Source organism: Janthinobacterium sp. SUN033, assembly GCF_030397595.1.
In the GTDB taxonomy this organism is placed as follows: domain Bacteria; phylum Pseudomonadota; class Gammaproteobacteria; order Burkholderiales; family Burkholderiaceae_D; genus Janthinobacterium; species Janthinobacterium kumbetense.
In genome coordinates this window covers 226510-283314 of sequence record NZ_JAPQNV010000006.1, presented here as the reverse complement: position 1 = coordinate 283314, position 56805 = coordinate 226510, and the positions used below count along the sequence as shown (strand labels likewise).

Here is a 56805-nt window from a genome sequence, read left to right as displayed (position 1 = left end):
ATACCGGCGCTGCTGCTGGCCTTGCGCGCCCCGCAGCCTGTCGTACGCAAGCTTGCCGTCTGGGCCTTCGGTGAAATGCGTTTTACGGAAACGGCACCCGCCGTGGCGGCGCTGCTGGCCGATCGCGACGCCGCGGTGCGCGCCGAGGCTGCCGCTGCGCTTGGCGACATGGGCGAGCGGCGCTGGCTGGCGCCGATGATCGCCATGCTGGGCGATCAGGACGCCGTGGTGCGCCGTCGCGTGGCGCATGCGCTGGGCGACTTGCAAGCTGGCGCCGCCATTCCCATGCTGCAAAGCCGCTTGCATGACCCCGTCCCCGACGTGGCCAGCGAGGCGCGCTGGGCGCTGGACGAAATGCGCTAGGCGTGGCTGTCCGCTGCCGCCGGCCCGTGAGGGCTGACGCGTGAAAGTAGGCTGCTTGGCTGGAGGCGTACGTTCCGCCCGTCGTTATGCTGTGTTGCGTATTGCTGCTGTCACCTGGGCTGGAGCGAACCGGGGGTACCGCCCGTTCGAATGGCCCGTGATGGGAAACTGCGAGGTACTGCTACTGCCTGCATGGCATGGCCGCGCTTACAGGGCGGCTTTTTCTTCCGCGCTCAGGCGCTTGGCGCTGACGTACACGGTGTGCATGGTGACTTGCTCGGCACTGGCCGCAATGGGTGCCGGCGCGGCGCGGAACTTCGGCACGGCGGCGGTAGCCAGGCTGGTGGCGGCGGCGATGGCGATGATGGCGACGAAGATGGCTTCCATGTTTTTAGCGATGTTCATGATGATGTCCTTTGGGTGGCTGGTTGTGTGCTGCGATGATTGAACTGTAGGCCGATCCCCCCTGAACCGCCATCGAATTGCGACCAAACGCACGATTCGCGGGACAGAATACAAAAAGCCCGGATGGAACGCACAACGTGCACACGCCGTGGCATTTGAGGCTTGCCAGCCCCATTCCTGGCCATTTCAGCGCCCTGCAAGCCCCTAAAAGCCCTACCGCCGGCCAACCTTGTTTATAATCGCCCTACACTAAAGGACTTCTTTCATGACTGATCAATTCTCCAAAAAGGGCGAAGCCTGGTCGGCCCGGTTTTCCGAACCGGTCTCGGACCTCGTCAAGCGCTACACAGCTTCTGTATTTTTTGACAAGCGCCTGGCGCTGTTCGACATCGAAGGTTCGCTGGCCCATGCGGAAATGCTGCATGCGCAAGCCATCATCAGCCCGGCCGACTACGCGGAAATCCAGCGCGGCATGGCGCAAATCTCGCAGGAAATCGCCGCCGGCCAGTTCGAATGGCTGCTGGACCTGGAAGATGTCCACCTGAATATTGAAAAACGCCTGACCGAACTGGTAGGCGATGCGGGCAAGCGCTTGCACACGGGCCGTTCGCGCAACGACCAGGTGGCGACCGACATTCGCCTGTACGTACGCTCCGCCATCGACGACATCACCGCCCTGCTGGCGACGTTCCGCGGCGCGCTGACGGATCTGGCCGAACAGCATGCCGACACCATCATGCCGGGTTTTACCCACATGCAGGTAGCCCAACCGATCACCTTCGGCCACCACATGCTGGCATATGTCGAGATGTTCGGCCGCGACGCCGAGCGCATGGCCGACTGCCGCAAGCGCGTCAACCGCCTGCCGCTGGGCGCCGCCGCCCTGGCCGGCACCACCTTCCCCATCGACCGCCTGCGCGTGGCCAAGACGCTGGGCTTTGACGACGTCTGCCACAACTCGCTCGACGCCGTGTCGGACCGCGATTTCGCCATCGAATTTTGCGCCGCCTCCGCCGTGCTGATGATGCACGTGTCGCGCATGGCCGAAGAACTGGTGATCTGGATGAGCCCACGCATCGGCTTCATCGACATCGCCGACCGCTTCTGCACCGGCTCGTCGATCATGCCGCAAAAGAAGAACCCGGACGTGCCGGAACTGGCGCGTGGCAAGACGGGTCGCGTGTATGGTCACCTGACTGGCCTGCTGACCCTGATGAAAGGCCAGCCGCTGGCCTACAACAAGGACAACCAGGAAGACAAGGAACCGCTGTTCGACACCGTCGACACCGTCATCGACACCCTGCGCATCTTCGCCGACATGGCCGGCGGCATCACGGTAAAACCGGAAGCGATGCGCGCGGCAGCCCTGCAGGGTTACGCCACGGCGACCGACCTGGCCGACTACCTGGTCAAGAAAGGCTTGCCGTTCCGCGACGCGCATGAAGCGGTGGCCCTGGCCGTGCGCGCCTGCGTCGACGCCGGCTGCGACCTGGCCGACCTGTCTTTGGAGCAGCTGCGCGCGTTTTCCCCGCTGACGGACGAAGACGTGTTTGCCGTGCTGACCCTGGAAGGCTCTGTCGCCGCGCGCGACCACGTGGGCGGCACCGCGCCACGCCAGGTACGCGCCGCGATCGCCCGCGTGCGTACGCAACTGGAAAAATAAACGGGCTGCGTCCCGCCAGCGCCCCGCTGCATCGCCGCAGCGGGGCGTTTTTCATTGGGCGACGATTTTCGACAGCACGGCAAAGGCGGCCCCCGTCTGCGATGCTTCCAGCAGCAAGGTCAGCTCCGTGTAGGTGCAGATGATGTTGATCAGGTTGATGCGCTCCCACGCCAGGCGCTTGAGGATGGCGTGATACACGCCCGGCGTATAGCAGGTTTCGGGCGCCAGGTGCAAGGTCACGGCCGTCACGCGTTCGAGGCGCGCCAGCTCCTGCTCTTCGCCGAAAACCTCTTCCACCAGCGCATGCAGGCTGCGGCTGCAGATCACCATCACCTCGTTGACGCCGCGCGTGACGGTAATGAACGTGCCCCGCTGGGGCGCGGCCAGCGCCAGCAACTGGCGCTGGCAGGCATACGTCTGGTCGGAGTAACGGTAGGTAAAAATCATCAGCTCGCTGCGCGTGGACAGTTCTCCCGCACGGTGCGCCAGCACGATCTCGCCGCTTTTCTGCTGCGGCATCCGTTCGGCCAGGCGGCGCAGCGCCATCACCACGGCGGCCTGGCCCACCGGTTTCCATAAATCGCTCTGCAATTGCGGCTGCAGCTGGCGCGCCAGTTCCGACAGGTTGAGCAAGCCCCGGCCCAGTCCCTCGCTGAGAAAGGCCGATTCCATCACGATCTGTTCCACTTTGGTCGCTATCGAAAGCATAGTTCGTCGGGCCGGTGATTCCGGTGCACGCACCAGGAGCCGGCAACCCTTCCTGAAAAAAGGATGCACTGCGCCAGCGGCCGCACCGGGCGGCGCGGTCGGACTCGCTGAAAAGCCCCCCTCGCGGGGGAAGGGCCGGTTGGCGGCGGCTAGGAAGGCGGATGCAGCATGAATGCCGCTCCAGAGGGGAAATGGCTGAAACCAACAGCAGAAAACAGAACTGACGTCATGTGAAACTCCCGATTTTTTTCCCGATGCGCTGTATCTGGACGCGGTCATTGCCGCGTGCGCTTTTTTTGTCTTCGCGTGATCCGCTGGGGACCACATGAAGAGCTAGTGTAGATCGCAACATTTAAAAAATGCAACAGTGTTTTTCCAACAGAGCGCTCCATTAGGGGAAGTAGTCCAAAACAAAAGTTGCAGCTTGTGGTAGATCAAACTTTCCAACGATACAGCGCTGATAAATGTTCAATTCTTAACAAAAATTCGCGTAGTGACCCATTTCTTGAATTTTTTGACATGGCGATCTCGACAAGTTTAGTGTCCCCCTACCCGGCGTCATGCCACCACAAAACGGCAGGCTATCCGCCCGCCGCCAGGCACGCCGGGGTGGCCATCAGGCATCGCGGCCAGCTCATTCACCATTTCCTTAACCGATACCATGGAGCAGAAATGAATTTACGTTTGACGATAGTTGCCGCATCCATCGCCGCCCTGCCGCTGATGGCCACCACGGCAGATGCCGCCTCGCCGCTGCCACAGACCCTGATGGCCGCCCCGGTCAGCCTGGCCTCTCCACAAGAGAACGCCAGCCTGGTCAACAAGCTGGCCGCGCAGGCACGCAGCCGCGGCCTGAATACCGAGCATGGCTTTGCCGTCGGCGCCCAGCATCCGGGCGTCAGCGGCACGCGTGTGAGCCGCGTACAGCACACCTACAAGGGCTTGCCCGTCTTCGGTTCCGAGACGGTCGTGGTCAGCAACAACGCCGGCGACATCGTCAGCGAATCCGTGTCGGACCGCGCTTCCGGCCTCGGTAGCGGCGGCGTCAATTCCGTCACCCGCAGCGCCACCACCGATATCGACACCACGCCGGCCGTCAGCGCCGCAGCCGCCATCGCCGCCGCAGTGAAAAGCATCGGCGTGCCGGCCGTCGACCACGTGCCGCCGCATGCGCAACTGCTGATCTACCCCGTGATGAAAACGGTGCGCGTGGCCGGCGCCGAGAACAAGTCGGAAGCCGCGCTGAACGCCCTTGACGTGCAGGACGTGGTCGACCACTACGAGCTGGCCTACCTGGTGCAGACGCGCATGATCAGCGGTAACAAGCCCGTCTACTACGACACCGTCGTCAGCGCCAAGGATGGCCGCATCCTGCGCCAGTGGAAAGCCCTGAAAACCGTGGCCGGCATCGGCAACAGCCAGTACAACGGCCAGGTACCGCTCAACACCACGCTCACGGGCAGCACCTACACCATGAAAGACCCCAGCCGCGGTACCGGCGGCAGCTTCGGCGGCATGGCCATCACGAATGCCAACCACGGCACCACCTCGGGCAGCGTGTACAGCAGCACCAGCAATACCTGGGGCGACGGCCAGCAATACATCAACGGCGGCAGCACCACCAACGCCAACGGCCAGACGGCGGCCGTGAACGCGATGTGGGGCCTGATGAACACCTACGACACGCACAAGAATGTGCTGGGCTGGTCCAGCCTGGACGGCAACAACACGGCCACCCACATCGCCGCCCACGTCAACACGGCCTACGACAACGCCTACTACGACAGCAGCTGCAAGTGCATGTACATCGGCGACGGCGGCAGCTCGTTCAACAACCTCGGTTCCATCGACGTTATCGGCCACGAAATGGGCCACGGCATCACGGACGCCACCTCGGGCCTGATCTACTCGCAAGAGTCGGGCGGCTTGAACGAATCGAGCTCGGACATCGCCGGCGAAATGGTGGAAGCCTATGCGCGCGCCGGCGGCACGGGCACCAGCATCCCCAACACGGGCAACGATTGGATGACGGGCAAGGAAATCGCCAAGAATGGCCAGCCGCTGCGTTGGCTGTACAAGCCAAGCAAGGATGGCAGCAGCCCGAATGCGTGGAGCAGCACCATCAAGAACCTCGACGTCCACTACAGCAGCGGCCCGAACAACCGCATGTTCTACTTCCTGTCGCAAGGTTCGAACTCCACGTCCAGCAGCGACTACTACAGCTCGTACCTGAACAAAAGCCCGCTGGCCATGACCGGTATCGGCAGCGACAAGGCTTACCGCATCTGGTTCAAGGCCGCCACTACCAAGTTCACCTCGTCGACCAACTATGCCGACGCGCGCAACAAGGTGCTGCAGGCAGCCGAGGAACTGTATGGCGTGGGCAGCGCCGAGGCTATCGCCGTCAAGCGCGCGTATGCGGCCATCAACGTGGGCGCCGACGTCGATGAATCGACCACGGGCGGCGCGGTGACCATCACCAGCCAGCCGGCCAGCATCACCGTCGCACCGGGCGCCACCGCCTCGTTCGCCGTGGGCGCGGGCGGCGGCACGGCGCCGTACACCTACAAGTGGTACCGCAACGGCGCCGTGATCAGCGGCGCCACGTCGCCTGCCTACAGCTTCACGACCGTGGCGGCCGATAGCGGCGCCGTGTTCAAGGCCACGGTGACGGATTCGTCCTCGCCCGCCGTGACGGCCACGTCGAACAACGCCACGCTGACGGTGGGCACGAGCAGCGCCACCGAACGCGTGACGAACGGCGGCTTCGAGTCCGGCGCCACGGGCTGGAGCGGCACCACGGGCGCTATCGGCACCTTCACGGGCCAAACCGCATACGAAGGCACGCAGTATGCCTGGCTGGGCGGCAATGGCGCCACAGCCAGCGAATCGCTGACGCAAAGCGTGGCCATTCCGGCCGCCGCCACGTCCGCCAGCCTGACCTTCGCGCTGCATATCGACACGGCTGAAACGGGCAATACCGTGTACGACAAGCTGGTCGTCACCGTGAAGAACAGCGCCGGCACGGTGCTGGGTACCCTGGCCACGTATTCGAACGTGAACAAGGCAGCCGGCTACCAGATCCGTACGTTTGACCTGATCGCCTACAAGGGCCAGACCGTGCAGATCTCGTTCGCCGCGACCGAGGACGCATCGCTGCAAACCTCGTTCGTGATCGACAAGGTCAGCCTGGTTACCCAGTAAGCGGCTGAACATGCGGGCAAGCCATCGATACAAGGCTTGCCCGCACAGCACGATTGATTTTCTGGCAATTACAGTCTACCCTGAGGCAGTAATTGCATCTTGCCTGCTGCCGGTACCCGCGACGAATTGAACTTTTTTTAGATTGTTCCTGACCGATGCCTACTTCGACCTTGTCCGCACGCGCTTTCCCCCATTCCAGTCTGTCCATTTTTACGCCTGCCACCATGCTCGCCTGACGCGGCCATGCAGTTCCACCTCCAGGTGCAGGGCCCGGCAGGCAGCCAGGCGCTGGCCATCGACGCCGCCAGCGAGGCCGAGGCGATCCGCGCGGCCGTGCGCGGCGGCTGGCGCGTGCTGGCCGTCGACGATGGCGCGGCGCAGGAGGCTGGCGTCGCGCCGCGCCTGGGCAAGCAGGGCCTGCCCCTGCTGCAATTCAGCCAGGAGCTGCTGGCCCTGCTCGAAGCGGGCCTGAACCTGGGCGAGGCCATGGCCACCCTGCACAACAAGGAAACGCGCGCGGGCGCCAAGGCCACCCTGGCCGCCATCGTGCTCACCCTGCAGCAAGGGCAAAGCTTTTCCGACACCCTGGCCGGTTTCCCCGACATCTTCCCCGACATTTACATCGCCACCGTGCATGCGGCCGAACGCTCGGGCAACCTGCCCGAGGCGCTGGCGCGCTTCGTCGGCTACCAGCTGCAGTTCGACGCCATCCGTAAAAAACTCATTTCCGCCGCCATCTACCCGTGCATGCTGCTCGTCGTCGGCGGTCTGGTGACCCTGTTCCTGCTCGGCTACGTGGTGCCGAAGTTCAGCGTCGTCTACGAAAGCTCGGGCCGCGAAATCCCGTGGATGTCGCAAATGCTGCTCGGTTTTGGCCAGACCCTGGCCGCGCATCCGCTGCTGTGTGCCACGGCGCTCGCCGCCGCCGTTGGCGCCGTGGTCTTCGGCATCGCCAATACCGGTGCGCGCCAGGCCCTCGTCTTGCGCCTGCTGCGCCTGCCCGTGCTGGCCGGGAAGGCGGCGGAATTCCGCCTGGCGCGCTTCTACCGGGCCCTGAGCCTGCTGCTGCACGCCGGCATCCCGCTGCACAAGGCGCTGGCCATGGTCGCCCCCATGCTGCTGCCGGCGCAGCAGGAGCAACTGGCGCAGGCGCGCCGCGCGGTGCAGGAGGGCATGCCGTTTTCCACCGCGCTGGAACACGCCGCCATGGCCACGCCCGTGGCGCAATCGCTGCTGAAAGTGGGAGAAAACACGGGCCGCCTGGGCGACATGCTGGAACGCTCGGCCAAGTTCCACGACGAGGAATTCGCCCGCTGGGTGGACTGGGCCTCGCGCCTGCTCGAGCCGCTCTTGATGACCATCATCGGCGTCGTCATCGGCGGCGTGGTGGTGCTGATGTACATGCCAATCTTTGAACTGGCCGGGAGCTTATCGTGAACGTTATCGTGAGGGTCACGCCATGAACGCACGCGGCGAAGAACGGGCCGTGCTCGATGCCGCCATGCTGCGCCGCGCCCACGCCAGCGCGCTGGAACAGGGCCGCCCGCAGATGGCCGTGCTGCAGGAAACGGCGGCCCTGCCGCCCGAAGTCTTTTTGCGCCAGCTGGCCGCCCTGTTCCGCTACCCGGCCTGGACGATGGCCGAGCTGCAAGCCGCCTTGCCCGCCTTTGCCCTGCTGCCCTACACGGATTGCGCCCAGCGCGACTGCGTGCTGCTGCAGCCGGGAGTCCCCGGCGCACCGCCCGTGCTCGTCATCGGCAACCCGTTTGCCGAAGACCTGCTGCAGTGGGCCGACTTCGCCCTGTCCACGCCCTTCACCGTGGCGCTGGCCCATCCGGACGACCTGGCCGCCTATTTGCAGCAGCAGGAAAGCGTGCAGCAGGCGATGCAGGAAATGCAGCACGGGGATGACGTTCCAGGACTCGACCAGAGCATCGAAGACATCTCGCTGATCCGCATCAGCGAGGACAGCAGCCCGGTGGTAAAACTGGTGAACTCCACCATCTACGACGCCCTGAAATTCCAGGCCAGCGACATCCACCTCGAATGCGACGTGGCCAGCCTGGTCATCAAATACCGCGTCGACGGCGTGCTGGTGCAGGCGGGCCAGGTGCAGGGACTGGCGATGGCGGAACAGATCATCTCGCGCATCAAGGTCATGGCCGACCTCGACATCGCCGAGCGCCGCATCCCCCAGGATGGCCGCTTCAAGGTGCGCGTGAAAGGGGCGGAGATCGATTTCCGCGTCTCCATCATGCCCAATATCTTTGGCGAGGACGCCGTGCTGCGCCTGCTGGACCGGCGCGCGCTGACGGAAGCGGCGCAGGCGCTGCGCCTGGAAAGCCTGGGCCTGAACGAGGACGCCATCGAGCAAATCCGGCGCCTGGCCGCCAAGCCGCACGGCATGCTGCTGGTGACGGGACCCACGGGTTCAGGCAAGACCACCACGCTGTACGCGGCCATCACGGAAATCAATACGGGGCGCGACAAGATCGTCACCATCGAGGACCCCGTCGAATACCGCCTGCCGCGCGTGCTGCAGATCCCCGTCAACGAAAAAAAGGGGCTGACGTTCGCACGAGGCCTGCGTTCCATCCTGCGCCACGACCCTGACAAGATCATGATCGGCGAAATCCGCGACGACGAGACGGCGCAGATCGCCGTGCAGGCGGCGCTCACGGGCCACCTGGTGTTTACCACCGTGCACGCGAATAACGTCTTTGATGTGGTCGGCCGCTTCCTGCACATGGGCGTCGACGCCTACAGCTTTGCGGCGGCCCTGAACGGCATCGTGGCGCAGCGCCTGCTGCGCCTCAATTGCGCCCATTGCGCCGTCGACGCCAGCGCCGAGGTGCTGGCCGATGCGCAGCAGCTGCGCGACAGCGGCCTGGCCCTGCACCAGGTGCAGGACTGGCAATTCATGGCCGGCAAGGGCTGCGGCCACTGCCGCGGCACCGGCTACAAGGGGCGCAAGGCCGTCGCCGAGGTCCTGATGCTCAGCGATGCGATGCGCGAAATGATCTGCACGCGCGCGCCCCTGAGCCAGATGAAGGAAGAGGCGGCGCGCAACGGTTTTCGCCTGGCGCGCGAAGCGGGCCTGGACCTGGTGCGGCGCGGCGAAACCACTTTAGCGGAGCTCAATCGTGTCACTTATTGAACGCCTTACCCGCGCCACCCTGTGCCTGCACCTGGCGCCGCACGGATTGGACGGCGTGCTGCGCCGCGCCGGCCGTCCCGTAGCAGACAGCGCTTTTCACGTGCCCATCCTGAACCCCGACGCCAGTTGGGAAGTGGCGCTGGCAAGCTTGCGCGGCTGGCTCGAACAGGATGGCGACAAAAAAATGCCGCTGGCCGTCAGCCTGGCCAGCCGCTGGTGCGCCATGCTGATGGTGCCGTGGAGCGGCGCCCTGCTCGACGCGGCCAGCGCACAGCGCTTCCTGCACAGCCAGTTCGCAGCCGTCTACGGCGATGGCGCGCGCGCCTGGCACCTCGCTGCCGACGATGCACCGTACGGCAAGCCGCGCCTGGCCTGCGGCGTCGATGCGGCCCTGCTGCAAGGGGTGCAGGATGCAGCCGCCGCGCATGGCCGGCGCTGCCTGTCCATCGAACCCATCGTGGGGCCGGCCTGGCGCAGCATCGCCGGCAATAAGCCTGCCGCCTTCGCCCTGGTGGAAGCGGGACGGCTGCTGCTGGCCACCAGCAGCGGCGGGCGCATCACGGCCCTGCATAGCCAATCTTGCGGCGCCGCCTGGGGCGACGAACTGGATCGGGCGTGGCGGCGCTGGAACTTGCGCGCGCCGCAGCTCGACGCCATCGAACACGTAGCGCTGCTCGACCTGAGCGGCGTGCCGCAGGATGCGCTGCCGGCGCGCTTTCAGCCCCTCCCCGTGGCCGGCGCCGCCCACCTGATGCGGGAGGCTGCATGGGCCTGAGCCGCCTGGAATTGCTGGCGCCCGGTGCAGTGCAGACATTCAGCGGCTGGCGCCTGGCCCTGTGCCTGGCGGGCGGCTTGATGCTGCTGCCGGCCGCCGTGTACTGGCTGGTGCAGGCGCAGGAGACACGGCGCCTGGAAGCGCAGCTGGCCCAGCTGCAGCCCCCGCGTCCCGTGCGTACGCCCTTGTCCGCCAGCCAGCAGCGCGAACGCGACCTCGAACTGAAACAGGTGGCCGTCGCCGTGCGCCAGCTCAACCTGCCCGTCACGCGCCTGGTCAGGACGCTACAGCCGCCGCGCGACGTGCGCATCGCCTTGCTGGGGCTGGACCTGAATACGCAGCAGGGACAGGATAGCGCCAGCGTCCTGAAGATCGCCGCCGAAGCGGAAACGCCGCAGGACATGCTCAACTACCTGGCCTTCCTGAACCAGCAGCCCATGTTCAGTTCCGTGTATCTGCTCAAACACGAGATGAATGCGAACGCGCCCGAACACCCGTACCGTTTTCAGCTGGAGGCGCAATGGCGGCAATAAAACCCGTGCTGAAAGCCAGCACGCCCGTGGCCCGTCCACGCCTGCAACTGCGCCTGCCGCCGCGCCTGCGGTGGGAAGCGCAACGGCTGTGGCGTACCCTGGGCTGGCCCAGCGCCATCGGCGCGGCCTGCCTCGCGCTGGCCGCTTTCGCCATGCAGCAAGGCGATGCGCTGGCCGAACGCCAGCAGCAACTGGCGGCGCAACTGGCCGCTGCGGCCAGACAGTCGGCGCTGCCGCCGGCACCAATGGCGCTCGATGCCGATGCGGACAGCCTGGCCGCTTTCCACGCCTACCTGCCCGCGCACGACAGCATTCCCGAGCAGCTGAAAACCTTGCTGGACGTGGCGCAAAAGAGCGGCGTCACCCTGGCCAAGGCCGACTACAAGCCGCAGGAAGATGGCAATACGGCCTTTTTGCGCTACCAGATCACCCTGCCCGTGAAAGCCGAATACGCGCAGCTGCAAACGTTCATCGTCGACGCCTTGCAGGAGCTGCCCACCCTGACGCTCGACTCCGTGCTGTTCAAGCGAGAGCAGATCGAGGCGGGCGAGATCGACGCGCGCATCCAGTTCATCCTGCTGGTGAAAAAGGCGGAGGTGCGCCGATGAAGAAAGTCGTACTGGGAGGCGCCGCCGTGGCCACCTTGCTGGCCGCCCTCTTCGCGCCCGAGGATGAAGGCAGCATCGTGGGACCGGCCACGGCCACCACGCGCCAGGTGGAACGGGTGGCGGTCGCGCCTCTCGCTGCAGTCGCCGCGCCGCAAACCAATCGCGCGCTGGCCATCCATCCGCGCCGTGCGCTTGAGGACGACGAGGCGGCCACCCTGTTCGCCAAGCAAAGCTGGCAGCCCGATACGCCGAAAAAAATCATGCTCGACCAACAGGCGGCGCAGGCCACGCGCGCTGTCGCCGCCGTCGACGCGAACGCACCGCCGCCACTGCCCTTTCAATTCCTTGGCCGTTTCGTCGACGAAGGCAAGGCTGCCTACTTCCTGCAAGCGGGTGAACGCAACGTCGTGGCGCGCCCCGGCGACACGCTCGAAGAAAGCTACCGCTTCGACGGCGTGGTGCAGGGCGCACTGCAATTTACCTATCTGCCGCTCAACCTGAAACAGACACTCGCCGTAGGGGACCTCAATTGAAACGACGCGCCGCACGTATGTCACGCACTGTCATCGCCCTGCTGCCGATGCTGTCCCTGCTGGCCGCCTGCGCCGGCAACCAGGCCTACAACGACGGCCAGGCCATGCTGGGCGCCGGTCGCACGGAACAGGGCCTGGCCCTGCTGGAACAAGCGGCGCAAGCCGAGCCGACCAACGCCAAGTACCGCATCGCCGTCACGAATGGCAGGATGCGCGCGCTGAATAACCTGAACGGCCGCGCCGAAGCGCTGCGCCAGCAAGGCAAGCTACCCGAGGCGCAAGCGCTGTACCAGCAGGCGCTGGCGCTGGATGCCAGCAACGATGTGGCGCAGCGGGGCCTGGCCGGCGTGGCGCAGGATGAGCGGCACCGCAAGTTGGTGCAGGAAGCGCAGGCCAGTTACCAGCGCGGTGGCGAAGCGAATATCGCGCAGGCGCAGGAAGCCTTGCGCCAGGTGCTGCAGGAACGCCCCGCACAGCGCGAGGCGCTGGCCCTGAAAAGCCGCATCGGCGAGGCGCAGTCAAAAAACCTGCCATCCGGCGGCAAGCTGGCGGCCGCCTACCGCAAACCCGTGACCCTGGAATTTCGCGACGCGCCGCTGCGCTCCGTGTTCGATCTTCTTAGCAAGGTGTCGGGCCTGAACTTCGTCTTCGACAAGGAAGTCGACCCGGCCCTGCGCGCCACCATCTCCGTGCGCGACACCAGCATCGAAGAGGCGATCGCCATGCTGCTGGGCGCCAATCAGCTGGAACAAAGCGTCACCAGCGACAAGTCGATCACGATCTACCCGAACACGCCGCAAAAGGTGAAGGATTACCAGCAGCTCGTGGTGCGTACCTTCTTCCTCGCCAATGCCGATGTCAAGACAGTGGCGTTTTCCATCAAGACCCTGCTCAAGGCCAAGGACGTCGTCACGGATGAACGCCTGGGCATCATCATGCTGCGCGATACGCCGGAAATGGTGCGCATGGCCGAGCGCATCATCAACGTGCAGGACCTGGCCGACCCGGAAGTGATGCTGGAAGTGGAGGTGCTGGAAGTCAAGCGCACGCGCCTGATGGAACTGGGCGTGCGCTGGCCGGACCAGGCCAGCCTGACACTGGCCGGCGTCGCAGGTAGCACGGGGGGCCTGGGTGGCTTGAAGGTGGCGGACCTGCACCGCATCAATGGCGACAACATCAACCTCGGCATCGGCGGCGTCACCCTGAACGCCAACAAGACGGACAGCGACAGCAATATCCTGGCCAATCCGCGCATCCGCGTACGCAACAAGGAAAAGGCCAAGATCCTCATCGGCGACCGCGTGCCTGTCATTACCGTCACGACGAATAACGGCGTCAGTTCCGACAGCGTCAACTACATCGACGTGGGCCTGAAGCTCGACGTGGAACCGAACGTCTACCTGGACGACGAAGTGGCCATCAAGATCAACCTGGAAGTGTCGAACGTCGTCAAGGAAGTGATCAGCAAGACGGGCACGCAGGCATACCAGATCGGCACGCGCAGCGCCTCGACGGTCCTGCGCCTGAAGGATGGCGAGACGCAGGTGCTGGCGGGCCTGATCAGCGACGAGGACCGGGGTACGGCCAACAAGGTGCCGGGCGTGGGCGAGCTGCCCGTGCTGAACCGCCTGTTCGGCAGCCAGAAGGACGACGCCATGCGCAGCGAGATCGTGCTGTCGATCACGCCGCGCCTGCTGCGCAGCATCCGCCGCCCGGATCTGATGACGGCCGAATTCAATTCCGGCACCGAGACATCCGTGGGCGGCCGCGCCAGCGTGGGTGGTAGCCCCGAAGCCGTCGCCGCGCCCGAGCAGGCCGCCCCACGCAGCGGCTCGCCCATGACGGGCGGCGACGAGGCGCCAACGGCCGGCGACAAGGCCACTGTCAAGGGTGGCCAGTGAGGTGGCCAGTGAAGCAGCGGGGCTTTACCTTCATCGAGCTGATGATCACCCTGGCGATCATGGCGACTCTGGCCACGGTCGCCGTGCCGATGGCGCAGGTGGCGCAGCAAAGGGCGAAGGAACAGGAGTTGCGCAGCGCCCTGATCGAGATACGCGAAGCGATCGATACCTACAAGCGCGCTTCCGACAATGGCCGCATCAAGCTTTCGCTGGGCGCATCCGGCTATCCGAAAAAACTCGAGGAGCTGGTCGAGGGCGTGCCCGACCAACGCAGTCCCTCGAAGCAGAACATCTATTTTTTACGCCGCCTGCCGCGCGACCCGTTCCTGTCCAGGGAAGCCGGCAGCGCGGCCGACAGCTGGAGCAAGCGCGCCTACGCCTCGCCGCCCGACAATCCCAGCGAAGGCGAAGACGTGTTCGACGTCGCCTCGCGCTCGACCAAGGTGGGCCTGAACGGCGTGCCGCTCAAGGAATGGTGATTTCGATGCCCTGCTCCCATCCGCGCCGCGGTTTTACGCTAGTCGAACTGCTGGTGGTACTGGCGATCATCTCGCTGCTGCTGACGATCGCCATTCCCCGCTATTTCGGCTCGGTGGAAAAATCGAAAGAGGTCGCCTTGAAGGAAAACCTGCAGGTGCTCAGGAGCGGCCTGGATAAATACTATGCCGACAAGGGCGAGTATCCGGCCGCACTGGCCGACCTGGTGACCCACCATTACTTCCGCAGCGTACCGCTGGACCCCGTCACGGAGTCCGCCACCACCTGGCAACTGATCCCTTCGCCGAATGGCGAAATCGGCGGCGTGGCCGACGTGCGCAGCGGTGCCAAGGGCAAGACGCGCGAGGGCATCCCCTTTGAGCAGCTCTAGTTTCCAGCGCCGCGCACGGGGTTTCGCGTATATCTGGACCCTGATGCTGGTAGCCTTCATGGGCGTGGGCCTGGTGCTGGCCAGCGAATTGCATGCCACGGCCGCGCGGCGCGACAAGGAGCGCGAGCTGCTGTTCATCGGCCATGAATTCCGCAATGCGCTGGGCCGCTACTACGACAGCACCCCGGGCGACGGGCGGCCCCGTTATCCATTGACCTTGCAGGAACTGCTGCGCGACCCGCGCTTCGCCAACGCCCGGCGGCATTTGCGCCGCCTGTATGCGGACCCCTTCACGGGCAAGGCGGAATGGGGCGTGCTGCGGCAGGAGGGCCGCATCGTCGGCATCCATTCGCTGTCGCCGCAACTGCCCATCAAGCAGGACAATTTTCTCGACGAAGACGCCAGCCTGCGCCGCAAGCAACGCTACGCGGACTGGCACTTCACGTATCCGCACGACCTGGTGCTGGCCCCGCCCGATGCCGCCGGCGGAGCACCCGGGCTCAAACCGAAAGGCGCGAACTGATATCATGCCCGCATTCCATATTCAGCATCGAACAAAGGAGCAGGCATGAGCATAGGTGGCACTTCCATCGAACAAGCATTGGCATCGCTGTCGGACATGACGTCCGGCATGGTCGCCATCGGCAAGGACGAACATGCACAGCGCATCGCCAAGGCGCAGGCGTTCATGCGCAAACAGGGCATCGCCGCGATCTACCTGAACGCGGGCGCCAACCTCACCTATTTCACGGGTACCAAGTGGTATGCCAGCGAACGCATGGTGGGCGCCATCCTGCCGGCCAGCGGAGAGCTCGAGTACATCGCCCCCGCCTTCGAAGAAAGCACCCTGACGGGTTTCATGGTCATCGAGGGCAAGGTCAATTGCTGGGAAGAGCATGAAAGCCCGTACCAGCTGTTCGTCGATGTGCTGGCACGCATGGGTATCGCCCAGGATGCGGCCGCGCCGCCGCGCGTGGGCATCTGCGAAAGCGCCGCCTTCTTCATCTATGACGGCACCCGGCCGCTGGCTCCCGGCTACGCGCTGGAAAATGCGCGCGCCGTGACGGCATACTGCCGCAGCCGCAAGTCGCCCGCCGAAATCGCCCTGATGCAGCGCGTGATGGACATGACCCTGGCCGTGCACGTGGCCACGGCCAGCATGCTGCATGAAGGCATCACGACCGTGGAAGTGGAAGAATTCATCCAGCGCGCGCATCGCAAGGTGGGAGCGCCCCGCTCGTATTTCTGCATCGTGCTGTTCGGCGAAGCGACGGCCTATCCGCATGGCGTGAACTACGTGCAGACCCTGAAAGCGGGCGACACGGTGCTGATCGACACGGGCTGCCAGGTGATGAACTACATCTCCGACATCACGCGCACCTATGTGTTTGGCACCGTCAGCGAACGCCAGCGCAGCGTGTGGAACAGCGAAAAGGCCGCGCAGGCAGCCGCATTCGCCGCCGCACAGCTGGGCGTACCCTGCGGCGACGTGGACCGCGCCGCGCGCGTCTCGCTGGAAGCGGACGGCTTCGGCCCCGGCTACAAGCTGCCCGGTCTGCCACACCGCACGGGCCACGGCATCGGCCTCGATATCCACGAGTGGCCTTACCTGGTGGGCAACGACACAACGCCGCTGGACGTGGGCATGTGCTTCTCGAACGAGCCGATGATCTGCATCCCCGGCGAATTCGGCATCCGCCACGAAGACCATTTTTACATGACGGAAAACGGCCCGCGCTGGTTCACCGAACCAGCACACAGCATCGACGATCCGTTCGGGCTGAAGGTTTAAGCCGCCTTCGTCAACGCCAGCCGCCGTGCCGCTGGCACGGTGGTCATCGCCGGCGCGCTTCCCTGCGCCAGCTTGAACACGGCCAGCGCCGTGCCCAGTTGCACGGCCTGTTCCTGCAGCGATTCGGCCGCCGCCGATGCTTCTTCCACCAGCGCGGAATTTTGCTGCGTCATTTGGTCCATGCTGCCGATGGCCACGCCGATATCGCCGATGCCGGCGCTTTGCGCCTGGCTCGCTGCGCTGATTTCGGCCATGATGTCGGCCACCTTTTTCACGGAATCGACGATCTGGCCCATGGTCAGCCCCGCCTCGTCGACCAGCTTCGAACCGACATTCACCTTGGCCACCGAATCGCCGATCAATTGCTTGATCTCGCGCGCCGCCGCCGCGCTGCGCTGCGCCAGGTTGCGCACTTCGGACGCCACCACGGCAAAACCCCGTCCCTGCTCGCCCGCGCGCGCCGCTTCCACGGCCGCATTCAGGGCCAGGATATTCGTCTGGAAGGCGATGCCGTCGATGACGCCGATGATGTCGACAATGCGTCTGGATGACTCGTTGATCTCGCCCATGGTGGTGACCACCTGGCTGACCACTTGCCCCCCCTTCACGGCAACCGACGATGCCGACACCACCAGTTCATGCGCCTGGCCCGCGTTGGCGGCGTTGTCGCGCACGGTGGCGGTCAGGCTGTCCATGCTGCGCGCTGTCTGATCCAGGCTGCCCGCCTGCGATTCCGTGCGCGCGGCCAGGTCCGCATTGCCCTGGGCAATCTCGGCACTGGCCACCTGAATGGTTTCAGCCGACGCCTTGATGTCCGAGACCATGCCGCCGAGCTTGGCGCGCATCTCCTTCAGCGCCGCCAGCAAGCTGCCCTGGTCGCCCGCCTCGGTCACGATATTCATCGAGAGGTCGCCATCGGCCACGGCGCGCGCGATCTGGCGCGCGTATTCGGGTTCACCGCCCAGCTGCTGCCAGATGGCGCGCACGACGAAATGCGACACGGCCACCAGGCAGACGATGACGGCCAACGCCACGGCGATACTGGTATTGAGCGCATTGCGCACATTGGCCGCGCTGCGTTCGATGCCCTGCTTGAACTGTATTTGCGCCTGTTCGTTGGTTTTTTCCAGGTCCGTGTTGAGCACCGCCAGCGCACCCTGCATGCGCGCCACGGTCGCTTGCGGGTCGCCTTCCTCCATTTCCAGCATGATGCGCGCAGCGCTCAGCGCCGGCGCATAGTAGGCATCGAATTCCTTGGCCAGGCGCTGGCCCTGTTCGCGCTGGCCGGGGATCGCCGCAAAGGCCGCCAGCTTGGCGCGCAGCTTGACGGCCTGGCCGCCGACTTGCCCGATACGCTCCTTGTCACCTTCGCTGACGGCATCGCGCAGGGCGTCGCCGACGGCGGCCACGTCCAGGGTCAGCAACTTGGCCATGTCGAGCACGGGATAGTCGGCGCTTTCGGTGGCGTGGATGGAATTGAGCGTGGCCGTGGACAGATAGGCGCTGACGGCCAGCCCCAGCCCGAAAATCACGGCCGAGACGACAGGCAGCGCCCATATCTTGCGTTTGATGCTCATTGCTGTCTCCTGATGTTGATCGATTGTCGGGCCGCCGCATGGCGCGCGGCCCGAGCAGGCTTTATGGCGCCGTCAGCACCACTTTGACGGTGCCGTCGACGGCACTCTTTTCGATATAGCCGATGGCTTTCGGATCGGCGGCCACGGCCTTCTTCACGTCGGCGCTATTGGCCACTTCCTTCGGCAAGGTCGCCTTGCCCGTGAAGACCAGCTTGGACCACAGGGCCTTCGCTTGCGAGGGTTCCTTGTCCGTCACTTTCTTGTAAAACTCGGCGCGCACGGGGGCGCTTTCCGGCTGGTCGATCGGCGTCATGGCCGTCGATTTGCCGAGGAAAAACTGCGCCACCTGTTCATTCGTCATGGCGCCGGCGGCGCTCTTCGGATTGACCACCACGACCACTTCGGCCCTGGCGGGAACAGCGTTCGACAGCGCCAGCAAGGCAGCCACATACAAGATCAATGGTTTCATGCGGCGCTCCTTAGAAAACGAAATCGATGGCGGCGGCAGCCACCGTGACGGGACCGTGGAAACCGGGCTTGGCTTGCACGAACAGGCCGGGGCCATTCTTCGGCTTGATGCGGTCGATCTGTACCTTCAGCGCGGCCGAACGGTGGAAGTCCCAGCGCACGCCGATGCTGTCCGTCGACTGCTCCAGCTGATTACGCATATACGCGAGGGTGTCGACGCCGGCCGACAGGGCGCGCAACGTCAGCGTGCAGGCGGCCGGATACCCGGCAGGGCAGGATGCAGGCACGGTGTTGTTCACGCGGCCATCGGCCTTCAGGCTGGCGTGGCTGTAGTACGGCAGGAAGGCGCCGATGCGATAGCCGCCCATCACGTACCACGAAGTGCTGTCGCTGACATAGCTGTCCGTCTTGCGCTTCGCATATTCGGACTGCACCAGGACATTGTTCCAGTCCAGGCCCAGGCCCACGGACGTGAATGACGCCTTCTTGTCCTTGACTTCCAGCGCATCGGCCAGGGCACCTAGCTGGGCGATCCGGTAGCCGCTGCCGGCCGCGCGCAAGCTGCCCATCAAGGTGTTCAGGCTCGGTGAATCGTTGATCGTCAACTTGGTTTCGGCACGGCCGAAGCGCACGGTGACGGGGCCATGCTCGGCCACCACGTTGAGGGCGACGATGGACTTGCCTTCCACCTGCACGGTCGAATCGGGACCCGTGGCCAGGGTGGCCTTGGTGCGGCCCAGCGCCAGCTGCGTGGTGATGCTGGTATCGCCCGCGCTGAACTGATAGGTACCGTCGACGCCATCGATGCTGTTCAGGGGAACCTGCGAATACATTTCGCTGGGCGGGCGCAGCATGGTGTTGGCATAGCCCACGTTGCGATAATCGGAAATCATGAAGACGGGCAGACCCATGCGACCGACGCGCACGCTGAAGCTGTCCGACACCTTGGCCTTGGCAAAGGCCCAGGCCAGTTCGGCGCCGAAATCGTCCTCGCCATCCTTGCGCGCCAGGCCCTGCACGGTGGCCGACAACCAGGGATTGACGGTGACATTAGCTTGCAAGCCCAGGTTGGAATCGATACCCGTGCGGGCAGTGCGGCCGGCGCCGGCAGCCTGGTTCGGGCGCGCGAACTGCGCGTTGTCGGTATCGGCCATGGTCAGGGCGGCAGTACCGTAACCGCTGATCTTGACCGCGGGACCAGGGGCCTCTTCGGCATAGGCATGGCTGATGGCCAGGGGCATGGCCAACAGGAAAATCAGGACGTGTTTATTCATAGTAATTAAATACCCGTAGCGGTGAACGTTAATCGTGGAATGGGACTCGCGGTCGATGGCTCACCGGCCGTAAAAGGCCGGGTCCGTTTTTTTCGCGCCGCCACCGCATCGTTGAGCGTGTTTGGCGGCGTGACCAGTGAGTAAAACCATGCTACAGAGAAAAGGTTTTACGTTGGAAAGTTTTCTTGAAGCAATGAGCGAATTCGCCCGTTTTCAAGGAAAAAGCACGCGTTCTAGAGGTATTTATCTAAATAGCACGCTGTGCAAAACCACACTTAGCCTATATTTTTCATACACTTATGGATAATTCAAGAGAAAAATAATCCGACTAAAAAAAACGCCACCCACACGAAAATCGCGGGTGGCGCCGGTCAATGCCGTACTGCAGAAACGCTTACTCGCGCTTCGATACCAGGGTCAGAATATCGTAGCTGGCCACCAGTTCTTCGTTCTGGTTCGTCACCTGCACGTCCCACGCCACCACACCCTGTCCCACGCCAAACACGTCCTTGCGGTTGCGGTCGACCTTGCGCTTACACGTCAGGCGGGCGCGGATGGTGTCGCCAATCGCCACCGGCGCGACGAAACGCAGGTTGTCCAGGCCATAATTGGCCAGCACGGGGCCGACGCCGGGCGAGACGAACAGGCCGGCAGCGGCCGACAGCACGAAGTAGCCATGGGCGATGCGCTTGCCGAACTGCGACTCCTTGGCGGCGATTTCGTCGAAGTGCATGTAGAAGAAGTCGCCCGAGATGCCGCCGAAGGCGACGATGTCCGCTTCGCTGACGGTGCGGCGGTGCGTGAGCAGCGAGTCGCCCGTCTTCAAGTCCTCGAAGTGCTTGCGGAACGGGTGGATCGGGCTTTCGTTGACGTCCGCGCCGCGCACGTACTCGCCCGTGATGGCCGCCAGCATGGTCGGCGAGCCTTGCACGGCCGCCCGTTGCAGGTAGTGGCGCACGGCGCGCACGCCGCCCAGCTCTTCGCCGCCGCCCGCGCGGCCAGGACCGCCGTGCTTCAGCTGCGGCAGGGGCGAGCCATGGCCCGTCGAATCGACGGACGCCACACGCTCGAGCACGTGCACGCGGCCATGCGTGGCCGCCACTTGCGGCACCACGCGCGCGGCGATCTTCGAATCGCGCGTCACCAGGGTGCTCACCAGACTGCCCTTGCCGCGTGCGGCCAGGGCCAGCGCCTCGTCAATGTCCTTGTAGCCCATCATGGTGCTGACGGGGCCGAACGCTTCCACGTCATGCACAGCGTCGTTACCGAAGGCGTCGCGGCACAGCAGCAGGGTCGGCGAGAAGAAGCTGCCATCCTGCGCACCATCACCGAGCGGATTGAAACCGTCGGCCGCGCCGAACACCACCTCGTTGCCCTGCGACAGGGTGGCGACACGCTCGGCCACATCATTCTGCTGCTCTTTCGATGCCAGCGCGCCCATGCGCACACCGTCGATGGACGGGTCGCCCACCACCACCTTGGCCAGGCGCTCGCGCAAGCGCGTGCCGACGGCGTCCATCAGGTGCTCGGGCACGATGATACGGCGGATGGCCGTGCACTTCTGGCCCGACTTGCCCGTCATCTCGCGCACGACTTCCTTGACGAAGAGGTCGAATTCCACATCGTCCGGCGTGACGTCCGGCGCCAGGATAGCGCAGTTGAGCGAATCGGCTTCGCCGTTGAACGGCACGGAATTGATGATCAGGTTCGGATTGGTGCGCAGCTTGGCGGCCGTGGCGGCCGATCCCGTGAAGGTGACGAAATCCTGGCCATTCAGGCGGTCCAGCAGGTCGCCCGTGGAACCGATCACCAATTGCAGGCTGCCAGCAGGCAGCAAGCCCGATTCGTGCATCATGCGCACGACGGCCTGCGTCAGGTAGCTCGTCGCCGTGGCCGGCTTGGCGATGCAGGGCATGGCCGCCAGGAAGCTCGGGGCGAATTTTTCCAGCAAGCCCCAGATGGGGAAGTTGAAGGCGTTGATGTGCACGGCCAGGCCGCCGCGCGGCACCAGGATGTGCGTACCGGCGAAACCGCCCTTCTTGCCCAGCGCGATGGCCGGGCCTTCATGCAGCACGTTCGACGACGGCAGCTCATTGCTGCCCATGCTGGCGTAGGCGAACAGGGTGCCCGTTCCGCCTTCGATATCTACCCAGCTGTCGGCGCGCGTGGCGCCCGACAGGTGCGAGATCGCGTACAGTTCTTCCTTGCGCTCGACCAGGTACAGCGCCAGTGCCTTCAGGCGGGCGGCGCGCTGCTGGAAGTCCAGCGCCATCAGGCCAGGCACACCCGTCTTGCGCGCATACGTGACGGCTTCGTCGAAGTCGATCTTTTCCGCATGCGTGTGATAGATGACGCGGTTGTTCAAGGCGCTGTGCAGAGGCACGGCGGCGCTTTCGCCCAGCCAGCGGCCGGCGATCAGGCTTTGCAGGGTGGATATGTGAGCCATGTGGTTTACTCCTATGTTGGTTTTTACTGCGCTGCGGCGTTCTTGTGCAAATGCAGCGGCAAGGCCGATTCGAAATTCAGGCGCTGGCGGTTTGCCTCGACTTCCGTCAGGGCTTCCACTTCGCGCATTGTCTGCATCGAGCGTACGGCCAGCTCGTGGTACTGGCCCGTGCCCGAGCTTTTCCATTTGATTTCATCGTCGGTCAGCGCGCGCATCACCTTGGCCGGCGTGCCCACCACCATGCTGCGCGGCGCGACGATCATGCCAGCCTTCACAAAACTCATGGCCGCGACGATGGATTCCTCGCCGATGATGGCGTTATCCATCACCACGGCATTCATGCCGACGAGCGCATTGCGGCCGATGCGGCAGCCATGCAGCACGGCGCCGTGGCCGATATGGCCGTCGACTTCGACCACCGTGTCGCAGCCGGGAAAACCGTGCATGACGCAGGTGTCCTGCAGGTTCGCGCCCTCTTCCAGGATCAAGCGGCCGAAGTCGCCGCGGATCGAGGCCAGCGGGCCGATATAGCAGCGCGGGCCGACGATCACGTCGCCGATCAGCACGGCCGACGGGTGCACATAGGCGCTGGGATGGACGACGGGGGTGACGCCGTTGATTTCATACACTTTGACCATACAGACTCCTTACATGCCCAGATAGGCGCTTTGTACCTGTTCGTTATGCAGCAATTCGGGACCGGGGCCGGACAGCGTGATGGCGCCCGTCTCGATCACGTAGCCCACGTCGGCGATCGACAGCGCCGCATGCGCGTTCTGCTCGACGAGGAAGATGGTGATGCCCTGGTCCCGCAACTCGGCCACGATGCGGAAGATTTCCGCGATCAGCAATGGCGCCAAGCCCATGCTCGGTTCGTCGAGCAGCAGCAGTTGCGGGCGGCCCATCAGCGCGCGCGCCATGGCCAGCATCTGCTGCTGTCCGCCGGAGAGCGTCCCGGCCAGCAGCAAGCGCTTTTCCTTCAGGATCGGGAACAGGCCGTACATGCGCTCCATGTCGCCCGCCACGTCCTGCGGCGGGCGCGTGAAGGCGCCCAGGCGCAGATTGTCTTCCACCGTCATGGGGCCGAACACTTGCCGCCCTTCCGGCACCTGGCAGATACCGCTGCGCACGCGCTTGTCCGCGCTCATGCGGCTGACGTCCTGGCCGGCGAAGGCGATGCTGCCGGCACTGATCGGCTGCACGCCGGAGATGGCACGCAACAGGGTCGTCTTGCCGGCGCCATTGGCGCCCACCAGCGCCACCAGCTGGCCCTGGTGCACCTGCAGGTCGATGCCGTGCAGGGCCTGGATGCGGCCGTAATGGCTGGTCAGCCCTTTGATATCGAGTACCAGCGGAGCCTGAATTTCATTTTGCATCATGCCGCCACTCCCAGATATGCCGCCACCACGTCGGGATTGGCGCGCACTTCGGCGGCAGTCCCTTCGGCCAGCTTCTTGCCATAGTCGAGCACCAGGATATGGTCCGACAGGTTCATCACCAGTTTCATGTCATGCTCGACCAGCACCACCGTTACGCCGGACTGCGCCACCTTGCGTATCAAGGCTTCGATTTCGCCCGTTTCCGTGTGGTTCAGGCCTGCGGCCGGTTCATCGAGCAGCAGCACCTTCGGCTTGGCGGCCAGCGCGCGGGCGATTTCCAGGCGCTTCAAGGCGCCGTACGACATCTGCCCCGCTTCGTCATCGATATGCCGTCCCACGCCGACAAACTCCATCAAACTGGCCGCCTCGTCGCGGCAAGCCGCATCGGCGCGGCGCACGGACGGCAGGCGCAGCATGGAAGCGAACAGGTTCTGGTTCAGGCGCAAATGCGCGCCCACCATCACATTGTCGATGGCCGTCATGTTCATGCACACCTGCAGGTTCTGGAAGGTGCGGCTCATGCCGCGCCGCGCCAGCGCATCGGGCGACATGGCGGCCACGTTTTCGCCATTGAGCAGGATCTCGCCTTTGGTGGGCGTGTACACGCCCGTGATCAGGTTGAACAGGGTCGTCTTGCCGGCGCCGTTCGGGCCGATCACGGAATGGATATTACCTTCCTTGACAGTGAAGCTCACGTCCTGCACCGCGTGCACGCCGCCAAAGCTCTTGCTCAGATTGTTGATCGTCAGCATGTCACACCTCCTGCGCGGATTTGACGGGCGCCTTGGGCGTGGCAGCCCGCTTGCGCGAACGGCTGGCCAGGCTGGGCACCAGGCCCTTGGGCATGAAGATCATGGTGGCCATCAGGATCACGCCAAACACCACCGTTTCCCAGCCTTCAAAACTGGACAGCAGTTGCGGCAGGATCGTCAGCAGGGCCGCACCGATGATGGAGCCGAAGATCGACGCCATGCCGCCCACCACCACCATCGTCACCAGCTCGATCGAGTGGAAGAAGCCGGCCAGGTTGGGCGTGATGAAGCCGATGTAGTGGGCGCTGATGCTGCCCGCGATGCTGGCGATGACGGCCGACAGCACGAACACGCGCACCTTGAAGCGGGTCGTGTCGACACCCACCACGCGGGCCGCCACTTCCGAGCCGTGAATGGCCTGCAGCGCGCGGCCGACGGGCGAATCGATCAGGTTCAGGGCCAGCCACGTCACCAGCAACAGCAGCACGGCGCACACCAGGTACCACGATTTCTCGCCGGCGATTTCCAGGCCGGCAACACTGAAGGCGGACACGCCGATGCCATCCGGGCCACCCGTCCACTGCGTCTCGTTGTTGATGACGATGGAAATGATGATGCCCAGGCCCAGCGTCGCCATGGCCAGGGTATGGCCCTTGAGCTTCAGCACGGGACGCGCCAGCAACAGCGCCAGCAAGCCCGTGGCGACGGCGCCCGCCGCCAGGGCAGCCAGCGGCGGCCAGTTGTAGTGCGTGGTCAGCACGGCAGACGCATACGCGCCCAGGCCATAGAAACCGGCATGACCGAGGCTGATCTGGCCCGTGTAACCCATCAGCAGATTCAGGCCGATTACGACGATGGCGTTCAGGGCGATGCGGATCGCCACGTCATAGTAGAACGCGTTAGTCAGGAACAGGGGCAGGATGGCCAGCACCAGGGCCAGCAACAACAAGCCGCCGTGGCGCGAGCGGGTAAAGAAACTCTTCATACACGCTCCGAATTTTTAGCGCCAAACAAGCCTTGCGGCAGGAAGAACAGGATCAATAAAATCAGCACGAAGGGCACCGCGTCCTTGTAGGCCGACGAAATGTAACCTGCCGTCATGGCTTCGGCGATGCCCAGGATCAGGCCACCAGCGATCGCGCCCGCGCCGCCGCCCAGGCCACCGAGGACAGCGGCGACAAAGCCTTTCAGGCCCAGCATGATGCCAGCGTCATATGAGGTGTAGGTGATCGGTGCAACGAGGATGCCGCCTGCCGCGCCCAGCAGGGCCGACAGGCCGAACGAGAACAGCAGCACCTTGCGCGTGTTGATGCCCACCAGTTGTGCCGCCAGCTTGTTGTGCGAGGTGGCCAGCATGGCCTTGCCCATCAGGGTGCGGCCAAAAAACCAGCCCAGCACCAGCACGATGACCACCGTGACGCCCAGCACCCACAGGCTTTGCGGCAGCAGGCTGGCGCCCAGGAATTCGATCGGCGCATCGCCGGAAAACGCCGGCAGCGAGTGCGTATCCTTGCCCAGCCAGATTTGCACCAGGCCGCGCAGCACGAGGGAGGCGCCGATGGTGATGATCAGGAGCGTGATGACCTGTGCATTTTGCGCCGGTTCGATCACGGTTTTTTCCATCAGCAGGCCAACGATACCCGTGGCGACGACGGCCAGGATGATGGCCAGCGGCAGCGGCACGCCGGCGGCCGACATCACGGCGGCCAGCATCCCGCCCAGCATGATGAATTCGCCCTGGGCGAAGTTGATCACGCCGCTGGTGTTGTAGATGATGGTAAAGCCCAGCGCCGCCAGCGCATAGGCGGAACCGACCGTCATCCCGGAATACAGAAATTGTAGAAATTGAGCGACTTCCATGGTGTCTCCATTATGTTCGGCTGCGCGCGAACCGCCTTCAAGGGCGGCCCGCGCGGGTACTTCTGGCTTACCTTCTCGAACTTATTTAGACAATTGCCATTCGCCATTCTTCACTTCAACCATGCGGAAAGCCGACAGGTCCAGGCCCATGTGGTCTTTGGCCGACATGTTAAACACGCCGGTGGTGCCGACAAAACCCTTGGTCGATTCCAGCGCTGCCCGCACTTTTTCGCGGTCCGTGCCGCCGGCGCGCTTGATGGCGTCGACCGACAGGTTCAGGGCGTCGAGCGCATAGCCGCCAAAGGTCGACGGGTCGATCTTGTAGCGGTCTTTATACGTCTTGTCGTAGCCGACGACGACGGCTTTTTGCGCGTCGCTGTCCGGCAGCATGGCGCCGATCAGCAGGGCCGGCGTTGGCAGGCGCACGCCTTCGGCGGCCTTGCCCGACAGTTTCAGGTATTCGTCCGACGCCACGCCGTGCGACTGGTACAGCGGCAGTGCAGCCATGCCCAGTTGGCCATAATTTTTGGTAACCACGGCAGGACCCTGGCCCAGTCCGAACACGAATACGGCTTGCACGCCGCCTGTATTCTTGATGCGGGTCAGCTGCGCCGTGATGTCCGTGTCTTTCGGGCCGTAGGTTTCATCGGCCACCAGGGTGATGCCGTATTTGGAGGCGACGATCTGCGATTCCTTGCGGCCCGAGGCGCCAAAGCCGCTCGTTTCCGACAGCAGGCCCACTTTGCTGATGCCGCGCTTCTTCATGTCCTCGAACACCTTCTCGGCCGCCATGCGGTCCGTGTGCGGCGTCTTGAACACCCATTTCTTGACCGGATCGATGATGACAACGGCACCGGCCAGCGAAATGAACGGCATGCTGGCGCGATCTACCAGAGGCGCCATCGCCATCGTCGCGCCCGTGGTGGTGCCGCCGATCAACACGTCGACCTTGTCCGATTCGATCAGGCGCTTGGTAAAACCGTTGGCCTTGGCCGCGTCGCTGCCGTCATCGTAGTGCACCAGTTCCAGCTTGCGCCCCAGGACGCCGCCTGCCGCGTTGATCTTCTCGATATACAGCTGCAGGGTTTTCAGTTCCGGATCGCCCAGGAAGGCGGCTGGTCCCGTGACGGACAGCACGGAACCGATCTTGATGTTATCAGCCGCATACGCGCCCGCGGCGGACATGGCCAGCACGCCGGCGATCAGGGTTTTCTTGAAGATATTGGCAATCATTGTGGTCTCCACCAGGTTGGCACTACGGTCAATGTATGGTTGGCGCTTTTTTACAAGCCTGCGCCTTTTTTGTTTTTACTTTTTATACGCGTTCAATCACTACTGCAATCCCCTGCCCCACGCCGATGCACATGGTGCACAGCGCATAGCGCCCGCCCGTGCGTTCCAGCTGGTTCAGCGCGGCCATCACCAGGCGCGCGCCCGATGCGCCCAGCGGGTGGCCGATGGCGATCGCGCCGCCATTCGGGTTCACGTGGGCTGCGTCGTCCGCCAGGCCCAGGTCGCGCGTGACGGCCAGCGCCTGCGCGGCAAACGCTTCATTGAGTTCGATGACGTCCATCTGCTCGATGGTCAATCCCGTCTGCGCCAGCACCTTGCGCGACGCAGGCGATGGGCCAAAGCCCATGATGCGCGGCGCCAGGCCGGCCGTGGCCATGCCCAGCACCTTTGCGCGCGGCGTCAGTTTGTATTTTTCGACGGCGGCGGCGGACGCCAGCAGGATGGCGCAAGCGCCGTCGTTCAAGCCCGAGGCATTGCCGGCCGTGACAGTGCCATCCGCCTTGACCACGCCCTTGAGCTTTGCCAGCATGTCCAGCGAGGTGTCGGGACGCGGATGTTCGTCGCTGGTGACCATTTTCGGATCACCCTTTTTTTGCGGCACGGCGACAGGCACGATTTCGCGCTCGAACACGCCGGCCGCGTGGGCGGCGGCCCAGCGCTGCTGGCTGCGCAAGGCCAGCGCATCCTGGTCGGCGCGGCTGATGCCAAATTCCACGGCCACGTTTTCCGCCGTTTCCGGCATGGTGTCGATGCCGTACTGCGCCTTCATCTTGCCGTTCACGAAGCGCCAACCCAGGGTCGTGTCTTCGATTTTCGCTGCGCGCGAGAACGCGCTGTCAGCCTTGCCCATCACGAAAGGCGCGCGCGTCATGCTTTCCACGCCACCGGCGATGATCAGCTCCGCCTCGCCTGCCTTGATCGAACGGGCAGCCATGCCGACGGCATCCAGGCTGGAACCGCACAGGCGGTTGATGGTATTGGCCGGTACTGCCGCCGGCAAGCCGGCCAGCAGCGCAGCCATGCGGCCCACGTTGCGGTTGTCCTCGCCCGCCTGGTTGGCGCAGCCGTAGAACACGTCGTCGATGGCGGACCAGTCGACGGACGGGTTACGCGCGATCAGCGCGGCAATCGGCAGCGCACCCAGGTCGTCGGCGCGCACGCTGGACAGCGCGCCACCATAGCGGCCAAAGGGAGTGCGTACGGCGTCACAGATAAAAGCGTCGTTCATGTCTGGTTCCTTGTTCGGGCTATCAGGAGAAAATCTTCGGGCGCTGGTCAACCACGCGGCGGGCCTTGCCCGTCAGGGTGCGTTCGATGCTGGCGGCGGCCACGAGGCGCACGCGCGTGCTCACGCCCACGTGTGTCTTGATGCGGTGTTCCAGCTCGCGCGCCAGCGCGTCCGTTTCACTGGCCGAGATGGTGGCAGTGAGGTCGATACGCAGCTCGGCGACCACTTCCAGCTTGTCGAGGTGGCCGTCGCGCGTGACCACCAATTGATACTGTGGCGCCAGCTTCGGCATTTTGAGGATCAGTTCTTCGATCTGCGTGGGGAAGACGTTCACGCCGCGGATGATCAGCATGTCGTCCGAGCGGCCCGTGATCTTGCCGATGCGGCGCATCGAGCGCGAGGTCGGCGGCAGCAAGCGGGTCAGGTCGCGCGTGCGGTAGCGGATGATGGGCAGCGCTTCCTTCGACAGCGAAGTAAACACCAGCTCGCCCTCTTCGCCGTCCGGCAGCACTTCGCCCGTTTCCGGATCGATGATTTCCGGGTAAAAATGATCTTCCCAGATGACGGGACCGTCCTTGCTTTCGATGCATTCGGATGCCACGCCAGGGCCCATCACTTCGGACAGGCCGTAGATGTCGACGGCGTCGATGCCGGCACGCGCCTCGATTTCCGAGCGCATCGCATCCGTCCACGGCTCGGCGCCGAAGATGCCCACCTTCAGCGACGACTCGGCCGGGTCAAGGCCCTGGCGCGTGAATTCCTCGATGATGTTGAGCATGTACGATGGCGTGACCATGATGATCGATGGCTTGAAATCCTGGATCAGTTGCACCTGCTTTTCCGTCTGCCCGCCTGACATCGGAATGACCGTGCAACCCAGACGCTCGGCGCCGTAGTGCGCGCCCAGGCCTCCCGTGAACAGGCCGTAGCCGTAGGAGATATGCACCATGTCGCCGGCGCGGCCGCCGCCGGCGCGGATCGAGCGCGCCACCACGTTGGCCCAGGTATCGATATCGTTCTGCGTGTAGCCGACCACCGTGGCCTTGCCCGTGGTGCCGCTGGACGCGTGAATGCGCACCACTTGCTCGCGCGGCACGGCGAACAGGCCAAACGGGTAATTGTCGCGCAAGACCTTTTTATCGGTGAACGGGAATTTGGCCAGATCGGACAGCGATTTCAGGTCGTCCGGATGCACGCCCGCTTCGTCGAAAGCGGCGCGGTAATGGGGCACGTTGTCATACGCGTGCTTGAGCGTCCATTTCATGCGTTCGAGCTGCAGCGCCTGCAGTTCATCCTTGCTGGCGCGCTCGATCGGTTCGAGGTCATTCGGTGCTGGGGTTCTCTGGACCATCTCTGTCTCCTGATTCGGTTCTATAACTATGTAATTCGTTCCGGCAGTTCAAGCCTGCTCTTGTAACTTCAATTGCTGATGACTTCACCCGCCACGCGAATCGACTTGCCGCGGAAGAGCGCGATGGCGCGCCCTTCCTGGTTGCTGACCTTGACGTCATAGACGCCGCTCTTGCCCGCCAGCGCCTGTTCGACGGCGTGCGCCGTCAGCACGTCGCCTTCCCGGCCCGGCGCCAGATAATCGATGGTGCAGCCGGCGCCCACGGTGTTCAGGTTGTAGCTGTTGCAGGCAAACGCGAAGGCGCTATCGGCCAGGGCAAAGATAAAACCGCCATGGCAGGTCTGGTGGCCATTGAGCATGTCTGCGCGCACCGTCATCGTCATGCGGGCATGACCGGGGCCCACGTCGGCCAGGGCGATGCCCATGGCGGCGGTGGCGTTATCGCGCGACAGCATGGAGGCGGCGGCCGCTTCGGCCAAAGCCTGGGCAGCGTGGATATGGTCTTCCTTATGCATGAAACTGTGCTCCATTGGCGAGTTTGCGGCGCAGCAGCGGCGAGACGCGGTAACGGTCCTCGCCATAGCCCTGCGCCAGGTGGTGCAGCACGGTCACGATGTGCTGGACGCCGACGGCATCGGCCCAGGCCAGCGGTCCGCACGGATAGTTGACGCCCTTCTGCATGGCGATATCGACGGCAGCCACCGTGCACACGCCCTGGTTGACGGCGTCGGCCGCCTCGTTGGCCAGCATGGCCACCGTGCGCATGACGGCCAGGCCAGGCACGTCGTCCAGGCGCGTGACGATGAAACCGGCCGCCTGGAAGAGGCCAACGACGGCCGCGTAGGCCGCATCGCTGCACTGGTCGGCGCGGGCCACGGCGATGCGCTTGGCATTGGCGTAATCGAGCGCCAGGTCAAACAGCACCGTGTCCGGATGCTGGTTGTCGTGCGCGCGCTGGGTGGCGCTGCGGCCATCGGTCAGATAAATCGCGGCGCCATGGCAATGCAGGGCGGGCGCCTCGTCATGCGACTGGCCTTCCTGCGTCACGCGGCGGCTGACGGTGATGCCGGCCTGCTCCAGGCGCTGCACCAGACTGCGGATGATGCCGCTGTGGCCACGGCCATCGCCGCCGATGGCGGCCGACAGGGCAACGAATTCCGGCTTCGCTTGCGCGCCTTCCGCCTGCGCCACGGAGGCAGCGGCCCCTTCGCCGTACAGGTAAAAACCCCGGCCCGATTTGCGGCCGAGGAAACCGGCATTGACCATTTCCTGCTGCAGCACGGAGGGCGTGAAGCGCGGGTCGTTGAAATAGGCGCCGAACACGGATTGGGTGACGGAGAAATTGACGTCATGGCCAATCAGGTCCATCAGCTCGAATGGGCCCATGCGGAAACCGCCCGCTTCGCGCAGCACGGCGTCGATGGTAGCGGCGTCGCCCGCCTGTTCATTCAGCAAGCGCCAACCTTCCGCATAAAACGGACGGGCGACTCGGTTGACGATGAAGCCGGGCGTCGATTTCGCATGCACGGGATTCTTGCCCCAGGCGATCGACGTGTCGTACACGGTGGCGGCCACTTGCTCGCTGGTGGCCAGTCCACTGATCACCTCGACCAACGCCATCAGGGGCACGGGGTTAAAGAAATGCATGCCGACTAGGCGTTCCGGGCGGCGCAGCTTGGCGGCAATCGCCGTGACGGAAATCGACGAGGTGTTCGTCGCCAGGATGCAGTCGTCGCTGACCAGCGCTTCGAGTTCGGCGAACAGGCCGCGCTTGACGTCGAGGTTTTCCACGATGGCTTCCACCACCAGGGCAGCATCTGCCACATCGGCCAGGCTGCCGGCCGCCTGCAGGCGCGCCGTGGCGGCCGCGGCTTCGTCGGGCGTCATGCGGCCCTTTTCAGCCAGCTTCGCATACATCTTGCCAATGTCGGCCAACGCCTTGCTGACGGCTTCCGTGCGCGTATCGTACAGTTTGACCCGGTAGCCGGCGGCTGCGGCCACCTGCGCGATGCCGGCACCCATGGCGCCGCTGCCGATGACGGCGACGACACTGTTGTTGTCCAAAGCTGCCATATCAATGTCCCTTGAATTGCGGTGCGCGCTTTTCCATGAAGGCGGCCACGCCTTCGCGGTAATCGTCGCTGTTACCGAGATCGCTCATCATGCGCGCTTCCAGCGCAAGCTGCTGCGGCAGGGTATTCGCGCCGCTGGCGGCCAGTGCCTGCTTGGTGTAGGCCAGGCCCTTGGTGGGGGCTGTGGAAAAGTGCACGGCCAGCTTGCGCGTTTCCTCGGCCAACTGGGCATCCTCGAAGCATTTCCAGATCAGGCCCCAGTCTTCCGCTTTTTCCGCCGTCAGTTTTTCACCCAGCATGGCCAGGCCCATGGCGCGCGCGGAACCGATCAGGCGTGGCAGGAAGAAGGTGCCGCCCGTGTCCGGGATCAGGCCCAGCTTGCAGAACACTTCGACAAAACTGGCCGACTTGCCGGCGATGACGATGTCGCACGCCAGCGCCAGGTTGGCACCCGCGCCGGCGGCCACGCCGTTGACGGCGCAGATCACGGGCATTGGCAAAGCCTTCAAGGCCAGTACCAGCGGCGCATAGTTCTTTTCCACGGATTCGCCCAGGTCCACGCCCTTCGAACCCGGTTCCACGGCGCGGTCGGACAAATCCTGGCCTGCGCAAAAGCCGCGGCCCGCTCCCGTCAGCACGAACACGCGCACGGTACTGTCCGCATTGACTTTGGCGATGGCGTCGCGCACTTCCTCGTGCATGGCTTGCGTAAAACTATTGAGTTTTTCGGGACGGTTCAGGGTGAGCGTGGCGATGCCCTGCTCGATGGTAAAGAGGATGTTTTGGTAGGTCATGGCGTCTCGCTTGTGTAATAGGTAAGGCAGGGCCCGTGCCCTGCACCGGCTTATTCAGCCTGGTCGAAGTCGACCACGACCTTGTCTGTGAGAGGGAAACTCTGGCAGCTGAGGATGAAGCCGCGCGCCACTTCATAGTCTTCCAGCGCGTAGTTGACGTCCATTTCAACCTTGCCGTCGAGGATCTTGCAGCGGCAGGTCGAGCACACGCCGCCCTTGCACGAGTAGCGCATGTCGATACCCTGCCGCAGGCCCGCGTCGAGGATGGACTCCTTGTCCTTGTCCATCGTGAAGGTCGTGTGGTTGCCATCCAGGATGACGGTCACTTCCGTTTCCTGCACGGCGTCCGCAGCCAGCTGGGCGCGCGGCTTGTGGGCGTTTTTAGGGATGCTGGCGGCGAACAGCTCGATCTTGATATTCTGCTTGGGCATGCCGGCTGCCTGCAGGGCGGCGGAGACGCCCAGCATCATGTCTTCCGGGCCGCAGATGAAGGCGTTGTCGTAGTCTTCGATCTTGATCCAGTGCTGCAGGAACTGCTCGCATTTTTCCTGCGTGATGCGGCCGTTGAACAGTTCGATGTCCTGCTGTTCGCGGCTCATCACGTAGACCAGGTTCAAACGCTCCAGGTACACATCCTTCAAGTCCGTCAATTCTTCCTTGAAGATGACGGACGACGAAGCGCGGTTACCGTAGAACAGAGTGAAGCGGCTCAGGGGCTCCGTCAGCAGGGTCGTCTTGATGATGGAGAGGATGGGCGTGATGCCGCTGCCGGCCGCGAACGCCAGGTAGTGCTTGCGATTGACGCAGTCGAGCGGCACGTTAAAGTGGCCCATCGGTGGCATCACCTCGATGGTGGCGCCGGCTTTCAGGGTGTCGTTCGCCCAGGTAGAGAAAGCGCCGCCCGGCGTGCGCTTGATGGCCACGCGCAGGGTGCCATCCTGCACCGCCGAACAGATGGAATACGAGCGGCGCACGTCTTCCGCATTGATATGGGCGCGCAGGGTCAGGTGCTGGCCCTGCTGGAAGCGGAACTGCTGCTGTAATTCGGCCGGCACGTCGAACGTGACGGCGATGGTGTCGCGCGTTTCATTGCGCACGTTGGCCACGCACAGCGGATAAAATTTACTCATGCTTCATCTCCAGTTTCTTCGGAACGTGTGCCTGATTTTTTTAGTGGCACTTGAAGTAGTCAAACGGTTCGCGGCAATCCAGGCATTTGTACAGGGCCTTGCACGGCGTGGAGCCGAACTGGCTGGTCAGCTGCGTATGCGTGGAACCGCAATTCGGGCAAATCACGTCCAGTTTCGGCGTCGCCTGGCGCTTGACGCCACCACGTAAACCGCTGATGTCGATCACCTGCTGCTGCGGCGGGGCGATGCCATAGCCTTTCAGCTTGGCCTTGCCCGTCTCGCTCATCCAGTCCGTCGTCCAGGCGGGTGACAGCTGGTTCACCAGCGTCACCTTGTCCACGCCATGGCTGCGCAAGGCATCCGTGACGGCGTCGGCGATCACCTGCATGGCAGGGCAGCCCGAATACGTGGGCGTGATCGTCACGGTACAGGCGTCGCCGCCGGTGACTTCGACGGCGCGCACGATGCCCAGGTCCACCACCGAAATGACGGGGATTTCCGGGTCTGGCACGTCGCCCAGCCAGGCCCAGACCTGGGCGGCGTCCAGCGCTGCCGCGGCCGTGTTCATTACCACTCCGCCCCAGGATAGGCGCGCTGCAGGAACTGCATCTCGGCCAGAATAAAGCCCAGGTGTTCCGTGTGCGTGCCCTGCTTGCCGCCTTTTTGCATCCAGGCGTCGGGCGCCGGCACGCTCAAAGTCGCTTCCGCGAAGATCTCGGCCACGTGTTCCAGGAACGCCTGGCGCAGGATGTCGGATGGCGGCGCGATGCCGGCGGCGACCATGGCCTGGTCGACGGCGTCGTACTTGAACATCTCGCCCGTGTACATCCACAGCTTGTCGGCGGCGGCCTGCGTTTTCGCGTGGCTGTCCGCCGTGCCGTCGCCGAGGCGCACGACAAGATCGCCGCTGCGGCGCAAGTGGTACGTGACTTCCTTGATCGACTTTTGCGCCACTTCGACGATGCGCGCATCCGTCGATTTCGTCAGTTCCAGCAGCTGGAAATAGTGCCAGCTGTCGAAGAAGAACTGGCGCATCATCGTATCGGCGTAATTGCCGTTCGGCTGTTCGACCAGCAGGCAATTCTTGAAATCGTGGGCGTCGCGCAAAAAGGCGATGTCGTCCTCGTCGCGGCCCGCATTTTCCAGTTCGGCCGCATAGCTGAACCACAAACGCGTCTGGCCCAGCAAGTCCAGCGCCACGTTGGTCAGCGCCATGTCCTCTTCCAGCGCAGGGCCCTTGCCGCACAGCTGCGACAGCTGCTGGCTGAGGATCAGGGCGTTGTCGCCCAGGCGCAGGAGGTAATTGACCTTGTCATCCATTGCAGGCGCTCCCATCACAGATTCTTGACTTCTTCCGGCATCGGGAAGAAGGTGGGATGGCGGTACACCTTGCTGTTCGACGGTTCGAACAGGGCGCCCTTGTCGCCGGGGCTGCTGGCGACGATATCGGCCGCGCGCACCACCCAGATGCTCACGCCTTCATTGCGGCGCGTGTAGACGTCGCGCGCATGGTTGACCGCCATGGTGGCGTCGGAAGCGTGCAGGCTGCCCACATGCTTGTGCGCCAGGCCGTGCTGGCTGCGGATGAAAACTTCCCACAAAGGCCATTCTTTGCTCATGTTGCTATCCCCTTTTATAGATGTTTTCAGGCTGCCGCTTTGCTAGCGGCTTGCTTGTCGGCGTAGGCGACCAAGGCATCGCGGAACCATTCGCCGTCTTCATACGCTTTCACGCGCGTTTGCAGGCGTTCGCGGTTGCACGGGCCATTGCCCTTCAAGACATTGTTGAACTCGGACCAGTCAATCTCGCCGAATTCATAGTGGCCCGTTTCCGCATTGAACTTCAGGTCGGGATCGGGCACGGTCAGGCCCAGGTATTCGATTTGCGGCACGGTCTGGTCGACCATGCGCTGGCGCAATTCGTCGTTCGAGAACAGCTTGATGCGCCATTGCGCCGACTGGGCGCTGTTGATGGAAGCGGCATCGGACGGGCCGAACATCATCAGCGACGGCCACCACCAGCGGTTCAAGGCATCCTGTGCCATGGCTTTCTGCGCGGGCGTACCCTTGCACAGCGACATCATGATGTCGTAGCCCTGGCGCGCATGGAACGATTCTTCCTTGCAGACGCGGATCATGGCGCGCGCATACGGGCCGTACGAGCAGCGGCACAGGGGAATCTGGTTGATGATGGCAGAGCCGTCGACCAGCCAGCCGATGGCGCCCATGTCGGCCCACGACAGGGTCGGATAGTTAAAGATGCTGGAATACTTGGCTTTGCCCGAATGCAAGGCGGCCAGCAAGTCGTCGCGCGACACGCCCAAGGTTTCCGCGGCGCTATACAGGTACAGGCCGTGGCCGGCTTCGTCCTGGATCTTCGCCAGCAGGATGGACTTGCGTTTCAGGGTGGGCGCGCGCGTGACCCAGTTGCCTTCAGGCAATTGGCCGACGATTTCCGAGTGCGCGTGCTGCGAAATCTGGCGGATCAGGGTCTTGCGGTAAGCATCCGGCATCCAGTCCTTGGCCTCGATCTTGATGCCTTCGTCGATGCGCGCCTGGAAAGCGCGCTCTTCTTGACCCATGTCGTCGAGCGAACGAACGTTCTTGAGGCCGGTTTCAACCATTTGTGCGTACATGATCTGTCTCCCATGTCTTTGATTTTGCGCAGCAACGCGGTGCGATGAACAGATAATACGATACAAAAAACGATTTGCATACACTTGATATGAATCATTTTAAAAATTCGTATCTTGTGCAGCTTTTTTGTGCGTATGATATTGCTTATGAGAAAACACTGCGGAGCGCCACCAGCGCTTCCGGCAAATTATTGCCGCGCTACCCGCGCAGCCAAGTAAACTGCTGCTTTTATTGAACCGACCGCAACACGGCCAGACCGGAACCACATGAAGAACACCCGCTGCACGGCATGGATAGCCGATTTCCTGGAAAGCGACCCACCGCGCTCGAAGTCCCTGGTGATGACCATCTTTGGCGACGCCATCGTGCCGCGCGGCGGCGCCATCTGGCTGGGCAGCCTGATCGAACTGCTGGCGCCGTTTGGCGTGAATGACCGTTTATTGCGCACCAGCGTGTTCCGCCTGGCGCAGGAAGGCTGGCTCAGCTCGCAGCGCGACGGCCGCCGCAGCGCCTATACGATACGCCCGGAGGCGCTGGCCCGCTTCGAACGCGCCTATCGCCGCATCTATGCGCCGCTGGTCGTGCACTGGGATGGCAGCTGGACCCTGGTGATCGGGCCGGCCGGCAGCATCGGCGCCGCCGAGCGGGGTGCGCTGCGCAAGGAATTATTGTGGGCCGGCTATGGCTTGATCTCTCCCGGCATCTTTGGCCACCCGGCCAGCAATGCGGAGGCGCTGGAAGATATCCTCGTGCGCAACGAGGTGCAGGGCAAGCTGTACGTCTGCCACACCACGGAATTGCCAGGTGTCAGCACGCGTCCCCTGCGCGACATGGTGGGCGACTGCTGGGACTTGTCGGAAGTGATGGCCGGCTACGAAAAATTCATCGCCAGCTTCCAGCCGCTGCTGACCCTGCTGCAAGAGGCGCCCGAGTTCGATGCCGAGCAAGCGTTCGTCATCCGCTCGCTGCTGACGCACGCCTACCGCCGCGTGCAGTTGCACGACCCGCAACTGCCCGTCGAACTGCTGCCCGAACCGTGGCCCGGCACGCAAGCCTATGCGCTGGCACGCGACCTCTACCGCCTTACCTACGCGGCGGCCGAGGAACATATCCTGGCCACCCTGCGGCGCGAGGATGAGCAGGCGCCGGATGTGGAGCCCTGGTTTTTTGAACGTTTTGGCGGACTGAACACCTGACAAAACGTCCATGGCGGCGTCGCAGGGCCTGGGCGTACGTGCGTACTGCCTGCGGCCCTGCGCCTTGCCCTGGCAATTTTTCAGGCGTTCAGGATTTGCTCACTGCTGCGTTCACTGCTTGGCGACGACCTGCTTGGCCCCTGCCAGCAAATCCTGCCCCAGCTTTTCCAGCGCGTTCGCCTGCACCAGCATGGTGTCGAGGATGGCCACGTTGAAGGTGAATTCGGCCGGCGTCGTATAGCCGGGGAAACGTATGATGCGCAGCAATTCCTGCAAGGTCGTGCCCTTACCCAGGTGCGCCAGCGCATCGCTGAGGGCGCTGATTTTCTTTTCCAGTTCGCGGATGTGTTTGCCGTTGTCGTCCATGATGCTCTCCCTGTGTCGGAGCTTCCACGTTAGCAAAGCATGTCCTGCCTCGTTTGCGCCAGCACAAAGGCCACCGCAAAACAGGTATCATCGCGCCATTGCACACGATGCAAAACCCATACGTTTTTATCAGGAACACTCATGACCATTAAAATCAGCCAGCAATTCGACGCCGGCGCGATCGAGGTGCTGCGCGCCGACGATGCCCAATCCATCGAGCTGAACATCCGCAAGGATTCCCACGCCGACATCACGCAGTGGTTTTACTTCCGCCTGCAAGGCGCGCAAGGCGAGGCGTGCACGATCCGCTTCATGAATGCCGGCAAGTCGGCCTACCCGGACGGCTGGAAAGACTACCAGGCCGTGGCCAGCTACGACCGCGAAACCTGGTTCCGCGTGCCGACCAGCTTTGACGGCACGGTGATGACCATCGAACACACGCCGGAAGAAGAAAGCGTGTACTACGCCTACTTCGAACCGTATCCATGGGACCGCCACCTGGCCCTGATCGACAGCGCGCAAGCGTCGCCGCTGGTGCGCCTGGTCGACCTGGGCAGCACCGTGGAAGGCCGCGACATGAATCTGCTGGTGGTCGGCGACGCCGATGCCGAGAAAAAAGTCTGGGTCATCGCGCGCCAGCATCCGGGCGAGACGATGGCCGAATGGTTTGTCGAAGGCATGCTCGAAGCACTGCTGGACCAGGCCAATCCGTTTGCCCGCCAGTGCCTGCAAGACGCCGTCTTCTACGTGGTACCGAACATGAATCCGGACGGTTCCGTGCATGGCAACCTGCGCACCAACGCGGCCGGCGCCAACCTGAACCGCGAATGGATGACGCCGACCATGGAGCGCAGCCCGGAAGTGTTTCTGGTGAAACAGAAAATGCATGAAATCGGCTGCGACCTGTTCCTCGACGTGCATGGCGACGAAGGCTTGCCTTACGTCTTCGTGGCCGGCAGCGATGCGCTGGAAAATTTCACGCCAGCACAGAAGGCCGAGCAAGACCGCTTCATCGCCGACTTCAAGGTGGCCAGCCCCGACTTCCAGGATGAGCACGGCTACGAAGACGGCCCGTTCACGCCGGAAGTACTGACCATGGGTTCGCCCCACATCACCCACGCCTTCGGCTGCCTGTCGCTGACCCTGGAATTGCCGTTCAAGGACAATGCCAACGATCCCGACCCGCAAACAGGATGGAGCGGCGCCCGCAGCGCCGCCCTGGGCGCGGCCGTGCTGCAGCCTGTCCTGTCCACCTTGCGCGCCTGAGCCGCGCATGAAACTGGCCCGCCACGCATGACGTGACGGGCTTGGCCGGCGCTTACTCTGCCGCCGGCTGTTTTCCGCTCCCCGTCTTGCGCAGCGCAGCATCGCTAATCGTTGCCACGCCAGCCATTGCTGCCTATACTGGGCGCAGCATTGCCTGTCTCCCCCTTGCCGACAACCATCCCGCATATGACCATCAAAGACCAGCCACGCGCTGAGGCGCGATTTTCACCGACCCGATTTGCACACGTGTGCATATTCTTGTTTCTTGGCTTGCACGGCATGCCAGGCACGGCAGCCGAACTCAGCCCTGCCGCGCAGCTGGGGCGGCGCATCTTCCACGATGCCAGCCTGTCCGCCTCAGGCAGGCAGTCGTGCGCCAGTTGCCATGACCCGGCCCACGCCTATGCGCCCGGCAACAAGCTGGCCGTGCAACTGGGCGGCGCCGATGGCCAGGCGCACGGCTACCGCGCCACACCATCGCTGCGCTACCTGGAACACACGCCGCCCTTCCGCTTTGATGAAGAAGGCGCACCCAACGGCGGCATCAACCGCGACGGCCGCGCCGCCAGCCTGGCAGAACAGGCGGAACGGCCGTTCCTGGCAGCGCACGAAATGGCCAATGCCAGCACGGATGCGGTGGTGGAACGGTTGCGCAACGGCAACTATGCGGACGCATTCCGGCGCGTCTTTGGCGACGCCATCTTTGCGCAACCACAACAGGCATTCAGCCGCATCACGTATGCTTTGCAGCAATTCCAGCAGGAAGAGCCGGATTTTCACCGCTACGATTCCAAATATGACCTCTACCTGGCCAACAAGGTTCCGCTGGAACTCGCCGAATTGCGGGGCCTGGCCCTGTTCAACGATGAACGCAAGGGCAATTGCGCCGCTTGCCACCCCAGCGTGCGGGGCGAACATGGCGCGCCGCCCCTGTTTACGGACTTCAGTTTCGACAATCTGGGCGTGCCGCGCAATATGCGCATTCCCGCCACGGCCGACCCGGCCTATTTCGACCTGGGCTTGTGCGGTCCCGACCGTACGGAGCTGGCGGCGAAAGGCGAGCTATGCGGCGCCTTCAAGGTACCCAGCCTGCGCAATGTGGCCACGCGCCAAGTGTTTTTTCATAACGGCGTGTTCGACAACCTGACGGAGGCCCTGCGTTTTTATGTGCGGCGCGATACGCATCCGCAAGAATGGTATCCGCGCGACAAGCGGGGAAAAGTGCAGAAATTCAATGACATACCCGCCAGATACCGCGCCAACGTGAACGTCAAGGAAGCGCCGTTCGACCGCAAGCGCGGCATGGCGCCGGCGCTGACGGCGGGCGAGATCGAGGATATGGTGAAGTTCCTGGCCACCCTGACGGATGGCTATCAAGTCCAGCAGTAAAGCGTGGCGCGCCCGCCCGGCGTTGTCGCGCTTGCCATGCAGGCGCTCAGCCGCCCGCCACCACCATGCTCTCGATGAGGATGGAACCCGTCTGTTTGGTGCCGCGGCGCAGTTCGTCGGCGCCCACGGCAACGATGTTGCGCAGCATGTCCTTCATGTTGCCGGCGATGGTGATTTCTTCCACCGGATACTGGATCACGCCATTTTCCACCCAGAAACCGGATGCGCCGCGCGAATAGTCGCCCGTCACGTAATTGGTTCCTTGTCCCATCAGCTCCGTCACCAGCAAGCCCGTGCCCAGCTTTTTCAGCATGGCACTAAAATCGTCGCTGGCGGCCGTCAGGTTCGAGGTCAGATACAGATTGTGCGAACCGCCCGCGTTGCCCGTCGTCTGCATGCCCAGCTTGCGGGCCGTGTAGGTCGACAGGAAATAGCCTTGCACCACGCCATCCTTGACGACGTCGCGGCTGACGGTTTTCACGCCCTCTTCGTCGAACGGCGCCGAACCGACGCCGCCGATCACGTGCGGGTCTTCGAAGATCTGCACGTGCGACGGCAGCACTTGCGTGCCCAGGGAGTCGTTCAGGAAAGTGGACTTGCGGTACAGGGCGCCGCCCGAGGTCGCTTGCACATAGGTACCCAGCAAACCGGCCGCCAGCGGCGCCTCGAACAGCACGGGACAAGTGCGCGTGCCCAGCTTGCGCGCGTTCAGGCGCGACAGGGCGCGCTCGGCGGCGTAGCGGCCGATGGCTTCCGGGCTCGACATTTTGGAGGCGTCGCGCACGGACGAATACCAATCGTCGCGCTGCATCTTCGCCCCTTTGCCGGCGATGGGCGCCACGGACAGGGTGTGGCGCGAGAACGGGTAGCCGCCGATGAAGCCGCGCGAATTGGCGGAAACAAAGTGCGATTGCTGCACGTGCACGCTGGCCCCCTCGCTATTCGTGATGCGCGGGTCGACGGCAAACGCGGCCGCTTCGGCCCGCTGGGCCAGGGCGACGGCTTCCTCGGTGGAAATGAGCCAGGGATAGAACAATTGCAAGTCGCGGGGCGACATTTCCAGCATGTCCGTGTCAGCCAGGCCGGCGCAATCGTCCTCGGCGGTGAAGCGGGCGATGTTGTAGGCCGCGTCCACCGTGGCGCGCAGGGCGGAGGGCGAGAAATCGGAGGTGCTGGCATTGCCGCGCTTCTTGCCGACAAACACGGTCACGCCCATGCCCTTGTCCTTGTTTTGCTCGATCGTCTCGATCTTGCCTTTTCGTACAGAAACGGACAAGCCGCCGCCTTCGCTGACTTCGACGGCTGCGTCGGTGCCGCCCGCTTCCCGCGCAAAAGACAACACATCACGGGCTAGTTGCTGCAATTGCTCTTGACTATGGGTAAATACGGAGTCGTTCATGCGCTGTTTTCTTCGGAAAGCCGCTAAAAAGGTTATCATAGCAGTCGTTTACAGTTTACAGGTGCGGCCTACGCGGCCAATCCCGCCTTATCATGCCAAATCCAAACCGGGGAGCTTGCGGCTTCCAATCCACCGAATTCGAACAGGAATATGAACGTCCTTCGAAGTCGGAACTCAAGCGCCAGATGACCGTCCTGCAAAAGCTGGGCGAAGAACTCGTCAATGAGGCCCGCGACCGCGTCAAGCGCGTCCCGATGCCGGAAGACGTGCGCGACGCCATTCTCGAATGCCAGCAAATCAAGGATCACGAAGGCCGCCGCCGCCAGCTGCAATACGTGGGCAAGAAGATGCGCACCCTGGATGAAGACGAAGTTGCCGCCATCCAACGCACCATCGATAGCTGGAAAGGCTTGTCGAAAGCCGACACGGCCAATATGCACGCGATGGAACGCCGCCGCGACAAACTCTTGACGGACGACAAGGCCCTGACCGTCTTGCTGTCGGAAAATCCGGAACTGGACGTGCAGCACCTGCGCACCCTGATCCGCAATGCCCGCAAGGAGCAAGCCGAGAACAAGCCGCCGAAGGCCTACCGTGAAATCTTCCAGATCTTGAAAGAGATCGCCAAGAAGCAAAATGGCGGCAAGAAAGATGCTGACGAAGATGACGCAGAAGCGGAAGACGACGAGTAATTGACCGTCCCAAACGCAAGGATGGACAAAAAACCGGGATAATCCCGGTTTTATTGTTTTTAAGACACTCCAAACTTTTATAGGTGACCGATGTCCACCACTCTCGAAGACGAATTGATTATCGGCCTCGTGTCGATCTCGGACCGCGCCAGCGGCGGCGTGTATGAAGACCTGGGCATCCCCGCCCTGGAAAGCTGGCTGTCCGCCGCCATCCGCACGCCGTTCCGCCTGGAAAAACGCCTGATCCCGGACGAGCGCTCGCAAATTGAAAACACCCTGATCGACATGGTCGACCTGAGCCACTGCCATCTGATCCTGACGACGGGCGGCACGGGTCCGGCACGGCGCGACGTGACGCCGGACGCCACCTTGTCCGTCGGGACCAAGGAAATGCCCGGTTTCGGCGAACAGATGCGCCAAATCAGCCTGCAATTCGTGCCGACGGCCATCTTGTCGCGCCAGGTGGCCGTGATCCGCGAGACGCCCGAGCGCGCCGCCCTGATCATGAACTTGCCGGGCCAGCCGAAAGCCATCAAGGAAACCCTGGAAGGCTTGAAGGATGTTGATGGAAATCAATTGGTGAACGGCATCTTTGCCGCCGTGCCCTATTGCATCGACCTCATCGGAGGCCCCTACATGGAAACCGACTCGGCCATCTGCAAGGCCTTCCGTCCCAAATCGGCGCTGCGTCCGGCGCAACCACTACCAGAGGAAAATACATGAGCACTTTGCTGGAAACCATCGAACTCGACAGCGCACCGAACCCCACCGTCTCCATCATCTGGATGCATGGCCTGGGCGCCGACGGCAACGACTTCGTTCCCCTGGTGAAAGAACTCGACCTGCGCGGCTGCCCCGCCATCCGCTTCATCTTCCCCAGCGCCGGCACCATGCCCGTCACCATCAACAACGGCTATGTGATGCGCGCCTGGTACGACATCCTCGTGAGCGACCTCGTGCGCCGCGAAGACGAGGGCGGCTTGCGCGCCTCGCAGCTGCAGATCGAAGCGCTGATCGCGCGCGAAAAGGCGCGCGGCATTCCCGCCAGCCGCATCATCCTGGCCGGCTTCTCGCAAGGCTGCGCCATGACCCTGCAAACGGGCTTGCGCCACGCGGAACCGCTGGCCGGCCTGATGTGCCTGTCCGGCTATCTGCCGCTGGCCGACAAGACGGCTCTGGAACGCACGCCGGCCAGCCTGCAGACGCCGATCTTCATGGCGCACGGCACGGCCGACCCCGTGGTGCAGATCGGCCGCGCGCAACAGTCGCGCGACTTGCTCACCGGCATGGGTTACAAGGTGGAATGGCACGAGTACATGATGCAGCACTCGCTGTGCCAGGAAGAAATCGACGCCATCGGCGCATGGCTGAAGAAAGTATTGGCTTAAAGTAAAACAGGCGCGGTCTGCGCCGCGCCTGTTGTCTTGCGGAACGCCGGGAACGATCAGTTTACCGGCGTTTTTTCATTCCAGATTTTCAACATATCGGGCGACGCTTCCGAGCGGATGCCGTTATCCGTCAGCACCGATTCCGTCGCTGCCAGCATGTCCTTGCGGGGCACGACGACCATTTCCGCATCGCGCTGCTGGAAGCGGAACGTCAGCAATTCATCCGTCTGGTCGCGCAGCAAGGCCACCAGGTGCGCCAGGCTGCGCACGCGCACGCCATTGACGGAATCGACGACCGAGAAGAAACGGGTGCTGTAGCCATTCATCAGCTTGTGCGGGAAGAACGGCGCGGCGATCACCACCAGTTCCTCGCGCTCGCTGTCGGGCGCATCGCCGCGCCGCGTAGCCAGCGGATTGCCGGCAAACGCCATGCCGCCCAATATCGTTGGGTTGCCATTCGGCGCCGCCATGAATTCCGTGCTGGCGCGCGAAAACACCATCGGACCGAAGATGAAATAGGATGGGTAATTGCCCTGCAAGCCGCTGATGAGCATCGGGTGCGCCGCCGAGACGGGCACCTTGATTTTCAGGGGCGCGCCCTGGCGCACCACCGTCAACGGCAACTGGCCGTCTTTCGCCAGCTGCTGTACCCGGTACTGGAAGCGCACGCGGCTGTTGGCATTCAGCTTGACCATGCCCTGGTTGTCGATGGGAAAATCGCCGATATGCGTGATGACATCCCACTCCTTGAGCGGATAGGCGGCATCCTTGCTGGCCGGCGTCATCACGACGGCGCCTTCGACACCCTTGGCCAGCTTCAGATACGTGCGCAGCGCGGGATTTTCCAGCGTTTGCGTCACGTCGCGTATGGCCGGCTTGCCCTTGGGCGCGCCACTGTCCTGGTCGCGCAGGAACAGTTCGATTTCCTCGTTGGGGATGATGTAGCCGATGTTTTGCGCATTGGCCATGCCGGCAAAGGCCAGGCCGATCATCTTGTCGCCGGCGATCACGGGGCCGCCGCTATTGCCCGGATTGATGGCCGCATCAATCTGGATGCGCAGGCCGGACACGGGGAAGTTGTAGCGCACGAATTCGATGCGCGAAACGATGCCCTTGGTGATCGACAGCGAGGTACCGCCCGTCGGATAGCCATACGCCAGCACGGCATCGCGCACGTCCGGCAAGACATTGGCGCGCGGCACCGCTTTGTGGCTGGCGAAAAAACTGTCGTCATCGATTTTCAGCAAGGCCAGGTCCATGCCGCGCGAGATGGCCAGCACGGTCGCCGGTATCTTGTCGCCGGCGCCATTCGCCTGGATCTGCACCTGGCTGGCATAGCCGACCACGTGCGCATTGGTGAGGATGCGGCGCCCTTCGATGACGACGCCGGAACCCGTCACCTCTTGCGGCGCAGCCTTGCTCCAGGGCTTGTACGGATCCGGTCCGCGCAGGGTGGAAAACACCTTGACGACGGAGTTTTCCAGGGCGGAAGCGCCGGGGCTGGCGGTCGCAGCGGTCTCGGCGGCAAGCGCGCGCACCGTCATCAAGGGGCAAAAAGAAAGGGCCAGCGCCAGGAAGGCGCGGCCCATCAGGGTGAAGCACGGACGAGTTTTCATTGAGCTTGTTGGCAATGGAAGGGAAGTAAAATTATATATTGAATAATTTCAACTTCATTACACTTTGTCCATCTTTGCCCGAAAAACACCTGTCATCAGGCGGGCATGGGCGGCACACCCAAGGCCGGCACCGCCGTCTGCGCGCCATTCATCACCATGGCCAGGAAGGTGTAGTAGCCATTGATACCCATCAAGTCGACCACGCCGTGCTCGCCGAACAGCGCCAGCGCCCGCGCATACGTGGCATCGCTGACGCGCTTGTTCTGCTGCAACTCGATGCAAAAGTCGTGCACGGCTTGCTCGTCTTCTTTCAGGGCCAGCGGTGCGCGCCGCGCCGCAATGGCGTCCACGGCCGCTTGCGCGATGCCGTTCTGCACGGCCAGCGGCGCGTGGATGGCCCACTCGACTTGCTGGTCCCACTGGCGCGCCGTCACCAGGATCGCCAGTTCCGACAGCCGCGTGCCGATGGCGCTGCGGTAGCGCAAATATTCTCCCATGCGCTGCGCCGTTTCCATCAGCTCGGGGCTGCGGATCAGCGGCACGAAGGGGCCGTACAGCGCCCCGCGCGGACCGTCGATGATGGCTTGCGCGGCCGCGCGCTGCTGGACATCGAGCTGGTCCAGCGGCAACGGCGGCAAACGGTCGATATCGCTACCGGCCATCAGGCTGTCCAGGCGACCACGTCCTGCTGCTGTTCACCGAGGCCGGCGATACCCAGGCGCATGCTGTCGCCTTTTTTGAGGAAACGCTGCGGCTTGCGGCCCTGGCCCACACCCGGCGGCGTGCCCGTGGCGATGACGTCGCCCGGTTCCAGGGTCATGAATTGCGACAGGTAGCTGACGATCTGCGCCACCGTGAAGATCATGGTTTGCGTATTGCCGGTCTGCATGCGCTTGCCGTTGACTTCCAGGTACAGGTCCAGGTCCTGCTCGTCGATGACTTCATCGCGCGTCACCAGCCATGGGCCGACGGGGCCGAAGGTGTCGCAACCCTTGCCCTTGTCCCACTGGCCGCCCCGTTCCAGCTGGAACGAGCGCTCGGAAATGTCGTTGACGACGCAATAGCCGGCCACGTATTTCAAGGCGTCCTCTTCGCTCACGTATTGCGCGCGCGTGCCGATGATCACGCCCAGCTCCACTTCCCAGTCCGTCTTTTTCGAGCCTTTCGGCAGCACGACATTGTCGTCCGGACCATTCAGGCAAGTAATGGCCTTCATGAAGACGATGGGTTCGGCCGGGATCGGCATGCCGGCCTCGGCCGCGTGATCCGCGTAATTGAGGCCGATGCCGATGAACTTGCCGACTTTCGCCAGCGGCACGCCGAAGCGTGGATTGCCGCGCACCAAAGGCAAGGTCTTTTCGTCCAGCTTGGCCAGCTTGCGCAGGGCCTTGTCGGACAGTTGCGCGCCATCAATATCGGCGATCACGCCGGACAGGTCGCGCAGTTTGCCTTCTTCATCGATCAGGCCCGGTTTTTCCTTGCCTGGACGTCCATAACGAACGAGTTTCATAGTCTTCCTTGGAGTTGATCATTGCCGCTGTGCAGGCTGCCATTTTACCGGATGGCCCGGCACGCCTGCAGCGGTGAATGAAAAACATCGCAAGTCCCGGCAATTGCAAGGCCGCCAGCACGCCAAACGCCGCCTGGTACGCCTGCGGCGGATACTGCTGTTGGCTGTTCAGGGGCCAGCAGCCGAGGATCAGGCCAAAGCCCGCCTGCACCAGGAAGGCGCCCGTGAAAATGAGCAAATTCAAACAGGTGGCCGCCCTGCCCGTCAAGCTGGCCGGCATGCTTTGCGCAACGATCGCATACTCGAGGCCCGTCACCGTGCCCAGCAGGGTAAACAGCACGGACAGCAAAGGCAGGCTGGGCACCACATTGCACGCCATCGCCACTTGCACGGCGACAAACAGGACGATGCCCACGCCCGCCACTTGCATGGGTGCAATACCGCGCCGCCCCGCCCACTCCGTCAGCATGCCCATGCCGATGGCGCCGAAGATGACGGCCGCCATGCCCAGGTACAACAAATACGCGACATTGTCGTCGGACAAGCCGCCCACGTCGGCCAGCCAGCGCCCCACCCACAAGCCTTGCACGCCAAAGAATACCGTGTGCGGCAGCAGGATCAGCGCGATGGTGCGGCGAAAGGCCCTGTCGCGATACACGCTCCAGACGCTGACCTTGTTCCTCGCAGCGGCGGGCGCAGGCAGGGCCGGCGACAGCAGGCGGATCAGCAAGCCGATGGCCAGCGCCGCCAGCGCCAGGCCCAGGAACATGCCGCGCCAATCCGTGTAGTGCAGGGCCAGCTTGACGGGCATGGTGGCCGTGGCCGCCCCCAGGCCGCCCACGGCGATCAGGTAGCCATGCACGGAAGGCAGGCGAGCTGGCGCGATGGCGCACGAAATCGCTTTCACGGCAGCCATGAAACAGCCGCCCAGGCCCGCCCCCATCAAGGCGCGCGCCCACATCAGCCCGGCAAAGCTGTGGCCCCGGCTGAACAGCCACACGCCCAGGGCCGCCAGCGCCAGCAGCCACAGTTGCACCGTGCGGGGGCCGTAGCGGTCGAGCGCCATGCCGACCGGCAATTGCACCAGCGCAAAAGCGAGAAAAAAGGCGCTGGTCAGCAGACCCAGCTGGGTCGGCGTCAGGGCAATGGCGCCCAGCAATTCGGCCGTCAGCACGGCATTCACGCCGCGCAGCAGGCAGGACAGGTAATGCCCGAGCGCAAACGGCAGGAACACCAGGCAAAACACGGCCGCGCCGGAGCGGGCAGGCGCGCCGTGGCCGTGCATGCTCAGGCGGCCTGTGCCAGGCGGATGATTTTATGCGGCACCTGCGGCACCGGGTCATCCGTTTCAAAGAAAAACTTGTCCTGGCCAAAGGCCGGCTTCAAATCGTCCATCCACGTCGCTTCCGCATCAAACTTGGCATAAAACGGCCGGCGCACCCAGTCCGGGTTGCGCGCCTGCAAAAATTGCAGGGCAAACAGTTTTTCGCCATGGATGGTGACGATGCCATCGATGACGATCTTGCCGGGAAACGCACTCATGGAAGGCCCGCGCACCGTGCGCGACAGGCCGGACACCATCTGGTAGGCGGCCTGGAAAATCTCGTGCGCCTTCGCCATGGGCAACTCGAAATAGCTGCGCGGCCCCGTGTCCCGTTCGACAAACATGTAATACGGAATCGCCCCCAGGCGCGTACCCGTCTGCCACAGCTCGGCCCAGCTAGCGGGATCTTCGTTGATGTGTCGGATCAGCGGCCCCTGCATGCGCAAGGTGGCGCCCGTGGAAATGATGCGCTTCACCGCTTGCTGGGCGATGTCCTGGCGCAACTCGACGGCATGGCTGTAATGGCCCATCACGGCCAGGTTCTTGCCCGCCTTGACGATGCGCTCGAACAGGCGCATCAAGTCGTCCGCATCGCGGTCCGAGACGAAGCGCTGCGGCCAATACGCCACCGCCTTGGTGCCGATGCGGATGTTCTGGATATGTTCCAGGCCCGGCGCCAGCAGCGGCTCCAGGTAGGCAGCCAGTTGCCGCGTATTCATGATCATCGGGTCGCCGCCCGTGATCAGCACGTCCGTCACTTCCGGATGCAGTTTCAGGTAAGCGACCAGCTCATGCGACTCGTGCGCATCGAACTTCATGTCGTCCATGCCGACAAACTGGGGCCAACGGAAACAGAAGGTGCAATACGCGTGGCACGTCTGTCCTGCACTGGGGAAAAACAGCACCGTTTGCGCATATTTATGCTGCAAGCCGCGCACGGGTGCATCGTTGACCCGGGGCACGTTGTGCGTCATCTGGCCGGCCGGATGGGGATTCATGCCCAGGCGCAAGCCATGCACATAGGCATCGATAGCGGCCTTGTCCCGTTGCACCAGCACCAGCTCGCGCAGGTGTGCGTACTGCTCGGGCGCCAGCATGTCGCGGTGGGGAAAGACGAGGCGATAGATGGGGTCGTCAGGGATGTTGTTCCAGTCGATCAACTGATCGAGCACATAGGCATTGGTGCGAAACGGCAAGACGCGCGACACCACTTGCACGGCTTCGCGCTGCTCTTCCGGCAACCATTCCCACTGCCGCGCCTGTTGTATGGTGTGCCGCGTATACGGCTTGAACTTGGGTGAAAACGGCTCGGTAATGGGTGCGGACACGATCGGCTCCTTGCCAGTAAACAGCGATAACTTCCTTGAAACCAGCCCTATCCCGGCCAATTCCAGCCTCTTCCTCTGCCATGCCTTGCCCGCTTGGCATGCTGTGAAAGTCATCATAGTTCTTGCCGTTCGGAACCAAATTGTTACATATCAACAAGCCGTCGATACGTTGCAAGCTACCGACAAGCAACACCTTAGTTTGTGCCATCGCAATTTGCGGGAAGCGCCGGCGACGTAAATTACGACTTGGCAACATATCCCTCGATATCACAAGGAGCTTTCATGAAACGCTTATTCACGGGTAGCCTGCTGTGCCTGGCATTTGCCGGTGGCAACGTCAGCGCCGCGGTCGAACCAACGGAAAAAGACGCCATCGCCATGGCCGAACGGGGTGCCGCCTTCATGAAGGCGCATGGCAAGGAAGAAATGATGAAGAAAATCACGGCGAAAGACCCGGACTTCGTGCAGGGCTCGCTGTATGTGGACATGCGCGACATCAAGACGGGCATCGTGCTGGCCCACCCCATCAATCCTTCCATCGTCGGCAAGGATTTGACGGATGTGCCCGATGCGAATGGCAAGAAATATCGCCGTGAAATCATTGAGCTGGCGCAAAAACAGGGCAAGGGCTGGGTCGACTATCAGTACAAGAATCCCACCACCGGCAAGATCGAACCGAAGACCACCTACATCCTGCGCGTCAACGATGTGGTGCTGGAAGCGGGGATCTACAAAAAATAGGGCAAGGACGGCGCGCACGCACACCGCGCGCCGCCTGCGGTTTGAACGGCCATCGCCAGGAGTCGAGCATGCTCAATCAATTACGCATAGGGCCAAAATTATTGCTGGCGCCCACCCTGGTCTTGCTGCTGCTGATATTCAGCTCGACCGGCGCCTGGTATGGCATGGTGCGGCAAAATGCCTCGCTGGAAAACATGGTGCGGGTGCGCATCACGCACCTGAAGGCAGCCGCCGACGTACTGGGGGACGCCAAGCATGTGCACGGCAATATGTACCAGTTGCTGTCGTGGACGAATGGCAGCTTCGCCAAGGCCCGTCTCGATACACTGGAGCAACAGATCAAGGCGCGCCACGCGGCCATCGGCACCCAGCTGGCCTCGCTGCGTGCCACGGCCACGGGCGCCGAACTCACCCTGGTCGATGCGGCCATCACGGCACTGGCCGGCTATCGCAAGGCCGTGCTGGAAACCATGGAAATGGCGCAGATGGACCAGTCGATCGCCACCAATTCCATGCTCAAGGCGGAAACGCAATTCGGCCAGTTCAATACGCAGCTGGCGCAACTGTCCGCGCTGGAAACGACGCTCAGCAGCCAGGCCCATGCGACGGCCAGCGCCGAGTTTCGCACCCTGTGCTGGAGCTTGCTGCTGACCGTCCTGCTCTCCATCCTCGTCTCCATCGTGGTGACCATGCTGGTGCGGCGCGCCATGCTGGTGGAAATCCGCGGCATTGCCGACGCCGTGCAAGACTTGGCGGCGGGCAAGCTGATGGCCGGCGCGCCCAAGCAGGGCAATGATGAAATCGCCGCCACCTCGCGCGTGCTGGACCAGACCATCGCCCACCTGAACCAGACCTTGCGCACCATCATGGGCGCCGTGCAATCGATCGACACGGCCTCGCACGAAATTGCCACCGGCAACCTGGATTTGTCGGCGCGCACGGAAATGCAAGCCAGTTCGCTGGAAGAAACATCGAGCGCCATGGAAGCGCTGACGCAAGCCGTCAATGACAACGCCGACAACGCCCAGCTGGCCTGCGAGCTGGCGGGGCAGGCATCCACCCTGGCCGTGCAAGGGGGCGTGTCGATGCAGCAAGCCGTGACGACGATGGCGACGATACGCGCCAATTCGCGCCAGATCGTGGATATTATCGGCGTGATCGACGGCATTTCCTTCCAGACCAATATCCTCGCGCTGAATGCGGCGGTGGAAGCGGCGCGCGCGGGAGAACAGGGCCGCGGCTTTGCCGTGGTGGCGTCCGAAGTGCGCACCCTGGCGCAGCGCTCGGCACAGGCGGCCAAGGAAATCAAGACCTTGATCGCCACCTCCGTCACCACCATCGACGGCGGCAGCGTGGCGGTGCAGCAAGCGGGCGACAGCATGGGCGCCATCGTGGCCTCGGTGCAGCAAGTCAACGAGATCATCCAGCGCGTGAAACAGGCCAGCGCCGAGCAGGCGTCGGGCATCACGGAAGTGAACCAGGCCGTCACGCAAATGGATGACGTCACCCAGCAAAATGCGGCCCTGGTGGAGCAGGCGGCCGCGGCGGCGGCCAGTTTGCAGGACCAGGCCGTCAAATTGTCGGCGGCCGTGGCCGTGTTCACCCTGGACGAGCGCCCCGCCGCGCCGGCTGGCCACACCGAAGACGAGGCATTCCAGCATCCGGCCAGCTCCGCCAACGGAGAAGGCAAGGACCGGCGCGCGCTGCACAGCCCGCTACGCGGCATGCCCGGCCGGCATGGCGCCAACGATGCATCGCGGCGCCGGCGCAGCTAGACGGCTGGCGCCCGCAGCGGTTTACTCAGATAGGGCGAGCCGGCCAGCACGAAGCGCCACGGCGTGTCCATCGCCTTGGAAATGCCGATGCGCGGCCCCGTTTGCACCGTGACATCACTCTCGCGGGCCAGCAACAGGAACGGCGGCGCGTCCAGTGCCAGCCGGTTGTGCAGATGACTCACGCCCAGCGCCTGGCACACCTTGCCCGGTCCCGAGCACAGCAGCCGCGCCCCCTCGACGCCGCGCCGTTCGCGCATCGCATCGAGTCCCTCCACGGGTTCGATCGCGCGGATCAGCACGCCCGCGCCATGCCCCGCTTCGCGGCACACAAAGTTCAGGCACCAGTGGATGCCGTACGAGCGGTAGACATAGGCGTGCCCGGGCGGGCCGAACATGGCCGCGTTGCGCGGCGTCATGCCCCCATACGTGTGCGAGGCAGGGTCCAGCCGGTCATACGCTTCCGTTTCCACGATGCGCCCGCCCACGCCGTCGACCAGCACGGTCACGCCGATCAGCTGGCGCGCCACGCTGCTGGAATCGTCCGCGAAATCGATACCCGCAAGGATTTTTTTCATCCGGCAATTGTACCGCCGCGCATCCCGCCGCACGCCTGGCCCCGCCTTGAAAACAAATAAAACTTGGTTTTTTCATCATGGATACCAGGATGGGCAAGGTCGTGAAATGACGAAAATCACGGCCGGACCAGGCCAAAACGGGGATTTTTTCCAGAATATATTGCAGATATGAACTATTGCTATGCATAAACAGCGATAATCGTCGGGCACTGCGCCAGACGCCCCTGAGGCGGGCAGCGGCAGCGCGCGACAGAATAAGCACCGGGCACAAAAATGATGATGAAAGCGTGATGATGAGAGCGGCAGCGCAAAAGCAGATAGAGCAGGAAGATCCGGTTGACGCCTTGATGCGTTCCATCCGTATCCCGCCGCGTCCCAGCCTGCTGGTCGACTTGCAGCGCGAACTGGCGGAACAGGACCCGTCGCCGCGCCGCATCGCGCGCATCATCGCCGACGACGTCGGCATGTCGGGCGCCCTGCTGAAATTGGCCAATTCGCCGTTCTATGGCGCCGCGCGCAAGGCCAAGTCCGTCGAGCAAGGCATCAATTTTCTCGGCATCAACCAGTGCAGCGCCATGATGACGGGCTTGCTGGCACGCCAGGCGCTGGAAGCGGAAGGCGTGGAACTGACCAACTTCTGGGATGTGTCGGCCAAGCGCGCGCGCGCCCTGGTATTTACCTCACGCAAGCTGCGCATCGCCCCGCCCGACATCGCCCACACCTTCGGCCTGTTCTGCGATATCGGCGTGCCCCTGCTGATGAACCGCTTTCCCGACTACGTCAACACGTACGCGGCGGCCGCCAACGATGCGCACAATTGTTTTACAGCACTGGAAGACGCGCGCCACCAGACCAACCACGCGGCCATCGGCTGCTTGCTCGCGCGCAACTGGGGCTTGTCTTCCGACGTCTCGTGGGCGATTTTGCACCACCACGACTACACGGTGCTGGCCGATCCGTCCACGGACGACGCCATCCGCTCGCTCGTCGCCCTGTCGCTGCTGGCCGAAAAGGGCATTCAGCGCTACCATGGCAACAGTACCTCGCTGGAGTGGGACAAGGGCGGCGAACTTGCTTGCCAGCATCTCGGCCTGTCGCAGGAAGAAGCCGCCGACCTGCTCGACGAATTGCACGAGATGTTCGATACCGACCATTGAGGTATCAGGCGGCCGCGTCCGCCTGTATGATCCGTCCCGGCGCCTGGCACAAGCCCTGGCGCCTGTTTCCGTTTGCCTGACCCGTCTTTCTTAACCTGTTGATCGCCATGCCCAAAAATAAGCGCCCTGTCCCCCGTAAATCCGCCAACACGCCTGAAGACAAGGATGAATCCGTCACGCGCATGCTGTGCACGATGGCCCTCAACCTGGCGGAGCAGGAAGACAGCGAATCGCAGGGCACGGTACTGGCCGAGCAAGCCGTCGAATTCGGCCGCCTGATCCGCAAGGCCTTGAATCAAAAGAAGGATGAAATCCTGTACGACGCCATCGAGCGGGCGAAATACGAGGACGTGGGCGCCTATCAGTACCTGCGCAGCCATATCGAGGAAGCGGCGTCCATTTCCGTGATCCGCCGCGAGAATGCCCCGGCCATGGAAATCAACGCCTTCGTCGTCCCCCTGCTGGTGCAAAGCACGGGCGGCCTGAAGGAAGCGGACAGCTTCCAGGACCAGGACGCGTTCGAAGCGCTGGTGAAAAGTTTCCAACAGGCAGAACTGGAAAGCGCCAAGGCCAAGGTAGTCCTGATGAGCCACGCCTACGACCTCGATGAAATCGACCGCATCACCTACAGCCACCTGCACGAAATGGTGCGCGATGCGTACTCGTCGATGACGGACAAGAAGATCGTCGCCACGCCGGGTCTGGAAAGCAGCATCGTCGGCTGGAGCGAAACGGCCTTCGGTCCGCAGGACACGGCCGTCGAACTGCGCTTCCTGCTGGGCTTTGCCCTCAAGCGCGTGGACGACCCGTTCTATGCGGAACCGAAGGATGAAGCGGCGCTCGACGCCTGGTTCGACGCGCGCATGGCCCGCTACCAGCAATGGACGACGGAAGTGGGCGATCTGGTGAAACGCTGCCTGGCGCCGGCCGGCAACACCCTGGAAGTGAGCTTCCTCTACCAGGATCTGTTCCACGGCGGCAAGGAACAAGGCATGAGCGAGTATGCGATGCTGCAGATGATGTCCGGCATCAACCATGCATTGGCGGAAAACAACGTGGACGCGGGCGACGTCTCGGTGGTCGTCGGCCCGGCCGATGAGCACGGCGAAATGCTGCTGCGCGTCAACGTCAGCACGGCAGACGGCCAGTTGCTGCACAGCGCCGACAAGCCGCTGGACCTGGCCGCCGACCTGCAGGACGAAGTCGACGACATCTGCGACGCGCTGGCCACCATCGGCGTCAGCAACTTGTCAGTGGCGCTGAAATTCGATGCCAAGGGACAGCCGCTGGAAGCGCTGGCGTACACACGCAGTTAGAACAGATTTTCTTCATACAAAGTAAACTCCGATTTGGAGATTCATAGTGATCAACCTGCGACATAATGCTACAGGTTGATCATCCAGCATATGAACTTCCATCTCACTTCTGAGCTTCACTCATCGCCACAAACAATATTAGCAGGCATTCTTGATATGCGCGCTAATCTCTGGCTTTCATTGCCCGCAATTTTTGTTCCGCCATTTCTGGGTGCGCTACCAAATCAAAATATTCGTCGTTTTTCATGAAATCTATAAGCCACGGTGAAAATAACATACCAGCGCATAGCAAAAAACCAATATCAACAATCCAATGCCCAATGACTGATTGGGTTATATTCCAATTCAACAACAAGTTCGAAAAAGAATTATCCCCTGCCACTAAATTTACCAATAATAGCAATGTGCATGAAAAAGATAATTGTGACAGCATCGCTCCGTCACTATTACTCTTTCGTTTCTCTTCCTTCCTTGCCTCAATCCTTCCAATCCAAAAGCTATCTTTCCCCTTAAGAGCTTCCTTTTCCGCATCATGCAAACTGACGTAACCATAACTTAGTTTTTCACGGTAATCTCTATACGATCCAGTGTGGGAAAATATTTTATTCCAAACATTTGAGTAGCGAACCAGATTCATTAACCATTCCAGAATATGTTGGAATACTGGTGAAATAGCGCCCATAAAAAATACATAGCAACCCAAAAAAATGATATAAGAACCCGTGGTAATTAATTTACTCTCAGCGGCATCACTGGATAAATGCAAATCAAAATTAATAATTCCAATATTAAAAAAAATCACCAAAGCATTATCAATTGACAACACAACTGAGACAACTAGCAAAGCCCATCGATATTGCACCACCCGATCTAACATTGTTATAGCTTGTTCGGCTCGCCGACTGGAAGTCGATTCATTTTCCGACATAAAATATTCCTCGCACCAAATAATTTAATGTAAATTCAATACAATCTCATGCCCCATAAAAAAGCACAA

55 protein-coding genes (1 of these 55 only partly in view) are annotated in these 56805 nt (G+C 63.0%); 24 read left to right on the top strand and 31 right to left on the bottom strand.

The genetic code is table 11. The features are described from left to right. A protein-coding gene (locus OX460_RS24670) for a HEAT repeat domain-containing protein (protein WP_289900247.1) crosses the window boundary here: on the top strand, positions 1-363 show its 3' end. 777 nt of this gene lie to the left of the window's left edge; only the last 363 of its 1140 coding nucleotides appear in the window; its start codon lies beyond the left edge, outside the window; the stop codon is at positions 361-363. Between the two features lie 207 nt (positions 364-570). On the opposite strand, the gene OX460_RS24665 is transcribed toward OX460_RS24670, so the two are convergent. Next, the gene (locus OX460_RS24665; RefSeq protein ID WP_077408563.1) at positions 571-768 is read right to left on the bottom strand and encodes a hypothetical protein; all 198 of its coding nucleotides are present in this window, start codon (positions 766-768) and stop codon (positions 571-573) included. Between the two features lie 265 nt (positions 769-1033). Here OX460_RS24665 and argH point away from each other — a divergent pair, with 265 nt between their 5' ends. Continuing rightward, complete coding sequence (gene argH, locus OX460_RS24660) at positions 1034-2431, top strand: argininosuccinate lyase (RefSeq protein ID WP_251350221.1); 1398 nt, start codon at positions 1034-1036, stop codon at positions 2429-2431. 51 nt (positions 2432-2482) lie between these two features. On the opposite strand, the gene OX460_RS24655 is transcribed toward argH, so the two are convergent. Next, on the bottom strand, positions 2483-3139 hold the full coding sequence (locus OX460_RS24655) for a hypothetical protein (protein WP_099666466.1): 657 nt from the start codon (positions 3137-3139) through the stop codon (positions 2483-2485). A gap of 672 nt (positions 3140-3811) precedes the next feature. Between OX460_RS24655 and OX460_RS24650 the strand changes: the two genes are divergently transcribed. The 12 genes from OX460_RS24650 (at position 3812) to OX460_RS24595 (ending at position 16510) form a co-directional block, all read left to right on the top strand. Beyond that, positions 3812-6343, top strand: a complete 2532-nt coding sequence (locus OX460_RS24650; protein ID WP_251350220.1) for a M4 family metallopeptidase — start codon at positions 3812-3814, stop codon at positions 6341-6343. Between the two features lie 243 nt (positions 6344-6586). Further along, entirely contained in the window at positions 6587-7780 is a 1194-nt protein-coding gene (locus OX460_RS24645) for a type II secretion system F family protein (RefSeq protein ID WP_289900246.1), read from the top strand. A gap of 22 nt (positions 7781-7802) precedes the next feature. After that, positions 7803-9500, top strand: coding sequence for a GspE/PulE family protein (locus OX460_RS24640; protein WP_289900245.1), 1698 nt, complete (start codon positions 7803-7805; stop codon positions 9498-9500). Beyond that, positions 9487-10275, top strand: a complete 789-nt coding sequence (locus OX460_RS24635) for a hypothetical protein (protein WP_289900244.1) — start codon at positions 9487-9489, stop codon at positions 10273-10275. Before OX460_RS24640 ends, OX460_RS24635 begins: the two co-directional genes overlap by 14 nt. Next, positions 10266-10808, top strand: a complete 543-nt coding sequence (locus OX460_RS24630; protein WP_289900243.1) for a hypothetical protein — start codon at positions 10266-10268, stop codon at positions 10806-10808. The genes OX460_RS24635 and OX460_RS24630 overlap by 10 nt, the downstream gene beginning before the upstream one ends. After that, positions 10796-11416, top strand: coding sequence for a type 4a pilus biogenesis protein PilO (pilO, locus tag OX460_RS24625; protein ID WP_289900242.1), 621 nt, complete (start codon positions 10796-10798; stop codon positions 11414-11416). The genes OX460_RS24630 and pilO overlap by 13 nt, the downstream gene beginning before the upstream one ends. Continuing rightward, positions 11413-11949, top strand: coding sequence for a hypothetical protein (locus OX460_RS24620; protein ID WP_289900241.1), 537 nt, complete (start codon positions 11413-11415; stop codon positions 11947-11949). Before pilO ends, OX460_RS24620 begins: the two co-directional genes overlap by 4 nt. Before the next feature lie 17 nt (positions 11950-11966). Further along, positions 11967-13850 carry a secretin and TonB N-terminal domain-containing protein gene (locus tag OX460_RS24615; protein ID WP_289900240.1) on the top strand — a complete coding sequence of 628 codons (1884 nt, stop codon included), beginning with the start codon at positions 11967-11969 and terminating at the stop codon, positions 13848-13850. Further along, positions 13847-14329 (top strand): type II secretion system protein, encoded by a 483-nt coding sequence (locus tag OX460_RS24610; protein ID WP_289900239.1) that lies wholly within the window; start codon positions 13847-13849, stop codon positions 14327-14329. The genes OX460_RS24615 and OX460_RS24610 overlap by 4 nt, the downstream gene beginning before the upstream one ends. Before the next feature lie 5 nt (positions 14330-14334). Then, positions 14335-14718, top strand: a complete 384-nt coding sequence (locus OX460_RS24605) for a type II secretion system protein (protein WP_289900238.1) — start codon at positions 14335-14337, stop codon at positions 14716-14718. Then, on the top strand, positions 14705-15241 hold the full coding sequence (locus tag OX460_RS24600; RefSeq protein WP_289900237.1) for a type II secretion system protein: 537 nt from the start codon (positions 14705-14707) through the stop codon (positions 15239-15241). Before OX460_RS24605 ends, OX460_RS24600 begins: the two co-directional genes overlap by 14 nt. A 45-nt stretch (positions 15242-15286) precedes the next feature. Further along, positions 15287-16510: a Xaa-Pro peptidase family protein gene (locus tag OX460_RS24595; RefSeq protein WP_289900236.1), complete on the top strand. Its 1224-nt coding sequence runs from the start codon at positions 15287-15289 to the stop codon at positions 16508-16510. Here the strand turns inward: OX460_RS24595 and OX460_RS24590 are convergent. The 20 genes from OX460_RS24590 to paaA form a co-directional block, all read right to left on the bottom strand. After that, entirely contained in the window at positions 16507-18087 is a 1581-nt protein-coding gene (locus OX460_RS24590) for a methyl-accepting chemotaxis protein (RefSeq protein WP_289900235.1), read from the bottom strand. The two genes, OX460_RS24595 and OX460_RS24590, sit on opposite strands and share 4 nt — an antisense overlap. A gap of 61 nt (positions 18088-18148) precedes the next feature. After that, positions 18149-18556, bottom strand: coding sequence for a hypothetical protein (locus OX460_RS24585; protein WP_289900234.1), 408 nt, complete (start codon positions 18554-18556; stop codon positions 18149-18151). Positions 18557-18566: 10 nt separating this feature from the next. Next, a complete protein-coding gene (locus tag OX460_RS24580) occupies positions 18567-19829 on the bottom strand; it encodes a hypothetical protein (protein ID WP_289900233.1) in 1263 nt (420 codons plus the stop codon). Between the two features lie 394 nt (positions 19830-20223). Continuing rightward, positions 20224-22275, bottom strand: coding sequence for a phenylacetic acid degradation bifunctional protein PaaZ (gene paaZ, locus OX460_RS24575; RefSeq protein ID WP_289900232.1), 2052 nt, complete (start codon positions 22273-22275; stop codon positions 20224-20226). Between the two features lie 23 nt (positions 22276-22298). Further along, the gene (gene paaY, locus OX460_RS24570; RefSeq protein ID WP_289900231.1) at positions 22299-22913 is read right to left on the bottom strand and encodes a phenylacetic acid degradation protein PaaY; all 615 of its coding nucleotides are present in this window, start codon (positions 22911-22913) and stop codon (positions 22299-22301) included. A 9-nt stretch (positions 22914-22922) separates the two neighbouring features. Then, a complete protein-coding gene (locus OX460_RS24565) occupies positions 22923-23651 on the bottom strand; it encodes an ABC transporter ATP-binding protein (protein ID WP_289900341.1) in 729 nt (242 codons plus the stop codon). Continuing rightward, positions 23651-24406, bottom strand: a complete 756-nt coding sequence (locus OX460_RS24560; protein ID WP_099666449.1) for an ABC transporter ATP-binding protein — start codon at positions 24404-24406, stop codon at positions 23651-23653. The genes OX460_RS24565 and OX460_RS24560 overlap by 1 nt, the downstream gene beginning before the upstream one ends. A 1-nt stretch (position 24407) precedes the next feature. Further along, positions 24408-25391 carry a branched-chain amino acid ABC transporter permease gene (locus tag OX460_RS24555; RefSeq protein WP_289900230.1) on the bottom strand — a complete coding sequence of 328 codons (984 nt, stop codon included), beginning with the start codon at positions 25389-25391 and terminating at the stop codon, positions 24408-24410. Beyond that, the gene (locus tag OX460_RS24550) at positions 25388-26266 is read right to left on the bottom strand and encodes a branched-chain amino acid ABC transporter permease (protein ID WP_230538975.1); all 879 of its coding nucleotides are present in this window, start codon (positions 26264-26266) and stop codon (positions 25388-25390) included. Before OX460_RS24550 ends, OX460_RS24555 begins: the two co-directional genes overlap by 4 nt. An 81-nt stretch (positions 26267-26347) precedes the next feature. Next, positions 26348-27499 (bottom strand): ABC transporter substrate-binding protein, encoded by a 1152-nt coding sequence (locus OX460_RS24545; RefSeq protein ID WP_289900229.1) that lies wholly within the window; start codon positions 27497-27499, stop codon positions 26348-26350. Between the two features lie 82 nt (positions 27500-27581). Next, the gene (gene pcaF / locus OX460_RS24540; RefSeq protein WP_289900228.1) at positions 27582-28787 is read right to left on the bottom strand and encodes a 3-oxoadipyl-CoA thiolase; all 1206 of its coding nucleotides are present in this window, start codon (positions 28785-28787) and stop codon (positions 27582-27584) included. A 22-nt stretch (positions 28788-28809) separates the two neighbouring features. Beyond that, the gene (paaK, locus tag OX460_RS24535) at positions 28810-30138 is read right to left on the bottom strand and encodes a phenylacetate--CoA ligase PaaK (RefSeq protein WP_251350202.1); all 1329 of its coding nucleotides are present in this window, start codon (positions 30136-30138) and stop codon (positions 28810-28812) included. A 68-nt stretch (positions 30139-30206) separates the two neighbouring features. Continuing rightward, entirely contained in the window at positions 30207-30653 is a 447-nt protein-coding gene (gene paaI / locus OX460_RS24530; protein ID WP_289900227.1) for a hydroxyphenylacetyl-CoA thioesterase PaaI, read from the bottom strand. Then, positions 30646-32211, bottom strand: a complete 1566-nt coding sequence (gene paaH, locus OX460_RS24525) for a 3-hydroxyacyl-CoA dehydrogenase PaaH (RefSeq protein WP_289900226.1) — start codon at positions 32209-32211, stop codon at positions 30646-30648. The genes paaI and paaH overlap by 8 nt, the downstream gene beginning before the upstream one ends. Before the next feature lies 1 nt (position 32212). After that, positions 32213-33004, bottom strand: a complete 792-nt coding sequence (gene paaG / locus OX460_RS24520) for a 2-(1,2-epoxy-1,2-dihydrophenyl)acetyl-CoA isomerase PaaG (RefSeq protein ID WP_289900225.1) — start codon at positions 33002-33004, stop codon at positions 32213-32215. A gap of 50 nt (positions 33005-33054) precedes the next feature. Further along, positions 33055-34134: a 1,2-phenylacetyl-CoA epoxidase subunit PaaE gene (gene paaE / locus OX460_RS24515; RefSeq protein WP_289900224.1), complete on the bottom strand. Its 1080-nt coding sequence runs from the start codon at positions 34132-34134 to the stop codon at positions 33055-33057. Between the two features lie 40 nt (positions 34135-34174). After that, on the bottom strand, positions 34175-34702 hold the full coding sequence (gene paaD, locus OX460_RS24510) for a 1,2-phenylacetyl-CoA epoxidase subunit PaaD (RefSeq protein ID WP_289900223.1): 528 nt from the start codon (positions 34700-34702) through the stop codon (positions 34175-34177). Next, positions 34702-35454, bottom strand: coding sequence for a 1,2-phenylacetyl-CoA epoxidase subunit PaaC (gene paaC, locus OX460_RS24505; protein ID WP_251350330.1), 753 nt, complete (start codon positions 35452-35454; stop codon positions 34702-34704). The genes paaD and paaC overlap by 1 nt, the downstream gene beginning before the upstream one ends. Before the next feature lie 14 nt (positions 35455-35468). Further along, positions 35469-35753, bottom strand: a complete 285-nt coding sequence (paaB, locus tag OX460_RS24500) for a 1,2-phenylacetyl-CoA epoxidase subunit PaaB (RefSeq protein ID WP_034746356.1) — start codon at positions 35751-35753, stop codon at positions 35469-35471. Positions 35754-35779: 26 nt separating this feature from the next. Beyond that, positions 35780-36769, bottom strand: coding sequence for a 1,2-phenylacetyl-CoA epoxidase subunit PaaA (gene paaA / locus OX460_RS24495; protein WP_289900222.1), 990 nt, complete (start codon positions 36767-36769; stop codon positions 35780-35782). A 267-nt stretch (positions 36770-37036) separates the two neighbouring features. Here paaA and paaX point away from each other — a divergent pair, with 267 nt between their 5' ends. Beyond that, a complete protein-coding gene (paaX, locus tag OX460_RS24490; RefSeq protein WP_289900221.1) occupies positions 37037-37966 on the top strand; it encodes a phenylacetic acid degradation operon negative regulatory protein PaaX in 930 nt (309 codons plus the stop codon). Positions 37967-38077: 111 nt separating this feature from the next. Here paaX and OX460_RS24485 read toward each other — a convergent pair whose 3' ends face one another. Then, on the bottom strand, positions 38078-38332 hold the full coding sequence (locus tag OX460_RS24485) for a hypothetical protein (protein ID WP_077408596.1): 255 nt from the start codon (positions 38330-38332) through the stop codon (positions 38078-38080). Positions 38333-38473: 141 nt separating this feature from the next. On the opposite strand from OX460_RS24485, the gene OX460_RS24480 reads away from it, so the two are divergent. Both OX460_RS24480 and OX460_RS24475 read left to right on the top strand, forming a co-directional pair. Next, the gene (locus tag OX460_RS24480) at positions 38474-39598 is read left to right on the top strand and encodes a M14-type cytosolic carboxypeptidase (protein ID WP_289900220.1); all 1125 of its coding nucleotides are present in this window, start codon (positions 38474-38476) and stop codon (positions 39596-39598) included. Positions 39599-39877: 279 nt separating this feature from the next. Beyond that, the gene (locus OX460_RS24475; RefSeq protein WP_289900219.1) at positions 39878-40987 is read left to right on the top strand and encodes a cytochrome c peroxidase; all 1110 of its coding nucleotides are present in this window, start codon (positions 39878-39880) and stop codon (positions 40985-40987) included. 46 nt (positions 40988-41033) lie between these two features. Here the strand turns inward: OX460_RS24475 and pmbA are convergent, their stop codons facing one another. Continuing rightward, on the bottom strand, positions 41034-42386 hold the full coding sequence (gene pmbA / locus OX460_RS24470) for a metalloprotease PmbA (RefSeq protein ID WP_099666435.1): 1353 nt from the start codon (positions 42384-42386) through the stop codon (positions 41034-41036). Between the two features lie 92 nt (positions 42387-42478). Between pmbA and yjgA the strand changes: the two genes are divergently transcribed. The 3 genes from yjgA (at position 42479) to OX460_RS24455 (ending at position 44466) form a co-directional block, all read left to right on the top strand. Beyond that, positions 42479-43078, top strand: coding sequence for a ribosome biogenesis factor YjgA (yjgA, locus tag OX460_RS24465; protein WP_099666434.1), 600 nt, complete (start codon positions 42479-42481; stop codon positions 43076-43078). A gap of 90 nt (positions 43079-43168) precedes the next feature. Further along, positions 43169-43801 (top strand): molybdopterin adenylyltransferase, encoded by a 633-nt coding sequence (gene mog / locus OX460_RS24460; protein ID WP_289900218.1) that lies wholly within the window; start codon positions 43169-43171, stop codon positions 43799-43801. Continuing rightward, the gene (locus tag OX460_RS24455) at positions 43798-44466 is read left to right on the top strand and encodes an alpha/beta hydrolase (protein ID WP_251350193.1); all 669 of its coding nucleotides are present in this window, start codon (positions 43798-43800) and stop codon (positions 44464-44466) included. Before mog ends, OX460_RS24455 begins: the two co-directional genes overlap by 4 nt. Positions 44467-44522: 56 nt before the next feature. Here the strand turns inward: OX460_RS24455 and OX460_RS24450 are convergent, their stop codons facing one another. From OX460_RS24450 to OX460_RS24430, 5 genes are all read right to left on the bottom strand, one after another. Continuing rightward, complete coding sequence (locus OX460_RS24450) at positions 44523-46082, bottom strand: S1C family serine protease (protein WP_289900217.1); 1560 nt, start codon at positions 46080-46082, stop codon at positions 44523-44525. Positions 46083-46177: 95 nt separating this feature from the next. Further along, a complete protein-coding gene (locus OX460_RS24445; RefSeq protein WP_289900216.1) occupies positions 46178-46744 on the bottom strand; it encodes a carboxymuconolactone decarboxylase family protein in 567 nt (188 codons plus the stop codon). Then, the gene (locus OX460_RS24440) at positions 46744-47592 is read right to left on the bottom strand and encodes a fumarylacetoacetate hydrolase family protein (RefSeq protein ID WP_099666429.1); all 849 of its coding nucleotides are present in this window, start codon (positions 47590-47592) and stop codon (positions 46744-46746) included. Before OX460_RS24440 ends, OX460_RS24445 begins: the two co-directional genes overlap by 1 nt. Next, entirely contained in the window at positions 47537-48877 is a 1341-nt protein-coding gene (locus OX460_RS24435; protein WP_289900215.1) for an MFS transporter, read from the bottom strand. The genes OX460_RS24440 and OX460_RS24435 overlap by 56 nt, the downstream gene beginning before the upstream one ends. Before the next feature lie 2 nt (positions 48878-48879). Next, complete coding sequence (locus OX460_RS24430; protein WP_289900214.1) at positions 48880-50244, bottom strand: lysine 2,3-aminomutase; 1365 nt, start codon at positions 50242-50244, stop codon at positions 48880-48882. Positions 50245-50526: 282 nt separating this feature from the next. On the opposite strand from OX460_RS24430, the gene OX460_RS24425 reads away from it, so the two are divergent. Beyond that, a complete protein-coding gene (locus tag OX460_RS24425; protein ID WP_099666427.1) occupies positions 50527-50985 on the top strand; it encodes a cache domain-containing protein in 459 nt (152 codons plus the stop codon). Between the two features lie 68 nt (positions 50986-51053). After that, on the top strand, positions 51054-52760 hold the full coding sequence (locus OX460_RS24420) for a methyl-accepting chemotaxis protein (RefSeq protein ID WP_289900213.1): 1707 nt from the start codon (positions 51054-51056) through the stop codon (positions 52758-52760). Here OX460_RS24420 and OX460_RS24415 read toward each other — a convergent pair. Then, entirely contained in the window at positions 52757-53335 is a 579-nt protein-coding gene (locus OX460_RS24415) for a DNA-3-methyladenine glycosylase (RefSeq protein WP_289900212.1), read from the bottom strand. The genes OX460_RS24420 and OX460_RS24415 overlap by 4 nt on opposite strands. Positions 53336-53625: 290 nt before the next feature. Here OX460_RS24415 and OX460_RS24410 point away from each other — a divergent pair, with 290 nt between their 5' ends. After that, on the top strand, positions 53626-54492 hold the full coding sequence (locus OX460_RS24410) for an HDOD domain-containing protein (protein ID WP_099666424.1): 867 nt from the start codon (positions 53626-53628) through the stop codon (positions 54490-54492). A gap of 107 nt (positions 54493-54599) precedes the next feature. Continuing rightward, positions 54600-55808: a hypothetical protein gene (locus OX460_RS24405; protein ID WP_289900211.1), complete on the top strand. Its 1209-nt coding sequence runs from the start codon at positions 54600-54602 to the stop codon at positions 55806-55808. Between the two features lie 163 nt (positions 55809-55971). Here the strand turns inward: OX460_RS24405 and OX460_RS24400 are convergent, their stop codons facing one another. After that, on the bottom strand, positions 55972-56736 hold the full coding sequence (locus OX460_RS24400) for a hypothetical protein (protein ID WP_289900210.1): 765 nt from the start codon (positions 56734-56736) through the stop codon (positions 55972-55974). Positions 56737-56805: the final 69 nt, after the last annotated feature.

Excerpts from the sequence above, each read along its gene's own strand:
- OX460_RS24665 (WP_077408563.1), bottom strand. The coding sequence starts at position 768 with ATGAACATCGCTAAAAACATGGAAGCCATCTTCGTCGCCATCATCGCC.
- argH (WP_251350221.1), top strand. The coding sequence starts at position 1,034 with ATGACTGATCAATTCTCCAAAAAGGGCGAAGCCTGGTCGGCCCGGTTT.
- OX460_RS24655 (WP_099666466.1), bottom strand. The coding sequence starts at position 3,139 with ATGCTTTCGATAGCGACCAAAGTGGAACAGATCGTGATGGAATCGGCC.
- OX460_RS24650 (WP_251350220.1), top strand. The coding sequence starts at position 3,812 with ATGAATTTACGTTTGACGATAGTTGCCGCATCCATCGCCGCCCTGCCG.
- OX460_RS24645 (WP_289900246.1), top strand. The coding sequence starts at position 6,587 with ATGCAGTTCCACCTCCAGGTGCAGGGCCCGGCAGGCAGCCAGGCGCTG.
- OX460_RS24640 (WP_289900245.1), top strand. The coding sequence starts at position 7,803 with ATGAACGCACGCGGCGAAGAACGGGCCGTGCTCGATGCCGCCATGCTG.
- OX460_RS24630 (WP_289900243.1), top strand. The coding sequence starts at position 10,266 with ATGGGCCTGAGCCGCCTGGAATTGCTGGCGCCCGGTGCAGTGCAGACA.
- pilO (WP_289900242.1), top strand. The coding sequence starts at position 10,796 with ATGGCGGCAATAAAACCCGTGCTGAAAGCCAGCACGCCCGTGGCCCGT.
- OX460_RS24620 (WP_289900241.1), top strand. The coding sequence starts at position 11,413 with ATGAAGAAAGTCGTACTGGGAGGCGCCGCCGTGGCCACCTTGCTGGCC.
- OX460_RS24615 (WP_289900240.1), top strand. The coding sequence starts at position 11,967 with ATGTCACGCACTGTCATCGCCCTGCTGCCGATGCTGTCCCTGCTGGCC.
- OX460_RS24605 (WP_289900238.1), top strand. The coding sequence starts at position 14,335 with ATGCCCTGCTCCCATCCGCGCCGCGGTTTTACGCTAGTCGAACTGCTG.
- OX460_RS24595 (WP_289900236.1), top strand. The coding sequence starts at position 15,287 with ATGAGCATAGGTGGCACTTCCATCGAACAAGCATTGGCATCGCTGTCG.
- OX460_RS24590 (WP_289900235.1), bottom strand. The coding sequence starts at position 18,087 with ATGAGCATCAAACGCAAGATATGGGCGCTGCCTGTCGTCTCGGCCGTG.
- OX460_RS24585 (WP_289900234.1), bottom strand. The coding sequence starts at position 18,556 with ATGAAACCATTGATCTTGTATGTGGCTGCCTTGCTGGCGCTGTCGAAC.
- OX460_RS24580 (WP_289900233.1), bottom strand. The coding sequence starts at position 19,829 with ATGAATAAACACGTCCTGATTTTCCTGTTGGCCATGCCCCTGGCCATC.
- paaZ (WP_289900232.1), bottom strand. The coding sequence starts at position 22,275 with ATGGCTCACATATCCACCCTGCAAAGCCTGATCGCCGGCCGCTGGCTG.
- paaY (WP_289900231.1), bottom strand. The coding sequence starts at position 22,913 with ATGGTCAAAGTGTATGAAATCAACGGCGTCACCCCCGTCGTCCATCCC.
- OX460_RS24565 (WP_289900341.1), bottom strand. The coding sequence starts at position 23,651 with ATGCAAAATGAAATTCAGGCTCCGCTGGTACTCGATATCAAAGGGCTG.
- OX460_RS24560 (WP_099666449.1), bottom strand. The coding sequence starts at position 24,406 with ATGCTGACGATCAACAATCTGAGCAAGAGCTTTGGCGGCGTGCACGCG.
- OX460_RS24555 (WP_289900230.1), bottom strand. The coding sequence starts at position 25,391 with ATGAAGAGTTTCTTTACCCGCTCGCGCCACGGCGGCTTGTTGTTGCTG.
- OX460_RS24550 (WP_230538975.1), bottom strand. The coding sequence starts at position 26,266 with ATGGAAGTCGCTCAATTTCTACAATTTCTGTATTCCGGGATGACGGTC.
- OX460_RS24545 (WP_289900229.1), bottom strand. The coding sequence starts at position 27,499 with ATGATTGCCAATATCTTCAAGAAAACCCTGATCGCCGGCGTGCTGGCC.
- pcaF (WP_289900228.1), bottom strand. The coding sequence starts at position 28,787 with ATGAACGACGCTTTTATCTGTGACGCCGTACGCACTCCCTTTGGCCGC.
- paaK (WP_251350202.1), bottom strand. The coding sequence starts at position 30,138 with ATGGTCCAGAGAACCCCAGCACCGAATGACCTCGAACCGATCGAGCGC.
- paaI (WP_289900227.1), bottom strand. The coding sequence starts at position 30,653 with ATGCATAAGGAAGACCATATCCACGCTGCCCAGGCTTTGGCCGAAGCG.
- paaH (WP_289900226.1), bottom strand. The coding sequence starts at position 32,211 with ATGGCAGCTTTGGACAACAACAGTGTCGTCGCCGTCATCGGCAGCGGC.
- paaG (WP_289900225.1), bottom strand. The coding sequence starts at position 33,004 with ATGACCTACCAAAACATCCTCTTTACCATCGAGCAGGGCATCGCCACG.
- paaE (WP_289900224.1), bottom strand. The coding sequence starts at position 34,134 with ATGAGTAAATTTTATCCGCTGTGCGTGGCCAACGTGCGCAATGAAACG.
- paaD (WP_289900223.1), bottom strand. The coding sequence starts at position 34,702 with ATGAACACGGCCGCGGCAGCGCTGGACGCCGCCCAGGTCTGGGCCTGG.
- paaC (WP_251350330.1), bottom strand. The coding sequence starts at position 35,454 with ATGGATGACAAGGTCAATTACCTCCTGCGCCTGGGCGACAACGCCCTG.
- paaB (WP_034746356.1), bottom strand. The coding sequence starts at position 35,753 with ATGAGCAAAGAATGGCCTTTGTGGGAAGTTTTCATCCGCAGCCAGCAC.
- paaA (WP_289900222.1), bottom strand. The coding sequence starts at position 36,769 with ATGTACGCACAAATGGTTGAAACCGGCCTCAAGAACGTTCGTTCGCTC.
- paaX (WP_289900221.1), top strand. The coding sequence starts at position 37,037 with ATGAAGAACACCCGCTGCACGGCATGGATAGCCGATTTCCTGGAAAGC.
- OX460_RS24485 (WP_077408596.1), bottom strand. The coding sequence starts at position 38,332 with ATGGACGACAACGGCAAACACATCCGCGAACTGGAAAAGAAAATCAGC.
- OX460_RS24480 (WP_289900220.1), top strand. The coding sequence starts at position 38,474 with ATGACCATTAAAATCAGCCAGCAATTCGACGCCGGCGCGATCGAGGTG.
- OX460_RS24475 (WP_289900219.1), top strand. The coding sequence starts at position 39,878 with ATGCCAGGCACGGCAGCCGAACTCAGCCCTGCCGCGCAGCTGGGGCGG.
- pmbA (WP_099666435.1), bottom strand. The coding sequence starts at position 42,386 with ATGAACGACTCCGTATTTACCCATAGTCAAGAGCAATTGCAGCAACTA.
- yjgA (WP_099666434.1), top strand. The coding sequence starts at position 42,479 with ATGCCAAATCCAAACCGGGGAGCTTGCGGCTTCCAATCCACCGAATTC.
- mog (WP_289900218.1), top strand. The coding sequence starts at position 43,169 with ATGTCCACCACTCTCGAAGACGAATTGATTATCGGCCTCGTGTCGATC.
- OX460_RS24455 (WP_251350193.1), top strand. The coding sequence starts at position 43,798 with ATGAGCACTTTGCTGGAAACCATCGAACTCGACAGCGCACCGAACCCC.
- OX460_RS24450 (WP_289900217.1), bottom strand. The coding sequence starts at position 46,082 with ATGAAAACTCGTCCGTGCTTCACCCTGATGGGCCGCGCCTTCCTGGCG.
- OX460_RS24445 (WP_289900216.1), bottom strand. The coding sequence starts at position 46,744 with ATGGCCGGTAGCGATATCGACCGTTTGCCGCCGTTGCCGCTGGACCAG.
- OX460_RS24440 (WP_099666429.1), bottom strand. The coding sequence starts at position 47,592 with ATGAAACTCGTTCGTTATGGACGTCCAGGCAAGGAAAAACCGGGCCTG.
- OX460_RS24435 (WP_289900215.1), bottom strand. The coding sequence starts at position 48,877 with ATGCACGGCCACGGCGCGCCTGCCCGCTCCGGCGCGGCCGTGTTTTGC.
- OX460_RS24425 (WP_099666427.1), top strand. The coding sequence starts at position 50,527 with ATGAAACGCTTATTCACGGGTAGCCTGCTGTGCCTGGCATTTGCCGGT.
- OX460_RS24420 (WP_289900213.1), top strand. The coding sequence starts at position 51,054 with ATGCTCAATCAATTACGCATAGGGCCAAAATTATTGCTGGCGCCCACC.
- OX460_RS24415 (WP_289900212.1), bottom strand. The coding sequence starts at position 53,335 with ATGAAAAAAATCCTTGCGGGTATCGATTTCGCGGACGATTCCAGCAGC.
- OX460_RS24410 (WP_099666424.1), top strand. The coding sequence starts at position 53,626 with ATGATGAGAGCGGCAGCGCAAAAGCAGATAGAGCAGGAAGATCCGGTT.
- OX460_RS24405 (WP_289900211.1), top strand. The coding sequence starts at position 54,600 with ATGCCCAAAAATAAGCGCCCTGTCCCCCGTAAATCCGCCAACACGCCT.
- OX460_RS24400 (WP_289900210.1), bottom strand. The coding sequence starts at position 56,736 with ATGTCGGAAAATGAATCGACTTCCAGTCGGCGAGCCGAACAAGCTATA.